Origin of the sequence: Caballeronia glathei (assembly GCF_000698595.1) — a bacterium.
GTDB lineage: Bacteria > Pseudomonadota > Gammaproteobacteria > Burkholderiales > Burkholderiaceae > Caballeronia > Caballeronia glathei.
The window spans coordinates 113781-168029 of record NZ_JFHC01000007.1; the positions used below are offsets into that span (position 1 = coordinate 113781).

Sequence of the window (54249 nt, forward strand, 5' to 3'; positions counted from 1 at the left end):
GCGGCGGTGGCCGCCGTGATGGCGCGCTTCACGCGCGCGTCGTTCGTCGAGGTGATGAACGAGGACTTCGTGCGCACCGCGCGGGCGAAGGGCGTGCGCGAGCCGATCGTCGTCGTCAAGCATTGCCTGAGGAACGCGATGATTCCCGTCGTCACGATGATGGGCCTGCAGTTCGGCTTTCTGCTCGGCGGCTCGATCGTCGTGGAGAAGGTGTTCAACTGGCCGGGGCTCGGGCGCCTGCTCGTCGATGCGGTCGAGATGCGCGACTACCCGGTGATCCAGGCCGAAGTGCTGCTGTTTTCGCTGGAGTTCATCGTGATCAACCTGATCGTCGACGTGCTGTATGCCGTCATCAATCCGACCATCCGCTTCAAGTGAGGTCCGCATGAGCGTGACAGCCAACACCGCGAAGGCGGCCGTGTCCGAGGGGCACGAAATCCGCACGCCGTGGAGCGAGTTCTGGCGCAAGTTTAAAAAGCAGCCGGTGGCGCTCGCCGCGGGCGTCTTCGTGCTGCTGCTCATCGTGATCGCGGTGATCGCGCCGTACATCGTGCCCTACGATCCCGAGAACTATTTCGACTACGACGCGCTGAACGCGGGGCCGTCTGCCGCGCACTGGTTCGGCGTCGATTCGCTTGGCCGCGACATCCTGAGCCGCATCCTCGTGGGCAGCCGCATCTCGCTGACGGCGGGGCTCGTGTCGGTCGTGATCGGCGCGGTGATCGGCACGTTCTTCGGCCTGCTCGCGGGCTATTACGAAGGCTGGTGGGACCGCATCGTCATGCGCGTCGCCGACGTGCTGTTCGCTTTCCCCGGCATCCTGCTCGCGATCGGGGTGGTCGCGATTCTCGGCAACGGCATGGTCAACGTGGTGTGCGCGGTCGCGATCTTCAGCATCCCCGCGTTCGCGCGGCTCGTGCGCGGCAACACGCTGTCGCTCAAGCATTTGACCTATATCGAGGCGGCGCGCAGCATCGGCGCATCGGACTGGACGATCATCGTGCGGCACATCCTGCCGGGCACGATTTCGTCAGTGGTGGTGTACTTCACGATGCGCATCGGCACGTCGATCATCACCGCCGCGAGCCTGTCGTTCCTCGGTCTCGGCGCGCAGCCGCCGACACCCGAGTGGGGCGCGATGCTCAACGAGGCGCGCGCCGACATGGCTGCGGCGCCGCACATCGCCGTGTTCCCGAGCCTCGCGATCTTTTTTACGGTGCTTGCGTTCAACCTGCTCGGCGACGGCCTGCGCGACGCGCTCGATCCGAAGCTGGACCGCCCATGACCGGTGCGCCGTTCGTCGGCTCGCTCCGGGCGGGGCCGCTTCAGACGATCGCCGACGTGGCGGGCGTCACGGTCGGGCACTGCACGCTCGACGCAGGCCCGGTGCAGACGGGCGTGACCGTCGTGCGTCCGCATGGCGGCGACGCGTACCGGAACAAGGTGCCTGCTGCGGCGAGCGTGATCAACGGCTTCGGCAAGAGCATCGGCCTCGTGCAGGTGGAGGAGCTCGGCGTGCTCGAAACGCCGATCGCGCTGACCAATACGTTCGGCGTTGGCACGGTGGCGAACGCGCAGGCGAGGGCGGCGATCGAGGCGAATCCGCAGATCGGACGCGACTGGCCCACCGTGAACCCGCTCGTCTTCGAATGCAACGACGGCTATCTCAACGACATCCAGGCGCTCGCCATCGAAGAGGCGCACTACCGCCGCGCGCTCGCGGCGTGCGCTACCGGATTCGAACGAGGTTCGGTTGGCGCGGGGCGCGGCATGTCGTGCTTCGAACTGAAGGGCGGGATCGGCTCGGCGTCGCGCGTGGCGCAACTGGGCGGACGATCGTTTTCCGCAGGCGCGCTCGTGCTCGCGAACTTCGGCCGCCTGCCGATGCTGACCGTGGCGGGCGCGCGGATCGGCCAGGCGCTCGCCGTATCGGATAAAGCGAAGCCCGAGCAGGGCTCGATCATCATGATCGTCGCGACCGACGCGCCGCTCGACTCGCGCCAGTTGCGCCGCCTCTCGATGCGCGCGGCCGCCGGGCTTGCGCGCACCGGGTCGGTGTACGGCCACGGCAGCGGCGACATCGCGCTCGCGTTCACGACCGCCTACACGGTGCCGCATGACGCCGATTTCGTCGACGTGCCGCCGCTACTCTCCGACACGCGCCTCGACCCGCTCTTTCTCGCCGCCGCGGACAGCGTCGAGCAGGCGATCATCGATGCGCTCTACAGCGCCGTTTCCGTGACGGGCCGCGACGGCCGCCGGCGGCTTTCGCTCAACGACATGCAGGCCGGCAAGCCATGAAAGTACTGATTTCAGCGGATATCGAAGGGGTGGCGGGCGTGTTCCATCCGGAGCAGACGCGCGCGGGCAACGGCGAATACGAACAGGCGCGGCGCTGGATGACACTGGAGGCGAACGCGGCCATCGAGGGCGCGTTCGCGGGCGGCGCCGACGAGGTGTGGGTCAACGACTCGCACGGCGGCTTTCGCAACCTGCTGCCCGACCTGATCGACGCGCGGGCGTGCATGGTGCTCGGCAAGCCGCGCACGCTCGGCATGATGGCGGGTCTCGAAGACTCGCCCGAGCTCGTGTTCATGGTCGGCTATCACGCGCGGGCGCAGAGCCGCGGCATCCTCGCGCATACGATCAACAGCTTCGCGTTCGCGCGGGTCGTGCTGAACGGCGAGGAAGTGGGCGAGGCCGGGCTGTACGGAGCGCTCGCGGCCGAGCGCGGCGCGCGCGTGGCGCTTCTTACCGGCGACGACGTGTTCGCGGAGGAAACGCGCCCCGCGTTTCCCGAGGCGCGCTTCGTGACGGTGAAGACCGCGCACGGCTATTCGAGCGGCGTCACCCGCGCGCCTGCGCGCGCCTGCGAGATGATCCGCCGCGCGGCACAGGAGGCGGTAGAAAGCGCCGCGGCTGCGGTGCGGCCGCGCGCCGCGCAGGCGCGCCCCGCGCGCTGCGAGCTGCGCGTGCAGACGACGGCGCTGGCCGATCTCTTCTGCCAGATGCCTGCGCTCGAACGCATCGACGGCGTCACGCTTTCGTTCAGCGCGCCGTCGGTCGAACATGCGGTGCGCACGCTCAATTGCCTATCGGCGATGTCGTTCATGTTGCGCTGAAAGCGCGCGCGTCGTCTATTATTGAGATTGTGGGGCGGGATCGACGACGGATGAAAGGCGATTGTCATGCACAAGGTGAAGCTCGAGCATAACGACGACACCGCGCTCGACCCTGCCGACCCCGACCTGGTGATGCGCGGTTCGCTCTTCATCGACTGCCACGAGGCCGGCTGGTGGGAAGCGCGCCACGACGGCACGTGGATGGCTCATCTCTGGCACGCGGGGCACGACATCGTCGAAGCGAGCAGGGAGCGGCTCATCGAGCACCTCGCGCGCGACGCCTAGTCTTTTCATTTCACTCTCAACCTCGTACATGTATCTGTCGATCATCGCCGTCGGTCTCGGCGGCGCGCTCGGCTCCCTGCTTCGCTGGGTGCTCGGGCTGCGCCTCAATGCCCTCTTTCCGAATCTGCCGCTCGGCACGCTCGCGTCCAACGTGATCGCGGGCTATGTGATCGGCGTCGCCGTCGCGTGGTTCGCGCGCATGCCGGACGTGCCGATCGAATGGCGGCTCTTCGTGATCACCGGGCTGATGGGCGGCCTGTCCACGTTCTCCAGCTTCTCGGCGGAAGTGGTGTCGCACCTTCAGGAAGGGCGTCTCGGCTGGGCCGCGGGCGAGATCGCGATTCACGTGTCGGCTTCGATCGTCATGACCATTCTCGGCATCGCGACGGTCTCGCTCGCCACGCGCTGACGTTCACCCTGACGAACGAGCCGCGGTCACGTTCTGTTACGCCTCGCGGCGCGCGCTTACATTTTCTCGACGTTTCGGCGCGCCTGCTCTGGTAGATTGCTGCTCCGCGCGCGCGGCGCGCGCAGTACGGCATCGCAAATGAAACTGACCAGGCTTTTCCTGAAGGGCGCCGGCATCATCCTCGCGCTCTTCATCGCAATCGTCGCGGCGGCGACGGTCTATTTCGTCAACTTCGACTGGAACCGCGCGCGGCCGCTGATCGGCGAGAAGGTGAGCGCGGCGATCGGCCGGCCGTTCGCGATCGAGGGCGATCTCACGCTCGGCTGGCGCCGGCCGCTGGCCGAAGAGACCGGCTGGCGCACCTGGATTCCATGGCCGCGCCTCACCGCGACGCGCATCACGGTCGGCAACCCGGCGTGGGCGAAGGACCCGCACTTCGCGACGCTCGAGCGCATCGACTTCGAGGTCGCGGTGCTGCCGCTCCTCGCGCACGACATCGTCATCCCCGCCATCCATCTCGCCAATCCCGCCGTCGATCTCGAACGCATGCGCGACGGCCGCAACAACTGGACCTTCGCGCTGCCCGAATCGAAGGAGCCTTCGGAGTGGAAGCTGAAGCTCGACCGGATCGCGTTCGACAAGGGCACCGTGTCCTTGCGCGATGAGCAGAACGACGCGCGCGCGAAAGTCAGCATCGATACGCTCGGCCAGCCGATTCCGATCGGCGAAGTCATGAAGCAGCAGGAAGAGGCGTCGATGCAGGCGTCGGCGAAGGTGGTCGGCAAGGGCGCGGCGAACAAGCTCGCGAAGCAGGTCGATGCGGCGTCCGGAGCCGCCGCGGCTTCGGCTGCGGCCGCTGTGTCCTCGCCAGCTTCGTCGCCGGCTTCGTCGCCCGCAGCGGCAGGCGCGAAGAGCGGTCCGGCCTACGCGATCGGCTGGAGCGTCGAGGGCAAGTACAGGCGCACGGCGATTTCGGGCCGCGGCAAGCTCGGCGGCGTGCTCGCCTTGCAGGACGCGACGCAGCCGTTTCCCGTGCAGGCCGATGTGAAGATCGGCGACACGCGCATCGCGGTGGTCGGCACGCTCACGGACCCCGCGCATCTCGCCGCGCTCGATGTCCGGCTGTGGCTGCAGGGCGTGAGCATGGACCATCTGTACGCGGTGACGGGCGTGACGCTGCCCGAGACGCCGCCGTACGCGACGGCGGGCCGCCTCGTCGGCCAGATGCGCCAGCAGGTCTTCAGGTACGAGCGCTTCACGGGACGTGTAGGTCAGAGCGACCTGAACGGCACGCTCGTCTACGAAGGCGCGCGGGCGGGCGGCCGTGCCCGACCGCGGCTCTCGGGTGATCTCGTGTCGAATCTGCTGCAGTTTTCCGATCTCGCGCCGATCGTCGGCGCCGATTCGAAGGCGAGCCAGGCGAAGCGCGGCGAAGTGAGCAAACAGCCGCCGGAGCGCGTGCTGCCCGTCGACGAGTTCAAGACCGACCGCTGGCGTTCCATCGATGCCGATGTGAAGTTCACCGGCCGCCGCATCGTGAAGGACAAGGACCTGCCGATCAGCGACCTGTACACGCACGTGGTGATGAACGACGGCGTGCTCTCGCTCGAACCGCTCAAGTTCGGCGTGGCGGGCGGCACGTTCGCATCGACGATTCATCTCGACGGCAGCCGTCAGCCGCTAAAGGGCCGTTTCACGGTGTCGGCGCGGCACCTGAAGCTCAAGCAGCTGTTCCCGGACGTGAAGACCATGCAGTCGGCGCTCGGAGAGGTGAACGGCGACGCGTCGCTTGCCGCCACCGGCAACTCGCCGGCCGCGCTTGCCGCGACTTCCAGCGGCGAGGTGAAGGCCGTCGTGACGGACGGCACGCTCAGCCGCTTCCTGATGGAAGCGGCCGGGCTGAATGTGGCGAACGTCGTGATCGAGAAGATGTACGGCAATCGCGACGTGAAGATCAACTGCGGCGCGGCCGATCTGATTGCGACCAACGGCACGCTGACGCCGAAGGTGTTCGCCCTCGATACCGACGACGCTTTCATCGACGTCGGCGGCACGGTCGATCTTCGCAGCGAGCGGCTCGACCTGAAGGTCCGTCCGCACACGAAGGGCGTGCGCCTTTTCTCGCTGCGCTCGCCGCTTTACGTCAAGGGCACGTTCAAGTTCCCGGATGCGGGCGTCGAGGTCATGCCGATGGTGCTGCGCGGCGGGGCCGCCGTCGCGCTCGGGCTCATCAATCCGTTCGCGGCGCTGATTCCGTTCATGCAGCCGAGCTCGGGGCAGTCCATGTCGTGCGACGAGTTGCTGAACCGCAAGCCGAAGGCGGCCGTCCAGCCCGTGAAGGCGTCGGCGAGCGGCGCGATAGCTGCGCCCGCACCCGCGCCGTTGCAGGGCGCCGAGCGGATGCAGCCGTGACGCGGTGCCTTCACTGCGCGGCTGATTGAGCGAACAGCACGCTGACGATCAGCCCGCCGCCGGGCGCATCGTCGAGCGAGACGCGTGCATGATGCAGCCGCGCGATCTCGCGCACGATCGCGAGCCCGAGCCCGCTGCCCTCGACGTTCTGCGTCGCCGAGCTGCGATAGAAGCGCTCGAACACTGCCTCGCGCTCCTGCGGCGCGATGCCCGGGCCGTTGTCGATCACCTGCAGCAGCGCGCCTTCCGGAGGCGTTGCCACGCGCACCGTGATCATTGATCCGTCGCCCGCATAGCGGATCGCGTTGTCGATGAGGTTGCCGCACAGCTCGGCAAGCAGCTCGCGCTGCCCGCGCACGTGCACGCGCGCCTCCTCCTCGAAGCCGAGATCGATGCCGCGTGAGCGCGCGACCGGCGACCAGTCGAGCGTCACGCTGCGCGCGATTTTTTCGAGCGCGAGTGTTTCCAGTTTCACGACATGCCCGCTGTCCGCATCGAGCCGCGCGAGCGACAGCAGTTGCTGCACGCTCTTGCCCGCCTGCCGCACCGCGCCGTGCAGGCGCTTCAGATGCAGGCTCGCGCGCTCGTCGCGCGTCTCGCGCAGCGCGAGCTCCGACTCCGCCTGTATCACGGCAAGCGGCGTCTTCAGCTGATGCGCGGCGTCGGTGAAGAAGCGCCGCCGCGACTCCTGCATGCTTCGCAGCCGCGCGATGTACTGATTGATCGATTCGACGAGCGGCTCGACCTCGCTCGGCAGGCCGGCCTTGTCGAGCGGCGCGGGGTCGTCGTCGGCGCGGGCCGCGACTTTCGCCGAGAGCCGGTTGAGCGGGCGCAGCCCGCGCCCCACGCCGAGCCACACGATGGCGAGCGCCAGCACGATCAGGAGGCCCTCCTGCAGCAGCGAGCCGGTCAGGATCTCGCGCGCGAGCGCCTGGCGCGGCTCGATCGTCTCACCGACCATGATCCATGCGACGCGCGTCTGCGCGCTCGGCACGTCGTGAACCGGCAGTCTCAGCATACCCATGCGCAACTCCTGTCCGCGAAAGGTCGCGTCGTAGAAACGCGTTTCGTAGGGCGCGGGCACCGCGTGCCCGGGCGGCGGGGGCAGGTCCGCGTAGCCCGTGACCGCGCGGCCGTTCTCTTCGCGGATCAGGTAGTAGATGCGCCCGCCGACATCCGACTCGAACATCTCGAGCGCGAGATATGGCAGATCGACTTCGATCTGGCCGTTGTGCAGGCTCGTGCCTTCACGAATCGATTTCAGCGAGAACGCGAGCGAGCGGTCGAACGCGACATGCGCCGCGCTCATCGCGCGATGGTAGGTCAGCCACGAATCGAGCGCGAGCAGGCCGACGAGGGGCAGGAGGAGCCATAGCGAGACCTGCCGCCGCAGGTTCGGCTTGGGCATTTACGCTTGCGACGCGGGCGGCGTCTTCGCTTCGAGCAGGTAGCCGAGGCCGCGCAGCGTGACGATGGCGGCCGTGCTCTTTTCCAGCTTCTTTCTCAGCCGGTGCACATAGATTTCGATTGCATCCGGATTCACGGATTCGTCGATGCCGAAAATCTTCTCCGACAGCGTCTCCTTGTTGATCGCGCGGCCGTTGCGCAGGATCAGCACTTCGAGCACCGCGCGCTCGCGCGGCGTCAGCGCGAGCGGCTCGCCATCGAGGCGAAAGCTGCGATCGACGCTGTCGTACGCGAGCGGCCCGCATTCCATGCGCGTGCCCTCATGGCCGTGGCTGCGGCGAATCAGCGCGCGGGCGCGGGCTTCGAGTTCGGTCAGCTCGAATGGTTTCGCGAGGTAGTCGTCGGCGCCGAGGTCGAGGCCCTTCACGCGGTCCTCCACCGATCCGTGCGCGGTCAGGATCAGCACGGGCACCGGGTTGCGGCGCTGCCGCAGGCGCCTCAGCACTTCGAGGCCGTCGAGCTTCGGCAGGCCCAGATCGAGGATCACGAGCGCGTAGTCCTGGGTGCGCAGCACGTGGTCGGCGGCCTCGCCGTCATGCATGCAGTCGACGGCGAAGCGGGCGTGCGTGAGCGCGTCCGTCAGTGAGTTTGCGAGGGTGGGATTGTCTTCGACTAGCAGGACGCGCATGACGGTGACTTAGGGAAATCCATGAGGGCAAATGGCCTATTGTGGCCGAATTACGGCCGGGAATGAAAGCGGGCTGAAAGTGCTCGCGCCTTAACATGCGCCCACTCGACACGATAAACATTACAAGCGAATTCTGGAGGAAGACATGAAGAATTTGAAGCTGCGCCTGGGTCTCGCCGGTGCCGTCCTGCTTTCTGCGCATGCCGCGTTCGCGCAGGTGCCTGCGGGTTATCCCGGGGGGTATCAGGCCGTCATCGACGCAGCGAAGAAGGAAGGCAAGGTGCTCGTCTATTCGGTCACGGATACGGCGCTCGTGCGGCCGCTCATCAAGGACTTCGAGTCGCTCTACGGCGTGAAGGTCGAGTACAACGACATGAATAGCACCGAGCTCTATAACCGGTTCATCAGCGAGAACGCGGCAAGCAGCACGAGCGCCGACGTGCTGTGGAGCTCGGCGATGGACCTGCAGGTCAAGCTCGTCAACGACGGCCTGATGGCGAACTACGAATCGCCGGAATCGGCGCATCTGCCGCAATGGGCGCAGTACCAGAAGCAGGCCTACGGCACGACCTACGAGCCGCTTGCGATCGTCTACAACAAGCGCCTCATTCCCGCCGGTGACGTGCCGCAGACGCGCGCCGACCTCATCAAGCTGCTGCAGACGCAGGCCGCGAAGTTCAAGGGCAAGGTCACGACCTACGACATCGAGAAATCGGGCGTGGGCTTCAACTACCTGACGCAGGATGCGCGCGTGAATCCGCAAGTCACGTGGCAACTGGTGGGCGCGATCGGCGCGACGAACCCGAAGCTGCAGTCGAGCACGGGCGCGATGATGGAGCGCATTTCGTCGGGCGAGAACCTGATCGGCTACAACATCCTCGGCTCGTATGCGTTCGCGAAGGCGAAGAAGGACCCGTCGATCGGTTACGTCTATCCGAAGGATTACACGCTGGTGGTGAGCCGCCTCGTGACGATCTCGAAGAAGGCGAAGAACCCGAACGCGGCGAAGCTGTGGGTGGATTATCTGCTATCCAAACGCGGCCAGACGCTGCTCGCGAACCAGGCCGACCTGTTCTCGATCCGCGCGGACGTCGAAGGCGAAACGTCGATGGCGGGTCTTACGAAGCAGCTCGGCGACTCGCTCAAGCCGATTCCGATCGGCACGGGCCTGCTCGTCTATCTCGACCAGTCGAAGCGCCTCGAATTCCTCAAGCAGTGGCAGCAGGCCATCAAGCGCTGATCTTCACGAAGCCCGCGCATTGACGCGGGTCCTCCGTTCATTCACTCGATGCGCCGGCAAGGCGCAGGGGGACACTCATGCTGAGTTCAAGCACAAACGACCCGCGCGCGGTCCTGTCGGCGAACGGTGAGGGCAAGGTGCCGAAGCTGCCCGAAGGCGGCTGGCGCGGGCTCGCCGCCATGTTCCGCTGGATCGTGATCGCGGTGCTGACCGTCGCGGTGCTGCTGCCGCTCTCGTTCATCGTCTTCCAGAGCCTGCTGAACGCGCCTTTCTTCGATGCCAACAAGACGCTCGGCATCGCGGGCTTTCGCTTTATCTTCGAGGACCCCGACTTCTGGTCGGCGGTGAAGAACTCGTTCATCATCGCGGGCGGGATGCTGTTCATCTCGATCCCGCTCGGCGGCATCCTCGCGTTCCTGATGGTGCGCACCGATCTGCCGGGCCGCCGCTGGCTGGAACCGCTGCTGCTCACGCCGGTGTTCGTTTCGCCGATGGTCCTCGCGTTCGGCTATGTCGTGGCGGCCGGTCCGGTCGGCTTCTATTCGGTGTGGTTCAAGGCGCTTACCGGCGCCGAGAGCGCGCCGTGGTCGATCTATTCCATCCTCGCGATCACGATCATCGTCGGCCTCACGCATGTGCCGCACGTGTACCTGTATTCGTCGGCGGCGCTGCGCAATCTCGGCTCCGATGTCGAGGAAGCGGCGCGCGTCGCCGGTGCGCGGCCGTTTCGCGTCGCCCTCGACGTGAGCCTGCCGATGACCATGCCCGCGCTGCTGTTCGCGGGCGTGCTGGTGTTCTTCCTCGGCTTCGAGGTGTTCGGCCTGCCCCTCGTGCTCGGCGACCCGGAAGGCCACCTCGTGCTCGCCACGTACCTGTACAAGCTCACCAACAAGCTCGGCGTGCCCTCGTATCACCTGATGGCGGCAGTCGCGGTGTGCATCATCGCGATCACGTTCCCGCTCGTGCTGCTGCAGCGGCGCCTGCTGAGAAGCGCGAGCAAGTTCGTCACCGTGAAGGGCAAGGCCGGGCGCCAGACGGTGCTGCCGCTCGGCGCGTGGCGCTGGGTCGCGCTCGCGATCGTCGCGCTGTGGCTCTTCCTGACGGTCTTCGTGCCGCTCTCGGGCATCGTGCTGCGCGCGTTCGTGTCGAACTGGGGCGAGGGCGTCGCGCTCTCCGAAGCGTTGACGGTCGCCAATTTCGTCGAGCTTTTCGAGCAGGACAACCTCGTGCGCGCGATCTTCAATACGCTCGGCATCGGCGTGATCGGCGGGGCGCTTGCGGTGGGCTTCTATTCGCTCGTCGCGTTCGCGGGGCACCGCCGCAACGACTGGGCGACGAAGCTGCTCGACTATCTGGTGCTGCTGCCGCGTGCCGTGCCCGGCCTGCTCGCGGGTCTCGCTTTTCTCTGGATCTTCCTGTTCGTTCCCGGCATCAAGGAACTCAAGAACTCGATGTGGAGCATCTGGATCGCGTACACGGTCGTGTGGCTTGCCTACGGCATGCGCCTGATCCAGAGCGCGCTGCTGCAGGTCGGGCCGGAACTGGAGGAGGCGGGTCGCAGCGTGGGCGGCACGCGCGCCCGCGTGAGCCTCGACGTGACGCTTCCGCTCGTGCGCTTCGGCCTGCTCGCCGCGTGGCTGCTGATCTTCATGATCTTCGAGCGCGAATATTCGACGGCGGTCTACCTGCTTTCCCCCGGCACCGAGGTGATCGGCGCGCTGCTCGTCTCGCTGTGGGCGACGGGCGCGGTCGATCAGGTCGCGGCGCTTTCAGTCATCAACATCGCGATGGTCGGCGCAGGACTCGCCGTGGCATTGCGCTTCGGAGTGAAACTTCATGGATAAGCTCATCGTCGACAATCTGTTCCTGAGCTACGGCACCAATCCGATTCTGAAGGGCGTGTCGTTCGAGCTGAACGCGGGCGAGGTGGTGTGCCTGCTCGGCGCGTCGGGCAGCGGCAAGACCACGCTGCTGCGCGCGGTCGCGGGCCTGGAGCAGCCTTCCGATGGCCGCATCAGCCTCGACAAGCAGGTGTTCTTCGACGGCGCGTCCGGCATCGACTGCCCCGTCGAGCAGCGCTCGCTCGGGCTCGTGTTCCAGTCGTATGCGTTGTGGCCGCATCGCACGGTGGCGGATAACGTCGGTTACGGCCTGAAGCTGCGCAAGGTGTCGGGCGCCGAGCAGAAGCGGCGCGTGCAGAGCGCGCTCGACCAGCTCGGCCTCGGCCATCTTGCGGGGCGCTTTCCGTATCAGCTTTCCGGCGGCCAGCAGCAGCGCGTGGCGATCGCGCGCGCGCTCGTCTACAACCCGCCCGTGATCCTGCTCGACGAGCCGCTCTCGAACCTGGACGCCAAGCTGCGCGAGGAAGCGCGCGCGTGGCTGCGCGAGCTGATCGTGTCGCTCGGGCTGTCGGCGCTGTGCGTGACGCACGACCAGACCGAGGCGATGGCGATGTCCGACCGCATCCTGCTGCTGCGCAACGGCCGCATCGAACAGGAAGGCACGCCCGCCGAGCTTTACGGCGCGCCGCGCTCGCTCTACACGGCGGAGTTCATGGGCAGCAACAACCGCATCGACGCGAAGGTCGCGCAGGTCGACGGCGAGCGCGTGATGCTCGAAGGCGGCGGCTTCCGGCTCGAAGCGCGCGCGCGCGAAGCATTGCGGCCGGGCCAGGATGCGCAGGCGGTGATTCGCCTCGAGCGCGTTCAGGTGGCCGACGGCCCCGGTGCCAACCGCCTGCAGGCGAGTCTCGTCACGTCGATGTACCTCGGCGACCGCTGGGAGTACCTGTTCCATTGCGGCGATCTGCGCTTTCGCGCATTCGGCCATGTGCCCCGCGATCCGGGCAATCACTGGGTCGAGTTTCCCGCCAACGACTGCTGGGCGTTCGCGCAGGCCAGCTAGCAGACCCGCCGCACACGGAGCCCCGAAGTCCCACGCGCCGAACCGTTCGTGGGCGGCCGGTTCAGCGGCCGCAGCCTGGTGTCCAGGCGCACGGTGCTGCAAGCGCGGGGCGCCCATGCGTTCGGTCTTTCCCATGGCGCCGCCGATACGCCGGCGGGGCGTGACAGCGGGGATTCAGCACAGGTTCCGAGCGGGTCCGGCGACGCGTCGAGGCCCCGAATCTGTATAGACAACCTGAAGGCGCGGATACCGTCGGCGTCAGTAGATTCCCTAGTCCCCTCTTGTTTCCGGGATGGCGGGCGTTTAGACTTGGCTCTAACTTGTATAGACAGGATGAGCCATGATCAAGCTGACCCCCGGAAAACTGACGCTGCCGCAACTTCGCCGCATCGCACGCGGTTCCGATTCGCTGGAACTCGACCCCGCGAGCTTCGCCGCCATCGACGCGAGCGCGAAAGCCGTCGCCGATATCACCGCGAAGGGCGAGCCGGCCTACGGCATCAATACCGGCTTCGGCCGCCTGGCGAGCACGCATATCCCCGCCGACCAGCTCGAACTGCTGCAGCGCAATCTCGTGCTGTCGCATGCGGTCGGCGTCGGTGAGCCGATGTCCCGGCCGGTCGTGCGGCTCCTGATGGCGCTCAAGCTGTCGAGCCTGGGGCGCGGTCATTCGGGCATCCGCCGCGAAGTCATCGACGCCCTCGTCACGCTGTTCAACGCGGACGTCCTGCCGGTGATCCCGGTGAAGGGCTCGGTCGGCGCCTCGGGCGATCTCGCGCCGCTCGCGCACATGTCGACGGCGCTGCTCGGCATCGGCGATGTGACGATTCGCGGCGAGCGGGCAAGCGCGGTCGACGGCCTCGCCGTCGCCGGCCTCAAGCCGATGACGCTGCAGGCGAAGGAGGGTCTCGCGCTCCTGAACGGCACGCAGGCTTCCACGGCGCTCGCGCTCTACAACATGTTCGCCATCGAGGACCTGTTCCGCACCGGGCTCGTGGCGGGCGCGCTGTCGGTCGATGCGGCGGCGGGCTCCGTCGTTCCGTTCGATGCGCGCATCCATGAACTGCGCGGCCATCGCGGGCAGACGGAGGCGGCGGCCGCGTACCGCACGCTCCTGGAAGGCTCGGGCATCAACCTCTCGCACGCGGACTGCGACAAGGTGCAGGACCCGTACAGCCTGCGCTGCCAGCCGCAGGTGATGGGCGCGTGCCTCGACCAGATGCATCACGCGGCGCAGGTGCTGCTGATCGAATCGAACGCGGTGTCCGACAATCCGCTGATCTTTCCCGACACCGGCGAAGTGCTGTCGGGCGGCAATTTCCACGCGGAACCGGTGGCGTTCGCGGCGGACAATCTCGCGCTCGCCGCCGCCGAAATCGGCGCGCTCGCGGAGCGCCGCATCGCCCTTCTGATCGACGCCACGCTCTCCGGGCTGCCGCCGTTTCTCGTTCGCGACGGTGGCGTCAACTCGGGCTTCATGATCGCGCACGTGACGGCGGCGGCGCTCGCCTCCGAAAACAAGACGCTCGCGCACCCGGCTTCGGTCGATTCGCTGCCGACCTCGGCGAACCAGGAAGACCACGTTTCCATGGCGACGTTCGCCGCGCGCAAGCTCGGCGACATCGCGAGCAACACGGCCAACATTCTCGCGATCGAACTGCTCGCCGCGGCGCAGGGCGTGGACCTGCGCGCGCCTCACGAAACGAGCCCGCGCCTGATCGAAGTGATGAAGACGCTGCGCGCACAGGTTGCGCATTACGACCTGGACCACTATTTCGCACCCGACATCGCGGCGATCGCGACGCAGGTGCAGGGCGGCGAGATCGCGAAGCACAGCCCGTTCGAATTCGAGTCGGAACAGCCGGTATGAACACACCCGCCTATCAGGAGATCAAGGACTACATCCTGACGCGCATCCATGTAGGCGAGTGGAAGGAGGGCGATCAGGTGCCCTCCGAGAACGAACTCGCGCGAGAGTTCAAGGTCGCGCGCATGACGGTCAATCGCGCGCTGCGCGAGCTGACTTCCGAGCAGATCCTCACGCGCGTGCAGGGTGCGGGCACGTTCGTCGCGCAGCCGAAATACGCGTCGACGCTCGTCGAGATCCGCAGCATTTCGGACGAGATCGTCGCGCGCGGGCATACGCACCGCGCGCATGTGCTGCACCTGGGCGCGTCGATCGTCGACGACACGCTCGCCCACGAGATGCAGCTCGCGATAGGCAGCCCCGTGTTTCACTCGCGCGTGCTGCATTTCGAGAACGACGAGCCGATGCAGATCGAGGAGCGCTATGTGAATCCCGCGCTTGCGCCCGAGTACGCGCGCCAGGACTTTACGAGGATCACGCCGAACCAGTACCTGATGATCGCGGCGCCGCTGCAGCGCGTCGAATACCGCATCGAGGCCGCGATTCCTTCAGACGAAACGCGTCACGCGCTCGCGATGAAGGACCACGAGCCATGCCTGTTGCTGCATCGGCGCACGTGGTCGCGCGATGCGGTCGCGTCGCTCGCGAACCTCTGGCATCCGGGGGATCGTTACCAGTTCACCGGCCATTTCTGATGATCACGTCCACGCTGATTCGCGGCGCGTCGCTCGCGCCCAGGGCCTGGAAAAACGGCGGCGGCGCGACGCGCGAGATCGCCGCCGGGCCCGCGGACGCGGCGCTCGACGCGTTCGCATGGCGCCTGAGCATCGCAAACGTCGATGCGCCGGGCGCCTTTTCCACGTTCGCGGGCATCGATCGCACCCTGGTGCTGCTCGACGGCGCCGGCATGCGCCTGAACGAAGCGGGCGGGCGCGTCCATGTCCTCGACGCGCCGCTTTCGATGGCGTCGTTCGCGGGCGAGACGCCGATTCACGCATCGCTCGATAATGGGCCGACGCGCGACTTCAACGTGATGGTGCGCCGGGGCGTGGCGCATTCGCTCGACGTGTATCGCGACGACGCGGACCTGGCGCTTTCCCACGCGCTCACGTTCCTGTTCTGCGCGCGCGGTGCGCTCGACGTGACGATCGACGCCGACACGCGGTTGCGGCTGGAACCCGACGACACATTGCGTCTCGACGCAGCGCGAACCCGTCGCTGCCGTGTGACATGTGCCACGCGCGACACCGCGTGGCTTCTGATCGGCATCGATTGGCAGCCGTGACATCCCACGGTGCAAAAGGAGCTTCCATCATGACTTCTCCTATCCGCACGCTCTTCGCCGATCACGCGCGCTTGCCCGAGGGCTGGAAACGCAACGTGCTGCTCGAATGGGACGACGACGGCGCGCTCGTCTCCGTTGCGGCCGACAGCGCGATGCCCGCGCGCACGCCGCGCGCAGCCGGCCCCGTGATCGCGGGCATGCCGAACGTGCATTCACACGCGTTTCAGCGCGCGATGGCGGGCCTGACAGAATATCGCGCGAGCGCGACCGACACGTTCTGGAGCTGGCGCGACCTGATGTACCGCTTCGCCGCGAGGATCGGCCCGGAGTCGCTGGCGGCGGTTGCGCGCTGGGTCTACATCGAGATGCTGAAGGCGGGCTATACGTCGGTCTGCGAATTCCATTACGTGCATCATTCGAGCGACGGCACGCCCTATGCGAACCGCGCGGAGATGGCGCAGCAGGTCGTCGATGCGGCGGGGCAGGCGGGCATCGGCATCACGATGCTGCCGGTGCTCTACCAGTACAACGGCTTCAACCGGAGCGCGCCGCGCGAAGACCAGCGGCGTTTTCTGAACACGCCCGAGGTGCTGCTTGAACTGCTCGACACGCTGTGCCGCGCGCGGCCCGAGAACGGTGCGCGCCGCTACGGCGTAGCGCCACATTCGCTGCGGGCGGTGTCGGGCGAATCGCTTTCGGCCTTGCTGGAAGGGCTCGACGCACGGTTCGACCGGGCGCCGGTTCATATCCATGTCGCGGAACAGATCGCCGAAGTCGAAGCGTGTCTCGCCGCCACGCGGCAGCGCCCGGTGGAGTGGCTGCTCGAGCGCTTTGCCGTCGACGACCGCTGGTGCCTCGTGCACGCGACCCACGTCGATGCGAACGAATGCACGCGGCTCGCGGGAAGCGGCGCGGTGGCGGGCCTTTGCCTCACGACCGAAGCCAATCTCGGCGACGGCGTCTTTCCGACGCGCGACTATCTCGACGCGGGCGGACGCATCGGCCTCGGTTCGGACAGCCACATCGCCGTCGACTGGCGCTCGGAGCTGCGCCTGCTCGAATACGGCCAGCGCCTGTGCCGTCGCCAGCGCAACGTGCTCGCATCGCCGACGCAGAGCCGCCCGGCCGAGCGCCTGTTCGACGCCTCGCTCGAAGGCGGCGCGCGCGCGAGCGGCCGCGCGATCGGCGCGCTCGCGCCGGGACACCGCGCGGACTGGCTCGTGCTCGACCCGGATCATCCGGGCATCGCGGGGCAGGATCGCGACACGTGGCTGTCCAGCGCCGTGTTCTGCGAGCATGGCGGCACGCCGATCCGCGACGTCTTCGTCGGCGGGCGCCAGGTGGTCGAGGCGCGCCGTCACGTGGACGAAGAGGAAGCGTTCGCGCAGTACCGCACTGCGCTCGACGGCCTGTTGCGCTAGGGTGAACGGATGTCAACGCAACCGAGAGACAACGAAATGACCGATTCACCCATCTTCACGCTCACGCGTGGCACCGTGCCGCTCTTGATCTCGATTCCGCACCGGGGCACGCGCATTCCCGAATCGCTTGCAGCGGACATGACGCCGGTCGCGCTGCGCGTCGACGATTGCGACTGGCATCTGGAGCGCCTGTACGCGTTCGCGAAGGACATGGGCGCATCGATGCTGACGCCCGAGTACGCGCGCTACGTGATCGACCTGAACCGTCCGCCCGACGACGCGAATCTCTATCCCGGCCGCGATACCACGGGCCTGTGCCCCGTCGATACGTTCGAGAAGGAGCCGCTCTACCAGCCGGGCCGCGAGCCCGGCCGCGCGCAGATCGAGGCGCGCCGCGAGGCTTACTGGCAGCCTTACCACGACGCGCTCGCGCACGAACTCGACGCTCTGCGCGCGCAGCACGGTCGCGTGCTGCTGTGGGAGGCGCATTCGATCCGCTCGGCCGTGCCGCGATTTTTTGAGGGCCGCCTGCCGGATTTCAACTTCGGCACCGCCGACGGGGCGACGACCGTGCCGGGACTCGCCGAGGCGCTTGCCCGGATCGTCACGAGCGATGGGCGCTATACGTCGATTGCGAACGGGCGTTTCAAGGGCGGCTACATCACGCGGCGCTATGGGCAGCCATCGGAAGGCGTTCATGCGGTGCAGCTCGAACTGACGCAGGTCACCTACATGCAGGAAACCCTGCCTTTTGCTTACGACGAGGCGCGTGCGTCGCAGGTTCAGCCCCTGATCGAGGAACTCGTCGCGACGGCACTGGAACGCGTCATGTCGGCGTAAGGCGGGCGTCAATTTCCCGAAATAGCAGGTTCGCACGCGTTCGCAGGATCAATTACATCCCGTGAACGCGGCGATCGGGAAAATTTCCCTTGCGCATGGGCCATGCGCTGGCACGAATGTCCTGTTTGCAGCGCCACATAGCGCGCGCCAGAATTATTGTCGAGAGAACAATAATGTTTCGCGCAATTCGGGGTTTTCCCCGAGAGACATGCGACCTACACTGTCTTCAAGCGAAACGACCCGGAAGCTGAATGAAAGGTTTCAGGCCGATTTCGAATTCAATACAAGACTACTGGAGGTTCATCATGATCAAGGCATTCGTTCCCGCACTCGTCCTCGCTTCGGCGCTCGCCGCACCTACGTTCGCATTCGCGCAAGACAACGGCCCCGTGACCCGCGCACAGGTCCGCGCCGAACTGGTGCAACTCGAGAAGGCTGGCTACGTGCCGAGTTCCGACCGCGTCGACTATCCGAAGAACATTCAGGCCGCTCAGGCTCGCGTAAACGCCGAGCAGGGCGACACCGTGAGCGCCTACGGTCCGTCGACGGCCGGTACCGCGCAAGCGGGCGTGCGCACGACGTCGGTGCCGATGTCCGGTCCGAAGTCGATCTACTTCGGCAACTGATCGGCATGACGCGAGGCTGAGCAGACGCCTCGCGGGTAGCAGAAAAGCGCAAGGGCGCCGGCCGCTGAAGAAGCGGCCGGCGCTTTTTCGTTCAGCCTCCCGGCGACACCGCGCCGCACGCGCGGATCACGAGCCGCACGACCTCTTCGGTCGCCGCGTCGAACGCCTTGTGCGTCAGTGCGCGCTTGCCCTTGAGCGCGCGGATCTGCGCATCGAAGTCCGCGTAATGCTGGGTGGTCGCCCAGATCATGAACATCAGCGTCTCGGCGTCGATCGGCGCAATCAGGCCGCGCGCGATCCACCCGTCGATCACCTTCACGCGCGTGTCGAGCCACGGCTTCACGCGCTCCACCAGGATGTCCTGCATGTGCTCCGCGCCGTGGATGATCTCGCTCGCCCAGACCTTCGAGCCGAGCGGCCGTCGCCTCGACAGTTCCATCTTCGCGCGCACGTAGCCGCCGATCGCGACGACCGGATCGTCACTGCACTCGAACGTGTCGGCCGCGCGATGCCAGTCCTCGAACAGGTCTTCGAGCACGCGGCGGTAGAGCGCGAGCTTGGTCGGAAAGTAGTAGTGCAGGTTGGCTTTCGGCAGGCCCGCGCGCTCCGCGATCATCGCGGTGCTCGCGCCTTCGAGTCCGCGCTCGGCGAATACCGCTTCGGCGCAGGCGAGCAGATGCGCTTCATTCGATTCGCGGATATGCGCCTTGCGCCGCCGCAAAGGCGGACGCGTCTCGTCGTTTTCGGCCGCATCGGTTGCCGCGCTGGTTGCCGTTTCGTCGTGTCTCATTGTTTGCCTCGCACGGCTTCGATGCCGCGCCGTGCCTCATTCCATTCGTTCGGATCGCTCGCGAAAACGCAACGGCGGCGGCTCCGCGGACCTGTCTGAAAACGCCATGCTGCAGAGCAATGGCACGCTTCTCGCTCTGTAACCGCGCGCACAAAAGACATTGATTTGCTTATTTTAATCAGCTACAACCTGTCCAGTCGGACAGGATTCGAGTGCCGACCGTTTCACTGCAGCACGATCATCGCCCAGAAAGAAAAAGCGTGCACCGGTTGCGTGCGGGGCTGCCCCAAAGCGGTCCTGGCAAAAGGCGCGGATGCACCAGATTCATGTCACTCACATACGATTGAAGGAGCGAGCCGAATGAACGCGGTAACGGATGCAGTGAGCGCGACCGGACTCGATACGTCCCTGAAGGTGAACGGCCAGCGTCTGTGGGACAGCCTGATGACGATGGCGAGAATCGGCGCGACGCCCAAGGGCGGCGTCTGCCGCCTCGCGCTCACGGACCTCGACCGGCAAGGCCGCGATCTCATCGTCAGCTGGGCAAAGGAGGCGGGCTGCACGGTGACGGTCGATCAGATGGGCAACGTCTTCATGCGCCGCGCGGGACGCAAGCCCGATGCGCTGCCGGTCGTCACCGGCTCGCATGCGGATTCGCAGCCGACGGGCGGCCGCTTCGACGGTATCTACGGCGTGCTCGGCGGGCTCGAAGTGATCCGCACGCTGAACGATCATGCGATCGAAACGGAGCATCCGGTCGAAGTGGTCATCTGGACCAACGAGGAGGGCTCGCGCTTCGCGCCGGCGATGGTGGCATCGGGCGTGTTCGCCGGCGTCTTCACGCTGGAATACGGCCTCTCGCGCAAGGACGTGGACGGCAGGACGATCGGCGAGGAACTGAAGCGCATCGGCTATGCGGGCGATGCGCCATGCGGCGGCCGTGCACTGCATGCCGCGTTCGAACTGCACATCGAACAGGGGCCGATTCTCGAAGCGGAGAACAAGACGATCGGTGTCGTCACCGATGCGCAAGGGCAGCGCTGGTACGAGATCACCCTGACCGGACAGGAAGCGCACGCGGGTCCGACGCCGATGCCGCGCCGCAAGGACGCGCTGCTCGGTGCGTCGCGGGTAGTCGATCTGGTCAACCGCATCGGCCTCGATCATGCGCCGCTTGCGTGCGCGACGGTCGGCATGATGCAGGTGCATCCGAACTCGCGCAACGTGATCCCGGGGCGCGTGTTCTTTACCGTCGACTTCCGTCATCCTGACGACGCCGTGCTCGCGCAGATGGACGCCGAACTGCGCGAGGGCGTTGCACGCATCGCAGGCGGCATCGGCCTCGAGACGCAGCTCGAACAGATCTTCTACTACGCGCCCGTCGCATTCGATGCCACGTGCGTGAAGTCCGTGCGCGCCGCCGCCGCGCGCTTCGGCTACTCGCATCGGGACATGGTCTCGGGCGCGGGACACGACGCCTGCTATCTGGCGCAGGTTGCGCCCACGTCGATGGTGTTCGTGCCCTGCGTGGATGGCATCAGCCACAACGAGATCGAGGACGCGTCGCAGGAATGGATCGAGGCGGGCGCCAACGTCCTGCTTCACGCGATGCTCGAACGCGCGTCGGAACCGGCTTCATAAGCGCTTCATAGCGCCTGTCGTTTCTCTTTGGAACGCCTCTGCGGCTTCGCTCGCGCGAAGCCGGCGGGCACGGCTACGTCTTCATCCTGACTGAAGGAACGCGTATGACCATGAAGCAAACCGGCGATATCGCGGCGCACCGTCTTTCGCACGAACAGCTTGCGTGCGAGTTCTCCGACGTCGCGCCCTTGCTCGATGCGACCGCCGCCGCTGCGGCATCGAGCCGTTGCCACTACTGCTACGACGCGCCCTGCGTGCAGGCGTGTCCGACATCGATCGACATTCCCGGCTTCATCCGCAAGATCGGCAACGGCAATCTGAAGGGCGCGGCCGTCGACATCCTCTCGGCCAATCCGCTCGGCGGCATGTGCGCGCGAGTCTGTCCGACCGAGATTCTTTGTGAAGGCGCATGCGTGCGCAATCATCAGGACGACAAGCCCGTCGCGATCGGCGCGCTGCAGCGTCACGCGACCGACTGGGCCATGGCGCGCGGCGAGCCGCTCTTCACCCGCGCGGCCGATACGGGGCGCCACATCGCGGTCATCGGTGCGGGGCCGGCGGGGCTGGCGTGCGCGCATCGGCTCGCGCTCGCGGGCCACCGGGCGACCGTCTTCGACGCGCGCGAGAAGCCGGGCGGCCTGAACGAATATGGCATCGCCGCGTACAAGACGGTCGAGGACTTCGCGCAGCGCGAAGTGGAATGGCTCTATTCGATCGGCGGCATCGAGCTGAAGACGGGCGTGATGCTCGGGCGCGACATGACGCTCGACGACCTGCGCAAGCAATACGACGCCGTGTTTCTCTCGATCGGCCTCGGCGGCGTTCGCGCGCTCGCGCTCGACGGCGAGTCGCTTGGCGGCGTGGTGAACGCAGTCGATTTCATCGAACAGGTGCGCCAGGCCGACGATCTCGCGTCGGTGCCCATCGGGCGCCGCGTGGTGGTGATCGGCGGCGGCAATACGGCGGTCGATGCGGCCGTGCAAAGCCGCAAGCTCGGCGCAACCTCGGTGACGATGGTGTACCGGCGCGGCATCGAACACATGAGCGCGACGTGGGCCGAGCGCGAGTTCGCGCAGATGAACGGCGTCACGCTCGTCACGCACGCGCGGCCGGTGCGGCTTTCCGGCGCCGGCGGGCAGGTGACGGGCGTCGAATTCGAGCGTGGCACGGAGCGCTTCACGATCGATGCCGACATGGTGCTGAAGGCGATCGGGCAAACGCTGGTGCAGATCGGGCTCGATCACGAACTGCTTACGCTCGACGGCAGCCGCATCGCCACCGACGAAAACCGCCAGACGACCCTCGCGAAAGTCTGGGCAGGCGGCGACTGCGCGACTCACGAAGGCCCCGACCTCACGGTGCAGGCCGTGCAGGACGGCAAGCTCGCGGCGGCATCGATCGATGCATCGTTCGCGCTGACCGCCATCAGGGCAGCCTGACCAACACGACCCCACGATACACACGGAGCCGAACATGGCCGATCTTCGCTGCACGATTGCAGGCATCACTTCGCCGAACCCTTTCTGGCTCGCGTCCGCGCCGCCCACCGACAAGGCCTATAACGTGAACCGCGCGTTCGAGGCGGGCTGGGGCGGGGTCGTATGGAAGACGCTCGGGCTCGATCCGCACGTGGTCAACGTCAGCTCCCGCTATGGCGCGGTGCAGTGGAACGGCCAGCGCATGGCGGGCCTGAACAATATCGAACTGATCACCGACCGCCCGCTCGACGTAAACCTGCGCGAGATCGCGCAAGTGAAGCGCGACTGGCCCGATCGCGCGCTGATCGTCTCGCTGATGGTGCCGTGCAACGAGCGCGACTGGAAGTGGATCCTGCCGCTCGTGGAAGACACCGGTGCCGATGCGGTCGAGCTGAACTTCGGCTGTCCGCACGGCATGAGCGAGCGCGGCATGGGCGCGGCGGTCGGGCAGGTGCCCGAGTATGTCGAGATGGTCACGCGCTGGGTGAAGGAGGGCACGAAGCTGCCGTGCCTCGTCAAGCTCACGCCGAACATCAGCGACATTCGCGTGGGCTCGCGCGCCGCGTACAAGGGCGGCGCCGACGGCGTGTCGCTCATCAACACGATCAATTCGATCGTCGCGGTCGATCTCGACGAGATGGCGCCGATGCCGACCGTCGACGGCAAGGGCACGCACGGCGGCTACTGCGGCCCGGCCGTGAAGCCGATCGCGCTCAACATGGTCGCGGAAATTGCACGCGACAGAGAGACGCCGGACCTGCCGATCTCCGGCATCGGCGGCATTTCGAACTGGCGCGACGCCGCGGAATTCATCGTGCTCGGCGCGGGCAGCGTGCAGGTGTGCACGGCGGCGATGCACTACGGCTTTCGCATCGTATCCGATCTCGCCGACGGCCTCTCGAACTGGATGGACGAAAAAGGCTACGCGAGCCTCGACGACATCCGCGGACGCGCCGTGCCGAACGTGACCGACTGGAAGTATCTCAACCTGAAGTACGACATCAAGGCGCGCATCGACCAGGACAAGTGCATCAAGTGCGGCCTGTGCCACATCGCGTGCGAGGACACCTCGCATCAGGCGATCACGCGCGAAAAGGACGGCGCGCGGCATTTCGAGGTGGTCGATTCGGAATGCGTCGGGTGCAATCTGTGCATGCATGTCTGCCCCGTCGAGCAATGCATCACGATGGAGCGCGTGGACGCCGGCGAATACGCGAACTGGACCACGCATCCGAACAATCCCGCTCGCGTGGATGCACAAGAGCCCGCCAAGGCGGTATAGACGTGAAGGCAGCATCGCAACGCAGCGCCTGTTCCTGACACCCGTGGAGATCATCCGATGAAGCAGACAGCGCATTCCGTCGATCCGGGCTTCGCGGCCGGCGCCCAGTCGAGCAGTTTGTATAACGACGATCTGGCGCCGACCGGTCCCGCCCAGCGCACGTGGAAGTGGTATCACTTCGCGGCGCTGTGGGTCGGCATGGTCATGAACATCGCGTCGTACATGCTCGCGGCGGGGCTGACGGAGGAGGGCATGTCGCCGTGGCAGGCGGTGCTCACGGTGCTGCTCGGCAACGTGATCGTGCTCGTGCCGATGCTCATGATCGGCCACGCGGGCGCCAAGCACGGCATTCCGTACGCGGTGCTCGTGCGTTCGTCGTTCGGGACGCAGGGCGCGAAGCTGCCGGCGATGCTGCGCGCGATCGTCGCATGCGGCTGGTACGGCATCCAGACGTGGCTCGGCGGCAGCGCGATCTATACGCTGCTCAACATTCTCACCGGCAATGCGCTGCACGGCGCGGCGCTGCCGCTTCTCGACATCTCCGCCGGGCAGCTTGCGTGCTTTCTCTTCTTCTGGGCCCTGCAGATCTACTTCATCGTGCACGGCACCGATTCGATCCGCTGGCTCGAAAGCTGGTCCGCGCCGGTCAAGGTCGTGATGTGCATTGCGCTTGTCTGGTGGGCGACGTCGAAGGCGGGCGGCATCGGCTCGATGCTCTCGGCGCCTTCGCAGTTTGTCACGGGTGGCAAGAAAGAGGGCCTGTTCTGGGCTACTTTCTGGCCGGGGCTCACGGCGATGGTCGGCTTCTGGGCCACGCTCGCGCTGAATATCCCCGACTTCACGCGCTTTGCGCGCTCGCAGCGCGACCAGGTGATCGGCCAGTCGATCGGCCTGCCGGCGCCGATGGCGCTGCTCTCGGTGATCTCGGTGGTGGTCACCTCGGCAACTGTCGTGATCTACGGCAAGGCGATCTGGGACCCGATCGACCTGACGAGCCGCATGACCGGCATAGGCGTGGGCGTCGCGCTCATCATCCTCACGCTCGATACGATGTGCTGCAACCTCGCGGCGAATCTCGTCGGCCCCGCCTACGACTTTTCGAGCCTGTGGCCGAAGCGGATCTCGTATCGCGCGGGCGGCATGATCACCGCGACCATCGCCATCGTGATGATGCCGTGGAAGATTCTCGCGACCACGCAGGGCTACATCTTCACGTGGCTCGTCGGCTATTCGGCGCTGCTCGGGCCGGTGGCGGGCATCCTGATGGTCGACTACTTCCTGATTCGCGGCACGCGGCTCGATCACCGCGAGCTCTTCGACGAGAGCGGCGAATACAGCTACACGGGCGGCTGGAACATGGCGGCGGTCGTCGCGCTCGTGATCGGCGTGCTGCCGAATCTGCCGGGCTTTCTGCACACCGCGTTCCCGGCGTCGTTCCCGAACGTGCCCGCATTCTTCAACACGCTCTATACCTACGCCTGGTTCGTGGGGCTCGCGCTCGCGTCGATCGTCTACGGCGCGTGGATGAAGCTGCGCAAGAGCCCGAGCGCGCGCGTGGCGAGCGCATGACAACTCAAGGAGACAGCAACATGACGATCCTGATTCGCGGCGGCACGGTGGTCGACGCCGACCGCACCTATCGCGCCGACGTGCTGTGCGCGGACCCGCAGGACGGCGGCACGATCCTCGCGATTGGCGCCGGTCTCGAAGCGCCGGCGGGCGCGCAGATCATCGATGCGCTCGGCCAGTACGTGATGCCCGGCGGCATCGATCCGCACACGCACATGGAGCTGCCCTTCATGGGCACGACCGCGAGCGACGACTTCTACACCGGCACGGCGGCGGGGCTGTCGGGCGGGACGACGAGCATCATCGACTTCGTTATCCCGAGCCCGAAGCAGCCGCTCATGGATGCGTTCAGGGAGTGGCGCGGCTGGGCGGAGAAGGCGGCGGCGGACTACGGCTTTCACGTCGCGGTGACGTGGTGGGACGAGTCGGTGCATCGCGACATGGGCACGCTCGTCCACGATCACGGCGTATCGAGCTTCAAGCATTTCATGGCCTACAAGAACGCGATCATGGCCGATGACGAAGTGCTCGTGAACAGCTTCACGCGCTCGCTCGAACTCGGCGCGCTGCCGACTGTGCATGCGGAAAACGGCGAACTCGTGTTTCAGTTGCAGAAGCAGCTGCTCGCGCGCGGTTTCACCGGTCCCGAGGCGCATCCGCTGTCGCGCCCGCCCGAAGTCGAAGGCGAGGCGGCGAACCGCGCAATCCGCATCGCGCAGGTGCTGGGCGTGCCGATCTACATCGTGCACGTCTCGGCGAAGGATGCCGTCGATGTGATCGCGCGTGCGCGCAACGAAGGCCAGCGCGTGTTCGGCGAAGTGCTGCCGGGGCATCTCGTGATCGACGAGTCGGTGTATCGCGATCCGGACTGGACGCGTGCCGCCGCTCACGTGATGAGCCCGCCGTTTCGCTCCGCCGAGCATCGCGAGGCGTTGTGGCGCGGCCTGCAATCGGGCCAGCTTCACACGACGGCAACCGACCACTGCGTGTTCTGCGCATCGCAGAAGGCCATGGGCCGCGAGGACTTCACGAAGATTCCGAACGGCTGCGGCGGCGTCGAGGACCGCATGTCGGTGCTCTGGCATCACGGCGTCAATCAGGGCCGGCTCACCCCGAACGAATTCGTGCGCGTGACGTCGGCGAACGCGGCGCAGATCTTCAATCTCTATCCGAGGAAAGGTGCGGTGCAGGTCGGCGCGGACGCGGATCTCGTCGTGTGGGACCCGGCGGCGAGCAAGACGATCTCTGTCAGGACGCATCATCAGAAGGTCGATTTCAACGTGTTCGAAGGCATGACGGTGCAGGGCGTGGCGACGCACACGCTCACGCGCGGCGCGCTCGCGTGGGCGAACGGAGACTTGCGCGCCGTGCGCGGCGCGGGTCAGTATCTGAAGCGCCCGCCCAATCCGTCGTACTTCGAGGCGACGCGCGTCGCGAACCGGCTCAAGGAGCCACACCCGGTCGTGCGTGCCGGCGACAAGGTCGTGAAGGCGGCCTGAGCGGTCGTTGCGCCTTTTATCCTCCTGCTCGTGGCCGGCGCCTGTGCGCCGGCTTTTTTTGCCCCGATTCCGTCCGGGTGGCCATCTATGCGGCCGTAGCGGCGACGCGATAAACTCGTCGGCGCTATTCGACACGCACCGGCCTCCGGACAGTCGATAGTCGCTGCTAGCGCGACGGAACTCGCGTGGTCCGAGAAGCGGGACGTCTTCGCGCAACTTCGTATCTCCACGAACCGGCTGAGGAAGAGCAATGACCAACCGCAACTTGACGACGGCCGCAGGCGCTCCCGTCGGAGACAACCAGAATTCAGAGACCGTCGGCCCGCGCGGTCCCATCACCCTGCAGGATTTCTGGCTTATCGAAAAGCTCGCGCATTTCGACCGCGAGGTGATCCCGGAGCGCCGCGTGCACGCGAAGGGCTCGGGCGCCTTCGGCACGCTGAAAGTCACGCACGACATCACGAAATACACGAAAGCGAAACTGTTCGGCGCGACAGGCAAGGAAACGAAACTGTTCATGCGCTTCTCGACGGTCGCCGGCGAGCGCGGCGCCGCCGACGCCGAGCGTGACGTGCGCGGCTTTTCGATCAAGTTCTACACGGAAGAAGGCAACTGGGACATCGTCGGCAACAACACGCCGGTGTTCTTCATTCGCGATCCGCTTAAATTTCCCGACTTCATCCATACGCAAAAGCGCGATCCGCGCACCAATATGCGTAACGCGGCCAATATCTGGGACTTCTGGTCGCGCACGCCCGAGTCGCTGCATCAGGTGACGATCCTGATGAGCGATCGCGGCATTCCGAAGAACTTCCGGCAGATGCACGGCTTCGGCTCGCATACGTTCTCGTTCATCAACGCGCAGAACGTGCGCCATTACGTGAAGTTCCATTTCAAGACGATGCAGGGCATCGAGAACTACACGAACGCCGAGGCGAAAAAGCTGATCGGCGAGGATCGCGAGAGCGCGCAGCGCGATCTGTATGACGCGATCGAAGCGAAGAACTTTCCGAAGTGGCGCTTCTGCATCCAGGTGATGACGGAGGACGAGGCGCGCGGGCATCACGAGAATCCGTTCGACATCACGAAGACGTGGTCGCAGAAGGAATATCCGCTGATCGACGTGGGCGTCGTCGAGCTGAACAGAAATCCGGAGAACTATTTCGCGGATGTCGAGCAATCCGCGTTCACGCCGGCCAATGTCGTGCCGGGCATCGGGTTCTCTCCGGACCGGCTGCTTCAGGGGCGGCTGTTCTCCTACGGCGACACGCAACGCTACCGGCTCGGCATCAACCATCATCAGATTCCGGTCAACGCGCCGCTCAATCCGGTGCATGCGCCATATCATCGCGACGGCTCGATGCGTGCCGACGGCAACCTCGGCGGCACGGCGAACTACGAGCCGAACCGCTTCGGCGCGTTTGCGCAGGACCCGTCGGTGAACGAGCCGCCGCTTGCGGTGGAAGGCGCGATCGAGCGCTACGACCATCGCGCGGACGACGACTACTACAGCCACGCGCGCGCGCTCTTCAACCTGTTCGATGCGGGGCAGAAGGAGCGCCTGTTCAACAACATCGCGGAGGCGATGGCGGGCGTGCCGCAGGAAATCATCGACCGTGAGGTGGCGCTCTTCGCGAAGATCGATCCGGCCTACGCGGAGGGCGTGAAGAAGGCGCTGCCGACGCCGGCGCCGGTGTCGGAGACGGCGCTGCCCTGACGCGGGTCGTCGTGCGGCGGCAGATGCCCGCGCCCGAAAGGGTGCGGGCATTTTTTTGGACCAGGCGGGGCGAGGCGAGGGGCGGTAGAACCTCGCACGGACCACAACAGAAAATCTTCCAGACAATTGATAGTTAATGCAAAACGCCGTTTCCAACCGGACGGGGAAGCGATCGGCGAACACCGCATGAACGTGGTCGCATGCCGCAGACCCATTGTCGTTCGCGCTGCCGCCCTGAAGTTCGCGCGACGGCGCGCGCAATCGTCATATCACTCGGTCACACAACACGGCTACGATGCGTATCGCCATGAACAAAAACACCGCTCCACTCGCCGGCTTCGTTTCGGCCCTGCTTGCCGCGGCGGCCTTCGCCGTCAGTTCTCCTGCCGCCGCGCGGCACAATCCCAACGCGCTCTGGGAAATCGTCCACGACTACTGCGTGCCCGCGGCCGAAGGCGCGAACGTCCAGCAGAAATGCATCGACGTGAATCTCGCGGGCGGCTATGCGGTGCTGAAGGATATCGTCGGCATCGCGCAGTATCTGCTGATCCCTACCGCGCGCATCGGCGGCATCGAAAGCACCGACCTGCTGGTTCCCGGCTCGCCGAACTACTGGCGCGCGGCGTGGGAGGCGCGCCGGTTCGTCGACGACGCCCTGCACACCAGACTCCCGCGCGACGAAATCTCGCTCGCCATCAATTCCGCGAGCGGACGCACGCAGAACCAGCTGCATATTCATATCGACTGCCTGGCGCCTGATGTCGTCGAGGCGCTGCGCGAGTACGGGCCGCGCATCGGCACCGGCTGGTCGCGGTTTCCGATTCTGCTGCGCGGCCATTCGTATCGCGTGCGCCGCATCGAAGACGCCGACCTGAGCCACACCGATCCGTTCAAGCTGGTCGCGCCGGATGTCGCGGCCGAAGGGCAGGTGATGGCCGACCAGACGCTCCTGCTCGCCGGGGCGACACTGCGCGACGGCACGCCCGCGTTCTACCTGTTCAACGATCACGTGCAGCCGGGCGACTGGGCTTCGTCGGAGGAATTGCAGGATCACACTTGCGCGGTGGCGAAAAACGCCGGGCAAAAGTGACGTAGCGACAGAGTGTGAGGGGGACGCCGTGTTGAAACGCCCGAGATCCGGCTGACGGTGCGCTCCGATGCCGACGTCGCCGAAGCCTTCCGGGCAACGGGCGAAGGCTGGCAGACGCGCATGAACGATGCGCTGCGTGCATGGCTGCGCGAGCACCGGTGGGCGTGAGCCGCATCGCCACGCTGACGCCTTCCCTGCCGTGCCCGCCAAAGGGCTCTTTCCAGGTTCGTCGCAAAACCTCGCGTTTTCCCTAGCTTTCTCCCGCTAATGGTAACGCTACCATTGGCGCATCCCAAATTTCCCCATCCATCGGACAGAACCGCCGATGGTAGCGTTACCAGACAAATCGGACACATCCAAAGGAGACGGCCTTGACCTCCACCCGCAAGACCCCGGAGCAGCTTCGCAGCCACCGCTGGTACGGCGTGAACGACCTGCGCTCGTTCGGGCACCGTTCGCGCACGGCGCAGATGGGCTACCACTCGTCGGACTACATGGGCAAGCCGGTGATCGCGGTGGTCAACACGTGGAGCGAAATCAACTCGTGCCACACGCATTTCAAGCAGCGCGTCGAGGAAGTGAAGCGCGGCATCTGGCAGGCGGGCGGCTTTCCGGTCGAAATGCCCGTGATGACGCTCGCCGAGCCGTTCCAGAAGCCCACCACCATGCTCTATCGCAACTTCCTCGCGATGGAAACCGAGGAGCTGCTGCGCTCGTATCCCTTCGACGGCTGCGTGCTGATGGGCGGCTGCGACAAGACCACGCCCGGGCTGCTGATGGGCGCGATCAGCATGGACCTGCCCGCGATCTTCCTGCCCGCCGGCCCGATGCTGCGTGGCAACTGGAACGGCCGCACGCTCGGCAGCGGCTCCGACACCTGGAAGTACTGGGCGGAACTGCGCGCGGGCAAGATCACCGAGGACGAGTGGAAGGGCATCGAAAGCGGCATCGCGCGCTCGCCCGGCCACTGCATGACGATGGGCACCGCATCGACGATGACGAGCGCGGCCGAGGCGCTCGGCCTCACGCTGCCGGGTTTCTCGTCGATCCCCGCCGTCGACTCGCGCCACGCGCAGTTCGCCTCGCTTACGGGACAGCGCATCGTCGAGATGGTGTGGACGGACGTGAAGCCTTCCGACGTGCTGACCGCCAAGTCGTTCGACAACGCCATCACCACCGTGCTCGCGATGTCCGGCTCGACCAACGCGATCGTGCATCTCGTGGCGGTCGCGCGCCGCGCGGGCGTGCCGCTCACCACCGCGCGCTTCGACGAACTGGCGCGCATCACGCCGGTGATCGCCAACCTGCGCCCGGCCGGCCAGTACCTGATGGAGGACTTCTTCTACGCGGGCGGCCTGCGCGCGCTTCTCATGGAACTGGGCGAGCTGATCGACGGCACGCAGATGACGGTGAACGGCTCGACGCTCGGCGAAAACATCGCGGGCGCTGAAATCTTCAACGACGACGTGATCCGCCGCCGCGACAACCCGCTCGTGCCGTGCGACGGCCTCGCGGTGCTGACCGGCAATCTCGCGCCGGACGGCGCGGTCATCAAGCCGGCCGCGATGGAGGCGCATCTGCTGAAACACCGCGGCCCGGCGGTCGTGTTCAAGGATTACGCGGACATGGCCGCGCGCATCGACAGCGAGGAGCTCGACGTCACCGCCGACTCGGTGATCGTGCTGCAGCACGCGGGACCGGTCGGCGCGCCCGGCATGCCGGAGTGGGGCCAGTTGCCGATCCCGCAGAAGCTGCTCAAGGCAGGCGTGCGCGACATGGTGCGCATCTCGGACGCGCGCATGAGCGGCACGAGCTACGGCGCGTGCGTGCTGCATGTCGCGCCGGAATCGTTCGTCGGCGGGCCGCTCGCGCTGGTGAAGGACGGCGACGTGATCGAACTCGACGTCCATGCGCGGCGCCTCGTGCTCGACGTGAGCGACGCCGAACTCGCCGCGCGCCGCGAAGCGTGGACGCCGCCGAAGCGCCATTTCGAGCGCGGCTTCGGCGTGATGCACCAGCTGCATGTGACGCAGGCAAACAAGGGCTGCGATTTCGACTTTCTCGAAGAACCGGCGAGCGCCCCGACGCAGGACGGCGAGCCCGAGATCCATTGAATCCCACGGAACCGAAAACCATGACTTCCACCGATATCAGCGTCAGCGACGCCGCCCTCGAACAGCTTCGCCACGTCAGCACCGCGACGCTCACGACGCAACTCTTCAAGCGCGGCCTGCGCAACGTGTTCCTGCAAGGCGTCGCGCCGCTCGTCAAGCCCGCGGTCGGCGCGCCGAACCTCGTCGGCCCGGCGTTCACGCTGCGCAATATCCCGGCGCGCGAGGACCTCGATCACGTCGGCGTGTTCCAGGACCCGGATCATCCGCAGCGCAAAGCCGTGGAAACCGCGCCGCCCGGCAGCGTGCTCGTGCAGGATTGCCGCGGCGACCGCACGGTCGCGTCGACCGGCTCGATCCTCACGACGCGCCTCAAGGTGCGCGGTGTCGCGGGCATGGTGTCGGACGGCTGCGTGCGCGACAGCGGCACGATCGGCGACATCGGCCTGCCGCTCTTCTGCGCGGGCGCGAGCGCGCCGCTCAATCTGGCGAAGCATCACGCCGTGGACATGAACGTGCCGATCGCGTGCGGCGGCGTGGCGGTGTATCCGGGCGATATCGTGGTCGGCGACGTGGACGGCGTCGTGATCGTGCCGCGCCATCTCGCGGAGGAAGTCGCGCGCGACGCCACCGAGCAGGAACTGCTGGAGGAGTTCATCGCCGGGCGTGTCGCGGCGGGCAGCGTGCTGCGCGGCACTTATCCGCCGAACGAGGAAACGCTCGCGGCCTACGCCGAATGGCGCGCGAAGCGCAACTGAGGCGCAACCGAAGCGCAACCGAAGCGCAACCGAAGCGCAACTGAGGCGCAACTGAGGCGCAACTGAGGCGCAACTGAGGCGCCGCGCCCGGCCGCAACCATCTGACCTGTCCCGCGCGCTTCGACGCGGGCGGAAGGAGACAACCTTGAATTCCCCCACGCCCACCCGCACCGCCGCGATCGACGAATCGCGCCTGATGAACCGCCTCGCGCTGCGGCTGATGCCGCTGCTCGGCGTGCTGTATCTCGTCGCGTATATCGACCGCTCGAATGTCGGCTTCGCCAAGCTGCAGATGCTCGGCAGCCTCGGCCTCTCCGAGGTTGCGTACGGCCTCGGCGCGTCGCTCTTTTTCATCGGCTATCTGATCTTCGAGATTCCGAGCAACGTGATGCTGCACAAGTACGGCGCGCCGCGCTGGATCGCGCGGATCATGCTGACCTGGGGCATCGTCACGATCCTGCTCGCCTTCACGAAGAACGCGACGATGTTCTACGTGCTGCGCTTTCTGCTCGGCGCGTCGGAGGCGGGGCTGTACCCGGGCGTGATCTATTACCTGACGCTGTGGTTTCCGGCACGGCACCGCGTGCGCATGCTCGGTTATTTCACGCTCGGCAGCAGCATCGGCAACATGGTCGGCGCGCCGATCTGCGGCTATCTGCTCGACAAGGGCGGCTTTCTCGACCTGCAGGGCTGGCAACTGGTCTTCATCGTGACGGGCCTGCCGTCGGTGCTGCTGACCGCGGTCGTGCTGTTCTGCCTGCCCGCGTCGCCGCTGAAGGCGACGTTCCTGTCCGATCCCGAAAAGAAGTGGCTCGCCGACCGGCTAGAGTCCGAGCGCGCGGAAGCGCGCAAGTCGGAGGCGGGCGGCTCGCACCTTTTGAGCGTGCTGACCGAGCCGCGCGTGATCGGCATGGCGCTCTATTACATGATGCTGTCGATTTCGGTCTACGGCGTGAGCTACTGGCTGCCGACGCTCGTCAAGGGCTTCGGCGTCACCAACACGACCAACGGCATGCTGAACATCCTGCCGTGGCTCGCCGCGACGATCGTCCTCGCATGGCTGCCCGCGAAGCTGCGCGCCGGCAACCGCACGATGGGCGCGATGCTTGCCGCCGCGCTGCTGGGCGTGATGTTCTTCCTCGGCAGCGTGTTCCTGCCGACCAACACGCTGCGTTTCGCCGCGCTGTGCCTCGGCGCGCCGTGCATGTATCTGCTGCTGCCGTGCTTCTGGACGCTGCCGCCGAAATTCCTGACCGGCGCGCGCGCCGCGGCGGGCATCGCGGCGATCAATTCGCTCGGCAATGTCGGCGGGTTCGTCGCGCAGAACCTGGTGCCGTGGGTGCGGCAGGCGAGCGGCAGCGTCAAGGCGCCGATGCTGATTCCCGCCGCGTGCCTGACCGTGTTCGCGATCGTCACGTTCATCCTGATGCGGCGCAACAGGACGGGCGGCGCACTGTCGCTGCAAGGCGCGGGCGAGATGAAGACGAGGGCTTAAAATCGCCGTCCTGAGCCACCTCCTGACCCACCTCCGAACACGCCACCCATGCCGAACGAGAAACCGACCTCCGGGCTGATCGCCGCGCCCGTGCCCGCGCCGGCCAGGCGCTCGCGCGGGGCGAAGAAGGGCATCCGCATCACCGATGTGGCGGCCTCGGCGGGCGTGTCGCCGATCACGGTATCGCGCGTGTTCAACGCGCCGGAGACGGTCGCGCCCGAAACGCTCTCGCGCGTGCGGCAGGCGGTGGCGCAGCTCGGCTACGTGCCGAACCGGCTGGCGGGCGGGCTGTCGTCGGCGAAATCACGCCTGATCGCGGCGATCGTGCCGACGGTCGCGCACTCGCTTTTCTCGGAAACCGTGCAGGTTTTCAGCGACACGATGTCCCGCGCGGGCTATCAGGTGCTGCTCGGCCTCTCCGGCTACAGCGACGAAGACGAAGACCAGCTGCTCGACGCCGTGCTGAGCCGCCGCCCGGAAGGCGTGCTGCTGACGGGCGTCGCGCATGCGGCGAGCCTGCGCGAGCGGCTCCTGAAGGTCGGCATTCCGATCGTCGAGACGTGGGACATGACGGATGAGCCGATCGACATGCTGGTCGGCTTCTCGCATTACCGGATCGGCGCGGCGGTGGCAGAGCGGCTGCTCGCGCGCGGCGCGCGGCATCCGGCGCTCGTCTCCGCGAACGACGACCGCGCGCTGGCCCGCCGGCGCGGTTTCGTCGATACGTTCGCGGCGCACGGCGTTCAGGATATAGCCGAAGTGCTGGTGCCGCCGCCAAGCTCGGTTGCGCTCGGCCGCGACGGCCTGCAGCGCATCGTCGCGGAGCGGCCCGATACCGATGCGGTCTTCTGCAGCTCGGACCTGCTGGCGCTCGGCGTGGTGTCGCAGGCGAGAAAGCTCGGCGTCGCGGTGCCGGGGCGCATCGCGGTGTGCGGCTTCGGCGACCTGGAGTTCGCCGCCGACACGGCGCCCGCGCTGACGACGGTGCGCGTGGACGGCAAGCGCATCGGCGTGACGGCCGCGCGCTGCCTGATCGACCGGCTCGCCGGGGCGGGGGAGAAGAAGGTGATCGACGTGGGGTTCGAACTGGTCGAGCGCGAGACGACCTGACCCGCGCGCCGGTCAGTGCCCGCGATGCCCGAACACGCGCGGGCGCACGTCTTCCACATCGGCTTCCGGCAGCACGCGGCTGAGCGTGCGGATCGTGAAGGCGAGGTCTTCGCTCGCGACATCGAATTCGAGGCGCAGTTGCGCGTGATCGCGCGACGCGTGGCTCACATAGACGCCGAGCGGCGAATGAAACAGGCGCCGGATGCGCTCGCGCGAGGCGTCCTCGTGTTCGCTTCTGACCACCGCCGAAAGCAGCACGCGCTGCGAAGAAAGCGCGAGGGCGTTGTCGCCCGCTGCGGTGCCGCAGGCGGCGAGTGCAAGAGCCATGTTCATTTGCATCGAGCTCCGTAATCGGTTTGCATGTCTCGAAGCTTATGCGGCAGCGCGTAAACGTGGCGCTAAAAAATCCCTGCCCGGCGTAAAAACCCGCGTGTCAGTCGATGCCGTGAAACACGGCGTCGTCGGGGCCGACATGGGCGGGCGATTGCCACGCGGCGTCGCGCATCGAATGCTGCACCTGATGCTCGACGCCGAGCAGCACCGCGAAGATCGCCATGCGAACCGGGATGCCGTTGTCCGTCTGGCGGAAGATCGCGAGGCGCGCGTCGTGGTTCAGGTCCGTGGACAGGTCGTTCGCGCCGGGCCGGCCGTCGCGCGGCAGCGGGTGCATGATGAGCGTGTCCGGGCCGCAGACGCGATCGACGAGCGCCTGGTTGATCTGGAAATCGGGCGTGTAGCCTTCGATCGATTCGTCGGCGAAACGCTCCTTCTGGATGCGCGTGGCGTAGACCACGTCGGCGCCTTCGAGGCCCGCGCGCAGATCGGCGGTCTGCTCGATCACGTGATCGCCGCGCGCGATCTGCGTGACGATGTGGTCGGGCATTTCGAGCGAGCGCGGCGAAACGAGCGTGAACTTGAGCCCGCGATACAGCGCGAGCAGCTTGGCGAGCGAGTGCACGGTGCGGCCGTACTTGAGGTCGCCGACCATCGCGATATGCGCGCCGTCCACGATCTTGCCGAGCCGCGAGAACTCGCGCTGGATGGTGTAGAGGTCGAGCAGCGCCTGGCTCGGATGCTCGCCAGGGCCGTCGCCCGCGTTGATCACGGCAATGTTGGTCGCGCGCGCGAACTCCGCCACCGACCCCTGTTCGGGATGGCGGACGACGAGCGCGTCGGCATAGCCGCTGATGACGCGGCTCGTGTCGTAGATCGACTCGCCCTTCGCCATCGACGAAAACGTGAAGCCCGTCGTATCGCACACCGACCCGCCGAGCCGGCAGAACGCCGCGCCGAAGCTCACGCGGGTGCGCGTGCTCGCCTCGAAGAACAGGTTGGCGAGCACCGCGCCTTCGAGCACGCGCGTGATCTTCTGGCGGCGCGCGATCGGCTGCATCATGTCGGCGACGCGAAAGAGCGCCTCTACCGAGTCGCGCGAGAACTGGTCGACGGAGAGCAGTTGCGGCCGCCCCTCGAATGCAATCAATGAATGTACGCTTTGCGTATATTCGATCGCGCCCGGCTCGCGCGCCAGAATCTCCGCGACATAGCGGCCCGCAATCTCGGGCATCGCGCGCGATTCGGGCGAGCCGTCGGGCAACAGCCATGTGTCGAGCGCCCGCCGCGTCACGCCGATGCGGCTCGCGAACGCGTCGCGCGTCATGTTGAGGCGGCGCATCGCGTCGCGAAGAACCGTTTGTTGCTGAGTCGCCATGATCGCTCCGAATATGTACGCGGAGCGTATAGTAGGCTACTCGCCGACCAGATGCAAGACGATATCCCGCCGATGCGCGGCGCGCCGGTGCTCGAACACGTAGATGCCCTGCCAGGTGCCGAGCACCATCCGGCCGGCCTCGACCGGAACGGACAACTGCACCGTGGTGAGCGCGGCGCGCAGGTGGGCGGGCATGTCGTCGGGGCCTTCCGCGTCGTGCACGTAGCGGCCCGGCGCTTCGGGCGCGATCGTCTCGAAATAGCGTTCGAGATCGGTGCGCACGCCGGGGTCGGCGTTCTCCTGGATCAGCAGGGACGCCGACGTGTGGCGGCAGAAGATCGTCAGCAGGCCGGTGCGGACGTCCTGCAGGTCGATCCAGCTGTCGATGCCGGCGGTGATTTCGTGCAGGCCGCGCGTGCCTGTCGCGACCGTCAGATGGTGCAGTGCCTGTTTCATGTCGGTCTCGGTACGGAGAATGCGCGCCGATCCGGCGCGCCGGTTCATCAACTCGCTTATCCACTCGTTTATCAACTCATTTACCAAGTTTACCGGCTGCGGGGCGGCCCGCGGCGCGGATTCCGCCATTCGCCCGCGATGCACTATGCTGTTCCGACAGCCTCAGAGAAGGGCGGCAGACATGATCCATCCACCATGGCGCACCGTGGCCCGTGCCCGCACGTTGGTCCTGCGAAGCGGGTTCGCGGCGGCGGCGCTCGGCCACGCTTTTCGCATGTCGCGGGCCGGGCCGGCCTTGCTGCTGTTCCTGTTTCCCTTCCATGCCGCGCTCGCGCAGGAAGCGCTCGCCAACCGCGGCAACGATCCTTTCATGCAGATTTCGAGCGCCATTGCCGGCTGCACGGCGCCGCGCGGCCCGTTCGAAACCGAAAAGGAATGGCTCGCGGAGGCGCATTACCGCATCGAGCGCGGCAATAGCTGCTGGGTCGCCGGACGCTGCCGCCTGTCCAACAGCTATCTGTACGACAGGGAGATCGCCGAAAGCGTGACGCGCCGGCTCGCCGCGCTCGACGCGGCGACGCACTGGCGGCAGCAGACGAGCCTCTGGCTCACCGTGCAGCGCCGGTTCATCTATGTCGACGGCTGCGTGGCGCCGGGCTTCGACAAGGCCCGCTTCGTTTCGGCGCTCGGCGAGACCGCCGACGTCGAAACGGTGATCGACCGCACGGTTGTGAAGCCCTAGCGGCGCCCGATATCCCTGCGGCCGCGCAAATCTGGCATAAGCTTTAAACATGGACCAGCATCGCTAGAGAGGGGCCGCGGCGCCTTCGGGCCGGCGGTTTTCATCGATGAGAACGAACGCCTTCGGGCTGTCTCGCCCGCATGTTCCGTGGCTCCTGCACTGCATGGCGAACCGCCTGCTGCGCGCGGCGGCGCTTTTGCTGATTGCGCTCGCAGCGGGGCATATGTCCGGCGCGCATGCGGCCGCGGCGTCAAACGCCGCCGCCCCGGCTGCCAGCGTAGCTGCGGGCGCGCCCGCGCCGGTCGTGGTCGTCGCGGTCAACGGCGCGATCGGCCCGGCGAGCGCCGACTTCATCGTGCGCTCGCTCGCCCGCGCCGCCGACATGCACGCGCAACTGGCCGTGATCGAACTCGATACGCCCGGCGGTCTCGACGTGTCGATGCGCTCGATCATCAAGGCGATCCTCGCGTCGCCGGTGCCGGTTGCGGCGTTCATCGGGCCGAGCGGCGCGCGGGCGGCGAGCGCGGGCACCTATATCGTCTACGCGAGCCACATCGCCGCGATGGCGCCGGGCACCAACCTGGGCGCGGCCACGCCGATCCAGATAGGCACGGGCGGCAGGAACCCAATGGGCGCCCCCCCGGGCGGCGACGAAAAGCGTGATGACAAGCCCGACGGCAAGCGCGGCGGCGCGTCGGCGGCATCGGGCGCGGACGCGCAATCCACCGAGTCGAAAAAGCAGGTGCAGGACGCGGCCGCCTACATCCGCGGGCTCGCGCAGATGCGCGGACGCAACGTCGAATGGGCGGAGCGCGCGGTGCGCGAGGCGCAGAGCCTGTCGGCGAGCGAGGCGCTCGCGCAGAAGGTGATCGATCTCACCGCCGCCGACGTGCCCGACCTGCTCGCGAAGCTCGATGGCCGCCGCGTGCGCACGCTCACCGGCGAGCACGTGCTCGCGACGGCGCACGCCCCCGTCACGACGCTGCAGCCCGACTGGCGCAGCCGCTTTCTCGCGTCGATCACCGATCCGAGCGTGGCGCTCATCCTCGTGATGATCGGCATGTACGGGCTTTTCTTCGAATTCGCGAATCCGGGCTTCATGCTGCCGGGGGTCGCGGGGGCGATCTGCCTGCTGGTGGGCCTCTTCGCGTTGCAGCTCCTGCCGGTCAACTTCGTCGGCCTCGGGCTGATCCTGCTCGGCGTGGCGTTTCTCGTCGCGGAGATGTTCCTGCCGGCGTTCGGCACGCTCGGCATCGGCGGAATCGTCGCGTTCGCGATCGGCGCGCTGATGCTGATCGATACCGACGTGCCCGGCTTCGGCATCCCGGTGGGCCTCGTCGTGACCCTCGCGATCCTCACCGCGATCTTCGTCTTCTCGGTGTCCGGGTTCGCGCTGAAGGCGCGCCGGCGGCCCGTCGTGAGCGGCTCCGAAGCGATGCTCGGCAGCGTCGGCGTGATGCTGGACGACGCGGACACAGGCGCCGGGAGCGGCTGGGCGACGGTTCGCGGCGAGCGCTGGCGCGTGCGCAGCGAGGTGCCGCGAGCGCTTCCGCCAGGCGGCGAGCGCGTGCGCGTGACCGCGCGCCACGGCCTCACGCTCACGGTCGAGCCAATCAACGAAACCAGCCAGGGAGAGCGTCGATGATGGGGTTCACATTCGGATTCAGCGGCGTCCTGTTCGCGCTCGTCGTCCTGCTGCTTTTCTCGGCGATCCGCATCTTCCGCGAATACGAGCGCGGCGTCGTGTTCATGCTCGGGCGCTTCTGGAAGGTCAAGGGTCCGGGGCTCGTGCTCATCATCCCGGCGGTGCAGCAGGTGGTGCGCATGGACCTGCGCACCGTCGTGTTCGACGTGCCGCCGCAGGACGTGATCACGCGCGACAACGTGTCGGTCAAGGTGAACGCGGTGGTGTACTTTCGCGTCGTGGACCCGGAAAAGGCCGTGATCCAGGTCGCGCGCTTTCTCGACGCCACGAGCCAGCTGTCGCAGACCACGCTGCGGGCGATTCTCGGCAAGCACGAACTCGACGAACTGCTCGCGGAGCGCGAGCGCCTGAACGCGGACATCCAGCGCGTGCTCGACGCCCAGACCGATGCGTGGGGCATCAAGGTATCGAATGTGGAAATCAAGGACGTGGACATCAACGAGACGATGATCCGCGCGATCGCCCGCCAGGCCGAAGCCGAACGCGAGCGGCGCGCGAAGATCATCCATGCGGAAGGGGAGCTGCAGGCGTCGGAGAAGCTGCTGCAGGCGGCGCAGATGCTCGCGCAGGCGCCGCAGGCGATGCAGTTGCGCTACCTGCAAACGCTGACCACCATCGCCGGCGACAAGAACTCGACGATCGTGTTTCCGTTTCCCGTCGATATCGTCAGCTCGTTCATCGACCGGCTCGGCCGGGGGCCGAAGGAGTGATCGCCCGCCCGCGGGACGCGGGCGGGACGAGGCTCGACGATGCGCGACGGGTTTAGTCGACGGCGGGAAAGTCCACGTCGGTATCGTTCACGCGGTTCACGAGGTTCGTGAAGTTGATCACGCTGATGGCAAACAGCGTTTCTACGACCTGCGTGTCCGAGTAGCCGGCGGCGCGCACTTCGTCGAGACGCGCCGCGTGGATCGTGCCGCTCGTCGTCACGAGATGCCGCACGAAGCGCACGAGTGCATCGCGACGGGCGTTGCCGGTCGGCGACCCGACCCGCACCTGCCGCGTTTCCTCCGCCGACAGCCCGACCATCTTGCCGATCGCCGTATGGGCGGCGAGACAATAATCACAGCCCGCGACCTCGCTGACGGCGAGCTTGATCGCTTCGACATCGGCCTTGTCCAGGCTGCCCTTCGCGAGCACGGCGTCGCCGTCCAGCGCCGCACGGAGCGCGGCGGGGCTGTGGGTGCCGATGGTGGCATAGGCGTTCGGCACGCGGCCGGCGGCCTTCTTGATTGCGGTGAACAGTTCGGCGGTGACGCCCGTGGCTTCGCTTGCTTTGATCTGTGAAAGACGTGACATGATCGGGTTCCTTGGTTTTGGATTGGCAGCCATCCGTATGGCATGGACGCACTTTATGCCCCGGCCTTCCGAGCGTTAATGCCCGGCGGGCTCGCAATCATGCTCGTTCGTCTCACGACGCGTTCGCCGCTTCATGCCATGATCCTGCCGATTGGAAAACCCGGAAATCCGGAAACCCGGAAATCGGGCGCCCGCCGTATCCGGCCGCGGCGCCGCAATGCACGGACGAAAGGTGTGACATGGACTATCTGACGACCCTCAAGGTGTTCTGCACGGTGGTGGAGGCGAAGAGCTTCACGCGGGCGGCGGACATTCTCGGCGTGTCGCCGCCGGTGGTGTCGCGCGCGATCTCGACGCTCGAGCAGCGGCTCGGCAGCCGGCTCTTCAACCGCACGACGCGGCAGATTTCGCTCACCGAGACGGCCGAGCAGTTCTTCACCGGATGCTCGCGCCTGCTCGACGAACTGGACGCGCTCGAAGAACGCGCGACGACGCGCGCCGTCGAGGCGACCGGAGTGCTGCGCCTCGTTGCGCACACGACAGCGGCGGTCAACCGGCTCGTGCCGCTGATGGCGACCTTCAAGCGCCGGCATCCGCAGGTGCGCCTCGAGGTGACGCTGACCGAGCGCCCGGTCGATCTCGTCGCCGAGGGCTACGACCTCGGGGTCGTGGTGCCCTTCATGCTCACGAGCGACACCACGGTCACGCGCCTGCTCGAGCGCATCCCGCTCGTCATCGTCGCGACGCCCGCCTATCTCGAGCAGCACTCGAAGCCGCGCCATCCGTCGGAACTCGTCGATCACGCGTTCGTCGCCGTGTCGCCGTCGATCCGCAAGCCCGCGCTCACGTTTCGCATCGGCGGCGACGACGTGACCGTGCCGCTCACCTACGAGGTTTCGTCGAACAGCCCGGTGTTCAACCGCGAAATGGTGCTGCAGGGCTTCGGCATCGGCGTGCTGCCGGCGAGCCTCGTCCAGAACGAGATCGCGGCGGGCCAGCTCGTGCAGCTCCTCGACGCCTTCGACCTGGTCGAAGGCGCGGTCGAAATCCGCCTCGCCTACACCACCCGCGCGCTTTTGCCTGCGAAAGTGCGCGCATTCGTCGAGCACGCCACGGAGTTTTTCGCCCAGCCCGCCGACGCGCGCCACCCGGAACAGGCCGGATCCTGATCCTCGCGCATCGTCCGGCACCCTTGTCGCAGAAGGGTGGGCGGGATTTTCGCGTGATTCTTGCGTGATTATTAACAATGGCGTTATTCACTCATGTCCGCAATGCGTATTGACTTGGTGCATATGCACAATTAGCCTGTGCGCTATCCGAAAGCGCCGTAATCCGGTGCCTTTTCCAACATTTCGGTGCATATGCACTTCATACAGACATGACGAGCCCTTCGACAAATGTTTCATCGGTTGCCGCTCCCGCGCTGCCCGTGCAGGCCCGTCGCATCCCGTGGATGCTGCTCGCGAGCGGGCTGGTGGTGGCCGTGCTGATTGCCGCCGCGACCTGGTGGGTGCTCGTGCTGCGCTTCGTCCAGACCACCGACGACGCCTATGTCGGCGGCGACGTCACCGTGCTTGCGCCGAAGGTGAACGGCTTCGTCGAGGACCTGCTCGTGCGGGACAACCAGCGCGTCGCGGCGAACCAGGTGCTGATCCGTCTCGATTCCCGCGACTACGACGCGCGGCTCGCCCAGGCGAGCGCGGAAGTGGCGGGCGCGCTCGCGGCCGTCACCGAGCTTGAGGCGAAGCACGATCTGCAGGCGGCGGTGATCAACCAGCAGCAGGCGGAGGTGAAGGCGTCGGCGGCGGAACTCACGCGCAGCGCGGCGGACCGCTGGCGCTACCGCGAGCTTGTCAAGGACGACGCAGTGTCGAGCCAGCTCGTCGAGCGCGCGGACGCCGATTTCACGAAGGCGCGCGCGTCGGTGGACCGCAGCGATGCGGCGCTCGTCGCCGCGAAGCGCGAGCTGTCCGTGATCGACGCGCAGATCGCCGATGCGAAGGCGCGCGTCGCCACGGCCGAGGCCGCGCGGCGCGTGGCGCAGCTGAACGTCGAATACACGACGATCCGCTCGCCCGTCGACGGCTACGTCGGCAACCGCACCGCGCGCGTCGGGATGCTCGCGAACACGGGCGCGCCGCTCCTGACGATCGTGCCGGCGACGGGCCTCTGGGTCGACGCCAATTTCAAGGAAGACCAGTTGAAGAAGATGCGCGTCGGCGACGAGGCGGACGTCGAGCTCGACGCGTCGAACGTGCCGCTGCACGGCCGCGTCGAGAGCCTTGCGCCCGCGACCGGCGCGACCTTCAGCGTGCTGCCCGCGGAGAACGCGACCGGCAACTTCACGAAGATCGTGCAGCGCGTGCCGGTGCGCATCCGGCTGGATGTGCCGAAGGACATGCAGGCGGTGCTGCGCCCGGGCCTCTCGGCGACGGTGAAGGTGCATCTCGGCCGCGCGGACGCGAGCTGATCATGACGGCCACCCCCACGCTCGACCCCTCCAAGCAGCCGACAAGGCAGCGCGTCCTGGCGTTCGTGCTGATGTGCGTCGGCTTCTTCATGGCGACGCTCGACATCCAGATCGTGGCGTCGTCGCTGAAGGACATCGGCGGCGGACTGTCCGCGAGCCAGGACGAGCTTTCGTGGGTCCAGACCTCGTACCTGATCGCGGAGATCATGGTGATTCCGATGTCCGGCTGGCTCTCGAAGGTGTTTTCCACGCGCTGGCTGTTCACCGGCTCGGCGATCGGCTTCACGATCACGAGCATGCTGTGCGGCATGGCGTGGGACATCAATTCGATGATCATCTTTCGCGGCCTGCAGGGCGCGCTCGGCGCCGTGATGATCCCGACCGTCTTCACCACCGCGTTCATGCTGTTTCCGGGCAAGCAGCGCCTGATCGCCTCCACGACGATCGGCGCGCTCGCGTCGCTCGCGCCGGCGGTGGGGCCGGTGATTGGCGGCTGGATCACGTCGGAATGGTCGTGGCACTGGCTGTTCTACCTCAACCTCGTGCCGGGCATCGCGGTGGCGGCGCTGGTGCCGAAATACGTGCACGTCGACGACCCCGACCTTTCGCTGCTGAAAAAGGGCGACTATCTCGGCATCGTGCTGATGTCGGCGTTTCTCGGCTGTCTCGAATACGTGCTCGAGGAGGGGCCGCGCAAGAACTGGTTCGGCGACGACGTGATCCTCGCGTGCGCGTGGGTCGCGGGAATCAGCGGCTTTCTGTTCCTGGTGCACGCGTTCACGGCGAAGGACCCGGTCGTCGATCTGCGGGCGCTCGGCGTGCGCAACTTCGCGATCGGCAGCCTGCTGTCGTTCGTGATCGGCATCGGCTTGTTCGTGTCGGTGTTCCTCACGCCCGTGTTCCTGAGCCGCGTGCGGGGCTTCGATTCGCTGCAGATCGGCATTGCGCTGCTCTCGGTGGGATGCTTCCAGATCGCGGCGCTGCTCGTCTATTCGCAGCTCGCGCGGATCATCGACATGCGCATCCTGCTGCTCTTCGGGCTCACGTGCTTCGGCATCGGCTGCTATCTGTATACGCCGCTCACCGCGCAGTGGGGCTGGCAGGAGCTGCTCGTGCCGCAGGCGCTGCGCGGGATCGGGCAGCAGTTCGCCGTGGCCCCGATCGTCACGATGGCGCTCGGTTCGCTGCCGCCGTCGCGGCTCAAGTCGGCGAGCGGGCTCTTCAACCTGATGCGCAATCTGGGCGGGGCGATCGGCATCGCGGTCAGCGCGACCATGCTCAACGACCGGCTGAATCTCCACTATCTGCGCCTGAGCGAAAGTGTGACGGTCGGGCGGCCGGAGGTCGACGGGCTGCTCGCGCGCAGCACTGGCCATCTGGCGTCGGTCGCGGGCAATGCGCTCGACGCCTCGCAGGCGAGCCTCGCCAGCCTGCACGCGCTCGTGATGCGCGAGGCGCTGGTGCTGACCTTCTCCGACTGCTTCTACGTCCTGGCGCTCTGCTTTCTGGTGGGCGTCGTGAGCGTCCTGTTCTCGCGGCCGATCGGGAGTGCTGCGCCTTCCCCGGACGCCCACTGAGCCGATCATGAAAAAACTTCTCGTTGAAATCCTGGCGTGCGTCTCGCTGGCGGCGTGCGCCGTGCAGCCCGCCACGCACGCCGACCTGCCGGCGACCGTCAACCAGACGGCGCCCGCCGGCTGGAGCGTCGACGTCCCGCGCGAGAGCGCCGATCCCGCCGCCTGGTGGCAGCAGTTCGGCGATCCGGTGCTGCATGAGCTGGTGGCGTCGGTGCTGAACGACAATCTCGACCTGCAGGCCGCCATCGAGCGCGTGAAGCAGGCGGAGTCGCTCACGACGCAGCGCCGCGCCGTGCTGCTCCCGCAACTCGACGCGAACGCCGGCGCCGCGAACGTGCGGCAGAACGCGCCGCCGCCGCTCGGCTATGTGCGCCAGGCGGGTTTTGGCCTCGCGCTCAGCTGGACGCCCGACGTGTTCGGCGGCGCGCGGCTGGAACTGCTGGCGTCGCAGGCGCAACTGGTCGGCCGGGAGCACGCCTCCGACCAGTTGCGTCTCGCGCTCGCCGCCGATACGGCCTCGGCCTACGTGGACCTGCGCTGGGCGCAGGCGCAGCTCAAGATCCTGCAGGACAACGCCGTGATCCGCGAACGCGCGCTGCGCCTCACGCAGCGGCGGCTGCAGTACGGCCTTTCGACGCAGCTCGACGTCTCGCGCGCGCAGAACCAGTTGAGCGACCTGCAGTCGCGCATTCCGCGCGTGCAGTCGACGATCCAGCACCAGTTGAGCCTGATCGCCGTGTATTCGGGGCGCACGCCGGAGTCCGTCGACCGGCTGATGCTCGCCCACGCAGGCGACGCCCCCGTGATCCCGGCGCCGACCAATGCGGCGCCGCTGATGCTGCCGTCCGAAGCGCTGCTGCGCCGCCCGGACGTGCTGATCGCCTACGCCGATGTGCAGCGGCGCGCGGCGGAGGTCGGCGTGGCGAAGGCGGAGCGCTATCCGAAGTTCTCGCTGAGCCTGACTGACGGGCTGCTGGCGTCGTCGTATCTCGGCATGCCGACGCTGACCGACAACCTCTTCAGCGCGGCGCTCAACGCCACGAGCCCGATTTTCAACGCGGGGCGCATCACGGCGGGCATCGAACAGAGCGAGAGCCGGATGCGCGAATCGGATCTGCATCTGCGGCAGACGATCCTGCAGGCGCTCAAGGACGTGGAGGACACGCGCAGCGACCTCGTGAGCACGACCGAGCAGAGCGCGCGGCTGACCGACGCGCTCGCCGCATCGGACAAGTCGCTCACGCTCTCGACGCAGTTGTACAAGGGCGGCGCGGCGAGTTTTCTCGACGTGCTCGCGGCGCAGGAGGCGTATCTGCGGGACGCCGATTCGCTGAATCAGGCGAAGCGCGAGCATGCGCTCGCGGCCGTGGCGCTGTACCGGTCGCTCGGCGGCGGCTGGAGCGAGACGCCCGCTGCCGCCGACGCACTGGCGAACCGCACGCCGTCGCTCGTCGGCGCGCCATCCGTGAACTGAGGAGAAGCGACATGAGCCTGATCGAAGAAACCGGCGCGGGCCTCGACGGACTCGCGCAACTGCGCGCGCTGATCGCCTCGGGGCGCAAGCCCGGCATTCTGGTGTCGCTGGATTTCGATTTCGTCGAAGTGGACGCGGGGCGGGCGGTGTTCACGGGCATTGCGGGCGACCACGCCTACAACCCGATCGGCACCGTACATGGCGGCTACGCGGCCACGCTGCTCGATTCCGCGTGCGGATGCGCGGTGCATTCGTGCCTCACCGCGACGCAGGCCTATACGACGCTCGAACTGAAAGTGTCGTACCACAAGGCGATTACCCGCGATTCGGGCCTGCTGCGCGCCGAAGGCGCCGTGCTGTCGATCGGCAGGCGCGCGGCGTTCGCGCAGGCCACGCTCAAGGACGCGAGCGGCCGGCTGCATGCGTCGGCGACTTCGACGCTGCTCGTGATCGACCGGTGAGATGAAGGGCGCAACGGGGTAGCCGATATTCCCTTGCGCGGTTCTGGCCTGCGACGCAAACCGGAGGCTCGACGGAAATCCACGTTTCTGCTGGCTTACGAAATTCGTGGAAAGTCAGGCCCTAAAGGAAAGGGATTTTTCAGGGCAATGGGCATCCGTTGCCCAGCACGCGCCACGGAATGTGGAAAAAAACGCTTGCTCTGTAGCGGTAAATGAAAAAGACGGCTTGTCCTCGTTGACGCAGCGGATTCTATGGTCCCGGTCGGGGCGCGGAAGGGCTTGTTCGTCGTCGATTGGAGACGGGCGGGAGCCGGCTAGGAGGCGTCATTTGCGCGTGCCATTACCCGGGCGTTCGAACGCTGGCTCCACTCAGTAAGCTGCCGTTCAACGACTACTCAAAAAATTCTTCGTCGACCTTCTTTAGCTGGATCGTTTCTTCAACACGACAGCCAACGTTGTATCTGATCATCAGCTTGGCTAGCTGGCGACCGTCAATCAAGACAATACGCTTGCTAAGAAAATCAGCCGTCTCTCGGGCAGAAGGCGAGAACGCCGAGGTGGTGACAAAAAGCCCCTTTGCCGCCTTGAAACGATCCAGTGATCCAAAGAAATCCCTGAGCGCGCCCGAGCCGATATTATTGCCGTCCGAATAGCGCTTGGCCTGTACGTAGATCCGATCCAAACCCAAGGCGTCTTGGTCGATAACGCCATCAACGCCGCCGTCACCGCTCTTGCCTAACGCTCGGCCGGCGTCACTTGTAGACCCGCCATAACCCATGGCCAATAGCAACTGGACCACGAGACGCTCAAAAAACTCCGGCGGGCCCGCAATAACACGGGCGAGCAGATCAAGACTGAGTTCGTCGTCCAACTCTTCGTGAGCTTTTCGGATAATTTCGTCCGGCGTCATGCCGCTCGCCTGGACAGCTTCCACTGCCGGCGAGTCTTTTCCGGCATTGCCGCTACCATTGCTGGCGTCCCGGAACAATACGAACTCCGGGAATTGTTCCAGAAAGCGAATGTCGATCTTTTCCGGCGGATTGGACAATACCTCACGTCCCCGATCGGTTATCTGGAAGTGCGCTCGTTTGGTCAACTCGACTAGGCCCGCCTTGCCCAAATAGCTTTTGGCCCAATGCACACGGTTAGCGAAAGTGGTCTGTTTTCCGGATGGAAGAAGTTCCGACCGCTCGTCCTCTGTCAGTTGAAATTTGTCAGCCAACAACTGGACGACCTCAGAAATTTTCATCTCACCCATTTCGGACGAACGTAGGACGGGAAGCATCAAAGTCTGAAAATCAGGAATGGCCATTGTCGCTAGTCAATTAATCAGTCGGTGCCAATGCCGGCACTTTGCCGTGGTCTGAATATCATACCGCTTACCTTGACCGGTGACTTCCCAGCAAATGTCCGCGCCTTTCCGAGACGCGCAATTGTCGCCTTGCCATTGGTTAAAGTCTGTTTCGGGTCGATCGCCGTCGGACGAATCCCGCATCGACGCGCAGGGACCCGGCATCGTCGAGCTGCGGTGCCGTTGACGGCCTCAAAAGAAAAGCGCCGGATCATGCCGAGCGCTCTTTTTACGCTCGGCGGGATCTCTTAACTGTTTCCTGCCGCAATTTTTCACGTACCTGCCACAGCTTTAACTTTCGGTGGGCACCCGACACCTTCTGCATCCCAACCACTCGCTAAACCCGCAACTTCGCCAAATTTTCCCTTTCACGCCGCTTCGCGCGGCGCGATCTTCCGCGCGATTTCCTCCGCGTGCTCCTGCTCCGCGATCTTCAGGTCGTACGTCATCTGCAGGTTGAGCCAGGTCTGCGCGTCGCCGCCGAAATAGCGCGCGAGCCGCAGCGCCGTTTCGGGTGTGACGCCGCGGCGCTCGAGCACGATGTCGTTGATGCGGTTCGCCGTGACGTCGAGCGCGCGGGCGAGCGCATTCGCGGTCATGCCGAGCGGCACGAGATACTCTTCGCGCAGCACTTCGCCCGGGTGGACGGGACGCATGCCGTTCCTGGAAATAGCCATGGGTTGCCTCGCTTAGTGATAGTCGATGATCCGCACGTCGGCCGGCCCGTCCGGCGTCCATGAGAAACAGATCCGCCACTGGTCGTTGATGCGGATGCTGTAGCTTTTCGCCAGATCGCCGCGCAGTGTTTCCAGCCTGTTTCCCGGCGGCACCCTGAGCGCCCCGAGCGTGGCGGCCGCGTCGAGCAGCGTGAGCTTGCGTTCGGCGGTGGCCAGGATGTTGGCGAAGCGGCGGGAACTGCCGGTTTCACACAGCGCCTTCGTTTCGGCGCAGGCGAAAGACTGAATCATCGGTTTTCATTCTATGCTGTTTGCCGACAAGCGGCAAACTATTTTTCGGAGCCGGCGGGCTGCCGGAACGGTTCGTGCAGCGTCACCGGACGCTCGTCTTTTTTGCGACAAATACTGTATGAGTGTACAGTGGCGAGCTTGTCGGCCGGCGTGTGCAGATGGCATAAGCCGTTTCCCGCCCGGCGCCGCCTCACGGCGATCCAACTCATTGAACCGGTTAGCAAAATTGGCTTCGAACAACGCAATCCGCATTCGCGGCGCCCGCCAGCACAACCTCAAGAACCTCGATCTCGACCTGCATACCGGCCAGATGACCGTGGTGACCGGCCCGTCGGGTTCGGGCAAGTCCAGTCTCGTGTTCGACACGCTCTACGCGGAAGGCCAGCGCCGCTATGTCGAGACGTTCAGCGCCTACGCGCGCCAGTTTCTCGACCGGATGGACCGCCCGCAGGTGGACCGCGTGGACGGCGTGCCGCCCGCCATCGCGATCGATCAGACCAATCCGGTGCGCAGTTCGCGTTCGACGGTCGGCACGATGACCGAGCTGAACGACCACCTGAAGCTCTTCTACGCCCGCGCCGCCGAGCTTTTCGACCGCAAGACGTCGCACCAGGTGCGCCACGACACGCCGGAGACGATCTACGCCGAGTTGCTCGAACGCACGCGCGCGGCCGATCCGCGCATCGCGATCACGTTTCCCGTCGAGCTGCCCGACAGTGCGAGCGACGACGAAGTCGCGCAATGGCTCTCCGCGAGCGGCTACACGCGCGTGCAGGCAAAGCGCCACGTCGAGACGGAGGGCGGCGCGCGCCAGTTGCTCGACGTCGTCGCGGACCGGTTCCGCCTTCAGAACACCGAGCGCTCGCGGGCGCTGGAGGCGATCGAAGGCGCGCTCCTGCGCGGCACGGGGCGGGTGAACGTCTACGTGCTCGCGGACGAGGGCGAACCGGAAATCTGGCGTTTTTCCACCGGCCTGCACAGTCCCGAAAGCGATATCCGCTACGCTGATCCGCAACCGGCGCTCTTTTCCTTCAATTCCGCGTATGGCGCGTGCGAGACGTGCCGGGGCTTCGGCCGCGTGATCGGCGTGGATCTGGGCCTCGTCATTCCCGACGCGCGCAAGACGCTGAAGGAAGGCGCGATCAAGACGCTCCAGACGCCCGCGTGGAAGGAAAACCAGGACGACCTCGTGCGCTATGGCGCGAAGGCGGGCATCCGTCTCGGCGTGCCGTGGAGCGAGCTCACGCAAAAGGAGCGCGACTGGGTCATCAAGGGCTCGCCCGACTGGACGGGCAAGTGGGGCAATCAGTGGTACGGCGTGCAGCGCTTCTTCGACTATCTGGAATCGAAGGCGTACAAGATGCACATTCGCGTGCTGCTGTCCAAATACCGCAGCTACACGAAGTGTCCGGCGTGCGACGGCGCGCGCCTGAAGACCGAAGCGCTGCTGTGGCGCCTCGGCACGAAAGAGCAGGCCGACGCCGTGCTGTCCCCGTCCGCTCGCTTCATGCCGACAGGCGTCGAATGGTCGCGCGCGCAACTGGAAGCCCTGGCCGGCCTCACGCTGCACGACCTGATGCTGATGCCGATCGAGCGCATCCGCCGATTCTTCGACTCCCTTACGCTGCCAAGCACGCTCCTCGACGAAGCACTGAAGCTGCTGCACGCCGAAGTGCGCACGCGCCTCAAGTATCTGTGCGACGTCGGCCTCGGCTATCTGACGCTCGATCGCCAGAGCCGCACGCTGTCGGGCGGCGAAGTGCAGCGCATCAACCTGACGACCGCGCTCGGCACGTCGCTCGTCAACACGCTCTTTGTCCTCGACGAACCAAGCATCGGCCTGCATCCGCGCGACCTGAACCGCATCGTCGAGGCGATGCACCGGCTGCGCGACGCGGGCAACACGCTCGTGGTGGTCGAGCACGATCCGTCGGTGATGCTCGCGGCCGATCGCCTCATCGACATGGGCCCCGGCCCGGGCGAGCGCGGCGGCGGCATTGTCTACGACGGCGCTCCGAACGACATCCAGAACAGCGACACGCTGACAGGCGCCTATCTCGGCGGCAGGAAGCATGTGGCGCATGCGTCGAACTGGCTGCGGCGGCGGGTGGACGACGCCACGCCGCGCCTCGTCCTCGAAGGCGCGAGCGATCACAATCTGCGCGACGTGACGGTCGACATTCCGCTGGAGCGGCTCGTCTGCGTGACCGGCGTGTCGGGTTCCGGCAAGTCGACGCTCATTCAGGACGTGCTTGCGCCCGCGCTGGCCCGCCACTTCGGCAAGGCGACCGAAGCGCCCGGCGCCTTCCGCGCGCTGAAAGGCGCGGATCAGCTATCCGACGTGATCTTCGTCGACCAGTCGCCGATCGGCCGCACCGCGCGTTCGAATCCGGCGAGCTACGTCGGCGCGTTCGACGAAATCCGCAAGCTCTTCTCGAAAGCGCCGCTCGCGTTGCAGCGCGGCTACGGCGCGAGCATGTTCAGCTTCAATTCGGGCGACGGCCGCTGCCCGACCTGCGGCGGCTCGGGCTTCGAGCACGTCGAGATGCAGTTCCTGAGCGACGTCTATCTGCGCTGCCCGGATTGCGACGGACGCCGCTATCGCGCGGAAATCCTGGAAGTGAAGATCGGGCGCGGCTCGCGCGAGCTGAGCGTCGCCGACGTGCTGGAACTGACGGTGAGCGAGGCCGTCGCGCTGTTTTCGAACGACGCCGAAGTGCTGCGCGTCCTCCAGCCGATCGTCGATGTGGGGCTGGAGTACGTGAAGCTCGGCCAGCCGGTGCCGACGCTCTCGGGCGGCGAGGCGCAGCGGCTGAAGCTGGCGGGCTTCCTCGCGGAGACGTCGCAGGCGAAGGGCGCGAAGGAAGGGCGTCTCTTCATGTTCGACGAACCGACCACGGGCCTGCATTTCGACGACATCGCCAAGCTCATGCAGGCGCTGCGGCGTCTCCTGGAGCGCGGCCATTCGCTCGTCGTGATCGAGCACAACCTCGACGTGATCCGCGCGGCCGACTGGATCATCGACCTCGGCCCGGAAGGCGGCGACGGCGGCGGGCAGGTCGTGTGCGTCGGCACGCCGGACGACGTGGCCGCGTGCGAGGCGTCGCACACCGGGCGCGCGCTCGTCGACTACGAGGAAGCGATGGCGCCGGGCGCCGCCGAAAAGCGCGCGGCGGGCGTGCCGCTGCAGCTCGCGGCGGAAGTGGCGAGCGCGCGCCGCGCGTTGCAGGGCGAGGACGTCGTGCGCATCGTGAATGCGCGCGAGCACAACCTGAAATCGCTCGACGTGGACATTCCGCACGGCCGCTTCAACGTGATCACGGGCGTGTCCGGCTCCGGCAAGTCGACCCTCGCGTTCGACATCCTGTTCCACGAAGGCCAGCGCCGCTATCTCGAATCGCTGAACGCCTATGCGCGCTCGATCGTGCAGCCGGCCGGGCGTCCCGAAGTCGATGCCGTCTACGGCATTCCGCCGACCGTTGCCATCGAGCAGCGGCTTTCGCGCGGCGGCCGCAAGAGCACGGTCGCGACCACGTCCGAGGTCTGGCACTTCCTGCGACTGCTCTATGTGAAGCTCGGCATCCAGCATTGCGTGCACGACGGCGCGCCGGTCCAGGCGCAAAGCGCCGAATCGATCGTCGCGCAGATCATGCGCGACTACAAGGGACAGCACGTCGGGCTGCTCGCGCCGCTCGTCGTGAACCGCAAGGGCGTCTATACCGATATCGCGAAGTGGGCGAAGGCGCGCGGCAACACGCATCTGCGCGTCGACGGCGAGTTTCTGCCCGTGAGTCCGTGGCCGAAGCTCGACCGCTTTCGCGAGCACACGATCGAACTGCCGGTGGGCGATATCGTCGTCTCGGCGGGCGACGAGGCCGCGTTGCGCAAGCTGCTCGACGAAACGCTCGAACTCGGCAAGGGAGTGATGCACCTGCTCGCGCCGCTCGACGAACTGCACGGCGCCCTCTCGAACGGCCATCGCCGCGGGCGGGAACAAACGCGCGTGTTCTCGACAAAACGCGCCTGCCCGGTCTGCGGCACGAGCTATCCGGAACTCGATCCGCGCATGTTCTCGTACAACAGCAAGCACGGCTGGTGCGGCACCTGCGTCGGCACGGGCCTGAAGCTCACGCGCGAGCAGCGCGCCGCCTATGACGACACGATCCTCGCCGGCGACGACCGCGGCCGCGAACAGACCATCGGTTCGGTGGAGCAGGAGCCGGACGATGTCGTGGACGTGCCGTGCCCCGACTGCGAAGGCACGCGGCTGAACGATGTCGCGCGCGCGGTGACGTTCGGCAACTATCCGATCACCGAAGTCGGCCGCTGGACCGTGAGCGACACGCGCGCGTGGATCTCGAAGCTCGCGCTGAAAGGCCGCGACGCCGATATCGCCCGCGACGTGGTGAGCGAAATCGAAGGGCGGCTGCAATTCCTGGAGGAAGTCGGGCTCGGCTATCTGAGCCTCGACCGCGCCGCGCCGACGCTGTCCGGCGGCGAGGCGCAGCGCATCCGGCTCGCGGCGCAGCTCGGCAGCAACCTGCAGGGCGTGTGCTACGTGCTCGATGAACCGACCATCGGCCTGCATCCGCGCGACAACCAGATCCTGCTCGACGCGCTGAAGAAGCTCGGCGACAAGGGCAACACGCTCGTCGTGGTCGAGCACGACGAGGACACGATCCGCCGCGCCGATCACATCATCGATATCGGGCCGGGCGCCGGCAAGCGCGGCGGCACGGTGGTGGCGCAGGGCGGCGTGGACGACCTGGCGGCGCAGAAGGATTCGCTGACCGGCCAGTTCCTCGCCAATCCGATTCAGCATCCGCTCCAGCCGCGCCGCGACGTGCGCGCGGCCACCGCGAAGCGCGCGGCAACGCCCGAGCAATGGCTGACGGTCGAAGGCGCGACGCTGCACAACCTGCGCGACGTCACGGCGAGCCTGCCGCTCGGGCGGCTCGTCGCGATCACGGGCGTGTCCGGCTCCGGCAA

General features: G+C 66.5%; 46 protein-coding genes and 1 pseudogene (1 of these 47 cut by a window edge). 37 read left to right on the forward strand and 10 right to left on the reverse strand.

Annotated features, from left to right (window positions below; all coding sequences use genetic code 11):
* The 7 genes from gsiC to BG61_RS07560 all read left to right on the forward strand — a co-directional run.
* A protein-coding gene (gsiC, locus tag BG61_RS07530) for a glutathione ABC transporter permease GsiC (RefSeq protein ID WP_035929622.1) crosses the window boundary here: on the forward strand, positions 1 to 378 show its 3' portion. The gene continues 543 nt to the left of window position 1, outside the view; only the last 378 of its 921 coding nucleotides appear in the window; its start codon lies beyond the left edge, outside the window; it ends in the stop codon at positions 376 to 378.
* Between the two features lie 7 nt (positions 379 to 385).
* On the forward strand, positions 386 to 1285 hold the full coding sequence (gene gsiD, locus BG61_RS07535; RefSeq protein ID WP_035929625.1) for a glutathione ABC transporter permease GsiD: 900 nt from the start codon (positions 386 to 388) through the stop codon (positions 1283 to 1285).
* Entirely contained in the window at positions 1282 to 2301 is a 1020-nt protein-coding gene (locus BG61_RS07540; protein ID WP_035929628.1) for a DmpA family aminopeptidase, read from the forward strand. Before gsiD ends, BG61_RS07540 begins: the two co-directional genes overlap by 4 nt.
* Entirely contained in the window at positions 2298 to 3122 is an 825-nt protein-coding gene (locus tag BG61_RS07545) for a M55 family metallopeptidase (protein ID WP_035929631.1), read from the forward strand. The genes BG61_RS07540 and BG61_RS07545 overlap by 4 nt, the downstream gene beginning before the upstream one ends.
* 66 nt (positions 3123 to 3188) lie before the next feature.
* Complete coding sequence (locus tag BG61_RS07550) at positions 3189 to 3407, forward strand: hypothetical protein (RefSeq protein ID WP_051672352.1); 219 nt, start codon at positions 3189 to 3191, stop codon at positions 3405 to 3407.
* 28 nt (positions 3408 to 3435) lie between these two features.
* Positions 3436 to 3816 carry a fluoride efflux transporter CrcB gene (gene crcB / locus BG61_RS07555; protein WP_035929633.1) on the forward strand — a complete coding sequence of 127 codons (381 nt, stop codon included), beginning with the start codon at positions 3436 to 3438 and terminating at the stop codon, positions 3814 to 3816.
* Positions 3817 to 3954: 138 nt separating this feature from the next.
* Positions 3955 to 6228: an AsmA family protein gene (locus BG61_RS07560; protein ID WP_051672353.1), complete on the forward strand. Its 2274-nt coding sequence runs from the start codon at positions 3955 to 3957 to the stop codon at positions 6226 to 6228.
* 10 nt (positions 6229 to 6238) lie between these two features.
* Here BG61_RS07560 and BG61_RS07565 read toward each other — a convergent pair whose 3' ends face one another.
* On the reverse strand, positions 6239 to 7636 hold the full coding sequence (locus BG61_RS07565) for a sensor histidine kinase (protein ID WP_035929636.1): 1398 nt from the start codon (positions 7634 to 7636) through the stop codon (positions 6239 to 6241).
* The gene (locus BG61_RS07570; RefSeq protein WP_035929638.1) at positions 7637 to 8323 is read right to left on the reverse strand and encodes a response regulator; all 687 of its coding nucleotides are present in this window, start codon (positions 8321 to 8323) and stop codon (positions 7637 to 7639) included.
* A gap of 145 nt (positions 8324 to 8468) precedes the next feature.
* Between BG61_RS07570 and BG61_RS07575 the strand changes: the two genes are divergently transcribed.
* The 9 genes from BG61_RS07575 (at position 8469) to BG61_RS07615 (ending at position 18506) form a co-directional block, all read left to right on the forward strand.
* Positions 8469 to 9563, forward strand: coding sequence for an ABC transporter substrate-binding protein (locus BG61_RS07575; RefSeq protein WP_035929640.1), 1095 nt, complete (start codon positions 8469 to 8471; stop codon positions 9561 to 9563).
* 77 nt (positions 9564 to 9640) lie between these two features.
* Complete coding sequence (locus tag BG61_RS07580; RefSeq protein ID WP_035929643.1) at positions 9641 to 11407, forward strand: ABC transporter permease; 1767 nt, start codon at positions 9641 to 9643, stop codon at positions 11405 to 11407.
* On the forward strand, positions 11400 to 12467 hold the full coding sequence (locus BG61_RS07585) for an ABC transporter ATP-binding protein (RefSeq protein ID WP_035929645.1): 1068 nt from the start codon (positions 11400 to 11402) through the stop codon (positions 12465 to 12467). Before BG61_RS07580 ends, BG61_RS07585 begins: the two co-directional genes overlap by 8 nt.
* 340 nt (positions 12468 to 12807) lie before the next feature.
* On the forward strand, positions 12808 to 14337 hold the full coding sequence (gene hutH, locus BG61_RS07590; RefSeq protein ID WP_035929648.1) for a histidine ammonia-lyase: 1530 nt from the start codon (positions 12808 to 12810) through the stop codon (positions 14335 to 14337).
* On the forward strand, positions 14334 to 15029 hold the full coding sequence (gene hutC / locus BG61_RS07595; RefSeq protein ID WP_035929650.1) for a histidine utilization repressor: 696 nt from the start codon (positions 14334 to 14336) through the stop codon (positions 15027 to 15029). The genes hutH and hutC overlap by 4 nt, the downstream gene beginning before the upstream one ends.
* A complete protein-coding gene (locus BG61_RS07600; protein ID WP_035929653.1) occupies positions 15029 to 15619 on the forward strand; it encodes a HutD/Ves family protein in 591 nt (196 codons plus the stop codon). The genes hutC and BG61_RS07600 overlap by 1 nt, the downstream gene beginning before the upstream one ends.
* A 29-nt stretch (positions 15620 to 15648) precedes the next feature.
* Positions 15649 to 17040, forward strand: a complete 1392-nt coding sequence (locus BG61_RS07605) for a formimidoylglutamate deiminase (protein WP_035929656.1) — start codon at positions 15649 to 15651, stop codon at positions 17038 to 17040.
* 36 nt (positions 17041 to 17076) lie between these two features.
* A complete protein-coding gene (gene hutG / locus BG61_RS07610) occupies positions 17077 to 17880 on the forward strand; it encodes an N-formylglutamate deformylase (protein ID WP_035929658.1) in 804 nt (267 codons plus the stop codon).
* 308 nt (positions 17881 to 18188) lie between these two features.
* On the forward strand, positions 18189 to 18506 hold the full coding sequence (locus BG61_RS07615) for a DUF4148 domain-containing protein (RefSeq protein WP_035930012.1): 318 nt from the start codon (positions 18189 to 18191) through the stop codon (positions 18504 to 18506).
* 91 nt (positions 18507 to 18597) lie between these two features.
* Here BG61_RS07615 and BG61_RS07620 read toward each other — a convergent pair whose 3' ends face one another.
* Positions 18598 to 19296 (reverse strand): TetR/AcrR family transcriptional regulator, encoded by a 699-nt coding sequence (locus BG61_RS07620; protein ID WP_035929660.1) that lies wholly within the window; start codon positions 19294 to 19296, stop codon positions 18598 to 18600.
* A 360-nt stretch (positions 19297 to 19656) separates the two neighbouring features.
* Between BG61_RS07620 and BG61_RS07625 the strand changes: the two genes are divergently transcribed.
* The 12 genes and pseudogenes from BG61_RS07625 to BG61_RS07675 all read left to right on the forward strand — a co-directional run bounded on the left by BG61_RS07625 (position 19657) and on the right by BG61_RS07675 (position 35046).
* Entirely contained in the window at positions 19657 to 20937 is a 1281-nt protein-coding gene (locus BG61_RS07625) for a Zn-dependent hydrolase (protein ID WP_035929662.1), read from the forward strand.
* Positions 20938 to 21041: 104 nt separating this feature from the next.
* On the forward strand, positions 21042 to 22376 hold the full coding sequence (locus tag BG61_RS07630; protein ID WP_035929675.1) for an NAD(P)-dependent oxidoreductase: 1335 nt from the start codon (positions 21042 to 21044) through the stop codon (positions 22374 to 22376).
* A 34-nt stretch (positions 22377 to 22410) separates the two neighbouring features.
* The gene (preA, locus tag BG61_RS07635; protein ID WP_035929677.1) at positions 22411 to 23697 is read left to right on the forward strand and encodes an NAD-dependent dihydropyrimidine dehydrogenase subunit PreA; all 1287 of its coding nucleotides are present in this window, start codon (positions 22411 to 22413) and stop codon (positions 23695 to 23697) included.
* Between the two features lie 57 nt (positions 23698 to 23754).
* Positions 23755 to 25266: an NCS1 family nucleobase:cation symporter-1 gene (locus BG61_RS07640; protein WP_035929679.1), complete on the forward strand. Its 1512-nt coding sequence runs from the start codon at positions 23755 to 23757 to the stop codon at positions 25264 to 25266.
* Between the two features lie 20 nt (positions 25267 to 25286).
* Positions 25287 to 26765: a dihydropyrimidinase gene (gene hydA, locus BG61_RS07645; protein WP_035930015.1), complete on the forward strand. Its 1479-nt coding sequence runs from the start codon at positions 25287 to 25289 to the stop codon at positions 26763 to 26765.
* 250 nt (positions 26766 to 27015) lie between these two features.
* A complete protein-coding gene (locus BG61_RS07650) occupies positions 27016 to 28482 on the forward strand; it encodes a catalase (protein ID WP_051672354.1) in 1467 nt (488 codons plus the stop codon).
* 307 nt (positions 28483 to 28789) lie between these two features.
* Positions 28790 to 29572, forward strand: coding sequence for a CDP-diacylglycerol diphosphatase (locus BG61_RS07655; protein WP_035930020.1), 783 nt, complete (start codon positions 28790 to 28792; stop codon positions 29570 to 29572).
* 39 nt (positions 29573 to 29611) lie between these two features.
* Positions 29612 to 29740, forward strand: a pseudogene (locus tag BG61_RS39925) (BrnA antitoxin family protein); the annotation flags it as partial.
* A gap of 203 nt (positions 29741 to 29943) precedes the next feature.
* Entirely contained in the window at positions 29944 to 31686 is a 1743-nt protein-coding gene (gene araD / locus BG61_RS07660; RefSeq protein WP_035929682.1) for an L-arabinonate dehydratase, read from the forward strand.
* Between the two features lie 20 nt (positions 31687 to 31706).
* Positions 31707 to 32441: a ribonuclease activity regulator RraA gene (locus BG61_RS07665; RefSeq protein ID WP_035929683.1), complete on the forward strand. Its 735-nt coding sequence runs from the start codon at positions 31707 to 31709 to the stop codon at positions 32439 to 32441.
* A 196-nt stretch (positions 32442 to 32637) separates the two neighbouring features.
* The gene (locus BG61_RS07670) at positions 32638 to 33936 is read left to right on the forward strand and encodes an MFS transporter (protein ID WP_051672364.1); all 1299 of its coding nucleotides are present in this window, start codon (positions 32638 to 32640) and stop codon (positions 33934 to 33936) included.
* Between the two features lie 48 nt (positions 33937 to 33984).
* A complete protein-coding gene (locus tag BG61_RS07675) occupies positions 33985 to 35046 on the forward strand; it encodes a LacI family DNA-binding transcriptional regulator (RefSeq protein ID WP_035929688.1) in 1062 nt (353 codons plus the stop codon).
* Between the two features lie 12 nt (positions 35047 to 35058).
* Here BG61_RS07675 and BG61_RS07680 read toward each other — a convergent pair whose 3' ends face one another.
* From BG61_RS07680 to BG61_RS07690, 3 genes are all read right to left on the reverse strand, one after another.
* The gene (locus BG61_RS07680) at positions 35059 to 35379 is read right to left on the reverse strand and encodes a hypothetical protein (RefSeq protein ID WP_035929689.1); all 321 of its coding nucleotides are present in this window, start codon (positions 35377 to 35379) and stop codon (positions 35059 to 35061) included.
* A gap of 100 nt (positions 35380 to 35479) precedes the next feature.
* Positions 35480 to 36757, reverse strand: a complete 1278-nt coding sequence (locus BG61_RS07685) for an aspartate carbamoyltransferase (protein WP_035929692.1) — start codon at positions 36755 to 36757, stop codon at positions 35480 to 35482.
* Between the two features lie 36 nt (positions 36758 to 36793).
* Entirely contained in the window at positions 36794 to 37213 is a 420-nt protein-coding gene (locus BG61_RS07690; protein WP_035930022.1) for a secondary thiamine-phosphate synthase enzyme YjbQ, read from the reverse strand.
* Positions 37214 to 37487: 274 nt separating this feature from the next.
* Between BG61_RS07690 and BG61_RS07695 the strand changes: the two genes are divergently transcribed.
* From BG61_RS07695 to BG61_RS07705, 3 genes are all read left to right on the forward strand, one after another.
* The gene (locus tag BG61_RS07695; protein ID WP_051672365.1) at positions 37488 to 37955 is read left to right on the forward strand and encodes a BON domain-containing protein; all 468 of its coding nucleotides are present in this window, start codon (positions 37488 to 37490) and stop codon (positions 37953 to 37955) included.
* A gap of 223 nt (positions 37956 to 38178) precedes the next feature.
* Positions 38179 to 39600 (forward strand): NfeD family protein, encoded by a 1422-nt coding sequence (locus BG61_RS07700; RefSeq protein WP_051672366.1) that lies wholly within the window; start codon positions 38179 to 38181, stop codon positions 39598 to 39600.
* Complete coding sequence (locus BG61_RS07705) at positions 39597 to 40370, forward strand: slipin family protein (RefSeq protein ID WP_035929694.1); 774 nt, start codon at positions 39597 to 39599, stop codon at positions 40368 to 40370. Before BG61_RS07700 ends, BG61_RS07705 begins: the two co-directional genes overlap by 4 nt.
* A 52-nt stretch (positions 40371 to 40422) precedes the next feature.
* Here the strand turns inward: BG61_RS07705 and BG61_RS07710 are convergent, their stop codons facing one another.
* Positions 40423 to 40959 carry a carboxymuconolactone decarboxylase family protein gene (locus tag BG61_RS07710; protein ID WP_035929696.1) on the reverse strand — a complete coding sequence of 179 codons (537 nt, stop codon included), beginning with the start codon at positions 40957 to 40959 and terminating at the stop codon, positions 40423 to 40425.
* 239 nt (positions 40960 to 41198) lie between these two features.
* On the opposite strand from BG61_RS07710, the gene BG61_RS07715 reads away from it, so the two are divergent.
* The 5 genes from BG61_RS07715 (at position 41199) to BG61_RS07735 (ending at position 46941) form a co-directional block, all read left to right on the forward strand.
* Complete coding sequence (locus tag BG61_RS07715) at positions 41199 to 42128, forward strand: LysR family transcriptional regulator (RefSeq protein ID WP_035929699.1); 930 nt, start codon at positions 41199 to 41201, stop codon at positions 42126 to 42128.
* 209 nt (positions 42129 to 42337) lie between these two features.
* On the forward strand, positions 42338 to 43429 hold the full coding sequence (locus BG61_RS07720) for an HlyD family secretion protein (protein ID WP_035929702.1): 1092 nt from the start codon (positions 42338 to 42340) through the stop codon (positions 43427 to 43429).
* A gap of 2 nt (positions 43430 to 43431) precedes the next feature.
* A complete protein-coding gene (locus BG61_RS07725) occupies positions 43432 to 45006 on the forward strand; it encodes a DHA2 family efflux MFS transporter permease subunit (protein ID WP_035929705.1) in 1575 nt (524 codons plus the stop codon).
* Between the two features lie 7 nt (positions 45007 to 45013).
* Positions 45014 to 46480, forward strand: a complete 1467-nt coding sequence (locus BG61_RS07730) for an efflux transporter outer membrane subunit (RefSeq protein WP_051672355.1) — start codon at positions 45014 to 45016, stop codon at positions 46478 to 46480.
* Between the two features lie 11 nt (positions 46481 to 46491).
* Positions 46492 to 46941, forward strand: coding sequence for a PaaI family thioesterase (locus BG61_RS07735; protein WP_035929708.1), 450 nt, complete (start codon positions 46492 to 46494; stop codon positions 46939 to 46941).
* Between the two features lie 391 nt (positions 46942 to 47332).
* On the opposite strand, the gene BG61_RS07740 is transcribed toward BG61_RS07735, so the two are convergent.
* The 3 genes from BG61_RS07740 to BG61_RS07750 form a co-directional block, all read right to left on the reverse strand.
* Positions 47333 to 48253, reverse strand: a complete 921-nt coding sequence (locus tag BG61_RS07740) for a restriction endonuclease (RefSeq protein WP_035929711.1) — start codon at positions 48251 to 48253, stop codon at positions 47333 to 47335.
* Between the two features lie 407 nt (positions 48254 to 48660).
* Positions 48661 to 48969, reverse strand: coding sequence for a HigA family addiction module antitoxin (locus BG61_RS07745; RefSeq protein WP_174479709.1), 309 nt, complete (start codon positions 48967 to 48969; stop codon positions 48661 to 48663).
* 12 nt (positions 48970 to 48981) lie between these two features.
* On the reverse strand, positions 48982 to 49260 hold the full coding sequence (locus tag BG61_RS07750; protein ID WP_035929713.1) for a type II toxin-antitoxin system RelE/ParE family toxin: 279 nt from the start codon (positions 49258 to 49260) through the stop codon (positions 48982 to 48984).
* A gap of 226 nt (positions 49261 to 49486) precedes the next feature.
* Here BG61_RS07750 and uvrA point away from each other — a divergent pair.
* The coding region (uvrA, locus tag BG61_RS07755; protein ID WP_035941617.1) for an excinuclease ABC subunit UvrA at positions 49487 to 54249 on the forward strand (4763 nt) is incomplete at its 3' end.

Bases quoted from the DNA above. Each gene is read 5' to 3' on its own strand.
- BG61_RS07540 (WP_035929628.1), top strand. From the start codon at position 1,282: ATGACCGGTGCGCCGTTCGTCGGCTCGCTCCGGGCGGGGCCGCTTCAG.
- BG61_RS07725 (WP_035929705.1), top strand. From the start codon at position 43,432: ATGACGGCCACCCCCACGCTCGACCCCTCCAAGCAGCCGACAAGGCAG.
- BG61_RS07740 (WP_035929711.1), bottom strand. From the start codon at position 48,253: ATGGCCATTCCTGATTTTCAGACTTTGATGCTTCCCGTCCTACGTTCG.
- BG61_RS07750 (WP_035929713.1), bottom strand. From the start codon at position 49,260: ATGATTCAGTCTTTCGCCTGCGCCGAAACGAAGGCGCTGTGTGAAACC.
- BG61_RS07730 (WP_051672355.1), top strand. From the start codon at position 45,014: ATGAAAAAACTTCTCGTTGAAATCCTGGCGTGCGTCTCGCTGGCGGCG.
- BG61_RS07715 (WP_035929699.1), top strand. From the start codon at position 41,199: ATGGACTATCTGACGACCCTCAAGGTGTTCTGCACGGTGGTGGAGGCG.
- BG61_RS07680 (WP_035929689.1), bottom strand. From the start codon at position 35,379: ATGAACATGGCTCTTGCACTCGCCGCCTGCGGCACCGCAGCGGGCGAC.
- BG61_RS07650 (WP_051672354.1), top strand. From the start codon at position 27,016: ATGACCAACCGCAACTTGACGACGGCCGCAGGCGCTCCCGTCGGAGAC.
- BG61_RS07685 (WP_035929692.1), bottom strand. From the start codon at position 36,757: ATGGCGACTCAGCAACAAACGGTTCTTCGCGACGCGATGCGCCGCCTC.
- BG61_RS07550 (WP_051672352.1), top strand. From the start codon at position 3,189: ATGCACAAGGTGAAGCTCGAGCATAACGACGACACCGCGCTCGACCCT.
- BG61_RS07700 (WP_051672366.1), top strand. From the start codon at position 38,179: ATGTCCGGCGCGCATGCGGCCGCGGCGTCAAACGCCGCCGCCCCGGCT.
- BG61_RS07570 (WP_035929638.1), bottom strand. From the start codon at position 8,323: ATGCGCGTCCTGCTAGTCGAAGACAATCCCACCCTCGCAAACTCACTG.
- BG61_RS07735 (WP_035929708.1), top strand. From the start codon at position 46,492: ATGAGCCTGATCGAAGAAACCGGCGCGGGCCTCGACGGACTCGCGCAA.
- BG61_RS07640 (WP_035929679.1), top strand. From the start codon at position 23,755: ATGAAGCAGACAGCGCATTCCGTCGATCCGGGCTTCGCGGCCGGCGCC.
- hutG (WP_035929658.1), top strand. From the start codon at position 17,077: ATGACCGATTCACCCATCTTCACGCTCACGCGTGGCACCGTGCCGCTC.
- BG61_RS07560 (WP_051672353.1), top strand. From the start codon at position 3,955: ATGAAACTGACCAGGCTTTTCCTGAAGGGCGCCGGCATCATCCTCGCG.
- BG61_RS07625 (WP_035929662.1), top strand. From the start codon at position 19,657: ATGAACGCGGTAACGGATGCAGTGAGCGCGACCGGACTCGATACGTCC.
- BG61_RS07670 (WP_051672364.1), top strand. From the start codon at position 32,638: ATGAACCGCCTCGCGCTGCGGCTGATGCCGCTGCTCGGCGTGCTGTAT.
- BG61_RS07605 (WP_035929656.1), top strand. From the start codon at position 15,649: ATGACTTCTCCTATCCGCACGCTCTTCGCCGATCACGCGCGCTTGCCC.
- BG61_RS07620 (WP_035929660.1), bottom strand. From the start codon at position 19,296: ATGAGACACGACGAAACGGCAACCAGCGCGGCAACCGATGCGGCCGAA.
- BG61_RS07720 (WP_035929702.1), top strand. From the start codon at position 42,338: ATGACGAGCCCTTCGACAAATGTTTCATCGGTTGCCGCTCCCGCGCTG.
- BG61_RS07545 (WP_035929631.1), top strand. From the start codon at position 2,298: ATGAAAGTACTGATTTCAGCGGATATCGAAGGGGTGGCGGGCGTGTTC.
- BG61_RS07665 (WP_035929683.1), top strand. From the start codon at position 31,707: ATGACTTCCACCGATATCAGCGTCAGCGACGCCGCCCTCGAACAGCTT.
- BG61_RS07710 (WP_035929696.1), bottom strand. From the start codon at position 40,959: ATGTCACGTCTTTCACAGATCAAAGCAAGCGAAGCCACGGGCGTCACC.
- crcB (WP_035929633.1), top strand. From the start codon at position 3,436: ATGTATCTGTCGATCATCGCCGTCGGTCTCGGCGGCGCGCTCGGCTCC.
- hutH (WP_035929648.1), top strand. From the start codon at position 12,808: ATGATCAAGCTGACCCCCGGAAAACTGACGCTGCCGCAACTTCGCCGC.
- BG61_RS07600 (WP_035929653.1), top strand. From the start codon at position 15,029: ATGATCACGTCCACGCTGATTCGCGGCGCGTCGCTCGCGCCCAGGGCC.
- BG61_RS07675 (WP_035929688.1), top strand. From the start codon at position 33,985: ATGCCGAACGAGAAACCGACCTCCGGGCTGATCGCCGCGCCCGTGCCC.
- hutC (WP_035929650.1), top strand. From the start codon at position 14,334: ATGAACACACCCGCCTATCAGGAGATCAAGGACTACATCCTGACGCGC.
- preA (WP_035929677.1), top strand. From the start codon at position 22,411: ATGGCCGATCTTCGCTGCACGATTGCAGGCATCACTTCGCCGAACCCT.
- BG61_RS07690 (WP_035930022.1), bottom strand. From the start codon at position 37,213: ATGAAACAGGCACTGCACCATCTGACGGTCGCGACAGGCACGCGCGGC.
- BG61_RS07575 (WP_035929640.1), top strand. From the start codon at position 8,469: ATGAAGAATTTGAAGCTGCGCCTGGGTCTCGCCGGTGCCGTCCTGCTT.
- BG61_RS07585 (WP_035929645.1), top strand. From the start codon at position 11,400: ATGGATAAGCTCATCGTCGACAATCTGTTCCTGAGCTACGGCACCAAT.
- BG61_RS07655 (WP_035930020.1), top strand. From the start codon at position 28,790: ATGAACAAAAACACCGCTCCACTCGCCGGCTTCGTTTCGGCCCTGCTT.
- BG61_RS07695 (WP_051672365.1), top strand. From the start codon at position 37,488: ATGTCGCGGGCCGGGCCGGCCTTGCTGCTGTTCCTGTTTCCCTTCCAT.
- BG61_RS07630 (WP_035929675.1), top strand. From the start codon at position 21,042: ATGACCATGAAGCAAACCGGCGATATCGCGGCGCACCGTCTTTCGCAC.
- BG61_RS07580 (WP_035929643.1), top strand. From the start codon at position 9,641: ATGCTGAGTTCAAGCACAAACGACCCGCGCGCGGTCCTGTCGGCGAAC.
- hydA (WP_035930015.1), top strand. From the start codon at position 25,287: ATGACGATCCTGATTCGCGGCGGCACGGTGGTCGACGCCGACCGCACC.
- BG61_RS07565 (WP_035929636.1), bottom strand. From the start codon at position 7,636: ATGCCCAAGCCGAACCTGCGGCGGCAGGTCTCGCTATGGCTCCTCCTG.
- BG61_RS07745 (WP_174479709.1), bottom strand. From the start codon at position 48,969: ATGGCTATTTCCAGGAACGGCATGCGTCCCGTCCACCCGGGCGAAGTG.
- BG61_RS07705 (WP_035929694.1), top strand. From the start codon at position 39,597: ATGATGGGGTTCACATTCGGATTCAGCGGCGTCCTGTTCGCGCTCGTC.
- gsiD (WP_035929625.1), top strand. From the start codon at position 386: ATGAGCGTGACAGCCAACACCGCGAAGGCGGCCGTGTCCGAGGGGCAC.